At 70.7% G+C, this 55,953-nt stretch carries 52 protein-coding genes (2 of these 52 only partly in view); 17 read left to right on the top strand and 35 right to left on the bottom strand.

What is annotated here, in order from left to right; genetic code table 11:
* Window positions 1-145 carry the beginning of a hypothetical protein gene (locus ACTWP9_RS14135; RefSeq protein WP_443246442.1) on the bottom strand. Its footprint begins 710 nt before the window's first position, so the window shows 145 of its 855 coding nt (coding positions 1-145); the start codon lies at window positions 143-145; its stop codon lies beyond the left edge, outside the window.
* A gap of 301 nt (window positions 146-446) precedes the next feature.
* Between ACTWP9_RS14135 and ACTWP9_RS14130 the strand changes: the two genes are divergently transcribed.
* Window positions 447-1,418, top strand: a complete 972-nt coding sequence (locus ACTWP9_RS14130) for an A/G-specific adenine glycosylase (protein WP_443246441.1) — start codon at window positions 447-449, stop codon at window positions 1,416-1,418.
* A gap of 283 nt (window positions 1,419-1,701) precedes the next feature.
* Here ACTWP9_RS14130 and ACTWP9_RS14125 read toward each other — a convergent pair whose 3' ends face one another.
* Entirely contained in the window at window positions 1,702-3,486 is a 1,785-nt protein-coding gene (locus tag ACTWP9_RS14125; RefSeq protein ID WP_443246440.1) for an MDR family MFS transporter, read from the bottom strand.
* Between the two features lie 111 nt (window positions 3,487-3,597).
* Here ACTWP9_RS14125 and ACTWP9_RS14120 point away from each other — a divergent pair, with 111 nt between their 5' ends.
* Window positions 3,598-4,218, top strand: coding sequence for a TetR/AcrR family transcriptional regulator (locus tag ACTWP9_RS14120; protein ID WP_443246439.1), 621 nt, complete (start codon window positions 3,598-3,600; stop codon window positions 4,216-4,218).
* 195 nt (window positions 4,219-4,413) lie between these two features.
* On the opposite strand, the gene ACTWP9_RS14115 is transcribed toward ACTWP9_RS14120, so the two are convergent.
* Window positions 4,414-5,154 (bottom strand): M23 family metallopeptidase, encoded by a 741-nt coding sequence (locus ACTWP9_RS14115; RefSeq protein ID WP_443246438.1) that lies wholly within the window; start codon window positions 5,152-5,154, stop codon window positions 4,414-4,416.
* A gap of 406 nt (window positions 5,155-5,560) precedes the next feature.
* On the opposite strand from ACTWP9_RS14115, the gene ACTWP9_RS14110 reads away from it, so the two are divergent.
* Both ACTWP9_RS14110 and ACTWP9_RS14105 read left to right on the top strand, forming a co-directional pair.
* Window positions 5,561-8,749: an NACHT domain-containing protein gene (locus tag ACTWP9_RS14110; protein WP_443246437.1), complete on the top strand. Its 3,189-nt coding sequence runs from the start codon at window positions 5,561-5,563 to the stop codon at window positions 8,747-8,749.
* 132 nt (window positions 8,750-8,881) lie between these two features.
* Entirely contained in the window at window positions 8,882-11,467 is a 2,586-nt protein-coding gene (locus ACTWP9_RS14105; protein ID WP_443246436.1) for an NACHT domain-containing protein, read from the top strand.
* 98 nt (window positions 11,468-11,565) lie between these two features.
* Here the strand turns inward: ACTWP9_RS14105 and ACTWP9_RS14100 are convergent, their stop codons facing one another.
* The 12 genes from ACTWP9_RS14100 to ACTWP9_RS14045 all read right to left on the bottom strand — a co-directional run bounded on the left by ACTWP9_RS14100 (window position 11,566) and on the right by ACTWP9_RS14045 (window position 23,373).
* Window positions 11,566-14,091 carry an ATP-dependent Clp protease ATP-binding subunit gene (locus ACTWP9_RS14100; RefSeq protein WP_443246435.1) on the bottom strand — a complete coding sequence of 842 codons (2,526 nt, stop codon included), beginning with the start codon at window positions 14,089-14,091 and terminating at the stop codon, window positions 11,566-11,568.
* Window positions 14,092-14,713: 622 nt separating this feature from the next.
* Window positions 14,714-15,052 carry a histone-like nucleoid-structuring protein Lsr2 gene (locus ACTWP9_RS14095; RefSeq protein ID WP_443246434.1) on the bottom strand — a complete coding sequence of 113 codons (339 nt, stop codon included), beginning with the start codon at window positions 15,050-15,052 and terminating at the stop codon, window positions 14,714-14,716.
* Window positions 15,053-15,211: 159 nt separating this feature from the next.
* A complete protein-coding gene (locus ACTWP9_RS14090; protein WP_443246433.1) occupies window positions 15,212-15,736 on the bottom strand; it encodes an amino-acid N-acetyltransferase in 525 nt (174 codons plus the stop codon).
* A gap of 9 nt (window positions 15,737-15,745) precedes the next feature.
* Complete coding sequence (locus tag ACTWP9_RS14085; RefSeq protein WP_443246474.1) at window positions 15,746-16,156, bottom strand: BlaI/MecI/CopY family transcriptional regulator; 411 nt, start codon at window positions 16,154-16,156, stop codon at window positions 15,746-15,748.
* A gap of 188 nt (window positions 16,157-16,344) precedes the next feature.
* The gene (locus ACTWP9_RS14080) at window positions 16,345-16,515 is read right to left on the bottom strand and encodes a hypothetical protein (RefSeq protein ID WP_443246432.1); all 171 of its coding nucleotides are present in this window, start codon (window positions 16,513-16,515) and stop codon (window positions 16,345-16,347) included.
* A 128-nt stretch (window positions 16,516-16,643) separates the two neighbouring features.
* Complete coding sequence (locus ACTWP9_RS14075; protein ID WP_443246431.1) at window positions 16,644-17,450, bottom strand: hypothetical protein; 807 nt, start codon at window positions 17,448-17,450, stop codon at window positions 16,644-16,646.
* A gap of 180 nt (window positions 17,451-17,630) precedes the next feature.
* The gene (locus ACTWP9_RS14070; protein ID WP_443246430.1) at window positions 17,631-18,428 is read right to left on the bottom strand and encodes a type III pantothenate kinase; all 798 of its coding nucleotides are present in this window, start codon (window positions 18,426-18,428) and stop codon (window positions 17,631-17,633) included.
* On the bottom strand, window positions 18,428-19,462 hold the full coding sequence (gene nadC / locus ACTWP9_RS14065; RefSeq protein WP_443246429.1) for a carboxylating nicotinate-nucleotide diphosphorylase: 1,035 nt from the start codon (window positions 19,460-19,462) through the stop codon (window positions 18,428-18,430). Before nadC ends, ACTWP9_RS14070 begins: the two co-directional genes overlap by 1 nt.
* Complete coding sequence (locus tag ACTWP9_RS14060) at window positions 19,459-21,192, bottom strand: L-aspartate oxidase (protein WP_443246428.1); 1,734 nt, start codon at window positions 21,190-21,192, stop codon at window positions 19,459-19,461. Before ACTWP9_RS14060 ends, nadC begins: the two co-directional genes overlap by 4 nt.
* Window positions 21,189-22,052, bottom strand: coding sequence for a pantoate--beta-alanine ligase (gene panC / locus ACTWP9_RS14055; protein WP_443246427.1), 864 nt, complete (start codon window positions 22,050-22,052; stop codon window positions 21,189-21,191). The genes ACTWP9_RS14060 and panC overlap by 4 nt, the downstream gene beginning before the upstream one ends.
* The gene (locus tag ACTWP9_RS14050; protein WP_443246473.1) at window positions 22,049-23,020 is read right to left on the bottom strand and encodes a Rossmann-like and DUF2520 domain-containing protein; all 972 of its coding nucleotides are present in this window, start codon (window positions 23,018-23,020) and stop codon (window positions 22,049-22,051) included. Before ACTWP9_RS14050 ends, panC begins: the two co-directional genes overlap by 4 nt.
* Window positions 23,021-23,172: 152 nt before the next feature.
* Window positions 23,173-23,373 (bottom strand): hypothetical protein, encoded by a 201-nt coding sequence (locus ACTWP9_RS14045; protein WP_443246426.1) that lies wholly within the window; start codon window positions 23,371-23,373, stop codon window positions 23,173-23,175.
* A gap of 227 nt (window positions 23,374-23,600) precedes the next feature.
* On the opposite strand from ACTWP9_RS14045, the gene ACTWP9_RS14040 reads away from it, so the two are divergent.
* Window positions 23,601-24,725, top strand: a complete 1,125-nt coding sequence (locus tag ACTWP9_RS14040) for a DUF5937 family protein (RefSeq protein ID WP_443246425.1) — start codon at window positions 23,601-23,603, stop codon at window positions 24,723-24,725.
* Window positions 24,726-24,916: 191 nt separating this feature from the next.
* Here the strand turns inward: ACTWP9_RS14040 and ACTWP9_RS14035 are convergent, their stop codons facing one another.
* Window positions 24,917-25,597 carry a response regulator gene (locus ACTWP9_RS14035; protein ID WP_443246424.1) on the bottom strand — a complete coding sequence of 227 codons (681 nt, stop codon included), beginning with the start codon at window positions 25,595-25,597 and terminating at the stop codon, window positions 24,917-24,919.
* Between the two features lie 124 nt (window positions 25,598-25,721).
* Window positions 25,722-26,966, bottom strand: coding sequence for a sensor histidine kinase (locus ACTWP9_RS14030; RefSeq protein ID WP_443246423.1), 1,245 nt, complete (start codon window positions 26,964-26,966; stop codon window positions 25,722-25,724).
* 132 nt (window positions 26,967-27,098) lie between these two features.
* On the opposite strand from ACTWP9_RS14030, the gene ACTWP9_RS14025 reads away from it, so the two are divergent.
* A complete protein-coding gene (locus ACTWP9_RS14025) occupies window positions 27,099-28,115 on the top strand; it encodes an SAM-dependent methyltransferase (RefSeq protein ID WP_443246422.1) in 1,017 nt (338 codons plus the stop codon).
* A gap of 145 nt (window positions 28,116-28,260) precedes the next feature.
* Window positions 28,261-29,652 carry a dihydrolipoyl dehydrogenase family protein gene (locus ACTWP9_RS14020; RefSeq protein WP_443246421.1) on the top strand — a complete coding sequence of 464 codons (1,392 nt, stop codon included), beginning with the start codon at window positions 28,261-28,263 and terminating at the stop codon, window positions 29,650-29,652.
* A gap of 80 nt (window positions 29,653-29,732) precedes the next feature.
* Here the strand turns inward: ACTWP9_RS14020 and ACTWP9_RS14015 are convergent, their stop codons facing one another.
* The 4 genes from ACTWP9_RS14015 to ACTWP9_RS14000 all read right to left on the bottom strand — a co-directional run bounded on the left by ACTWP9_RS14015 (window position 29,733) and on the right by ACTWP9_RS14000 (window position 32,115).
* Window positions 29,733-30,140, bottom strand: coding sequence for a rhodanese-like domain-containing protein (locus ACTWP9_RS14015; RefSeq protein WP_443246420.1), 408 nt, complete (start codon window positions 30,138-30,140; stop codon window positions 29,733-29,735).
* Window positions 30,137-30,679 (bottom strand): cysteine dioxygenase, encoded by a 543-nt coding sequence (locus ACTWP9_RS14010; protein WP_443246419.1) that lies wholly within the window; start codon window positions 30,677-30,679, stop codon window positions 30,137-30,139. The genes ACTWP9_RS14015 and ACTWP9_RS14010 overlap by 4 nt, the downstream gene beginning before the upstream one ends.
* A 76-nt stretch (window positions 30,680-30,755) precedes the next feature.
* Window positions 30,756-30,842, bottom strand: a complete 87-nt coding sequence (locus ACTWP9_RS14005; RefSeq protein ID WP_428815161.1) for a putative leader peptide — start codon at window positions 30,840-30,842, stop codon at window positions 30,756-30,758.
* Between the two features lie 91 nt (window positions 30,843-30,933).
* Window positions 30,934-32,115, bottom strand: a complete 1,182-nt coding sequence (locus ACTWP9_RS14000; protein ID WP_443246418.1) for an ABC transporter ATP-binding protein — start codon at window positions 32,113-32,115, stop codon at window positions 30,934-30,936.
* Between the two features lie 278 nt (window positions 32,116-32,393).
* Between ACTWP9_RS14000 and ACTWP9_RS13995 the strand changes: the two genes are divergently transcribed.
* The 4 genes from ACTWP9_RS13995 to ACTWP9_RS13980 are packed head-to-tail and all read left to right on the top strand — an operon-like array spanning window position 32,394 to window position 35,851.
* The gene (locus ACTWP9_RS13995) at window positions 32,394-33,155 is read left to right on the top strand and encodes an ABC transporter permease (RefSeq protein ID WP_443246417.1); all 762 of its coding nucleotides are present in this window, start codon (window positions 32,394-32,396) and stop codon (window positions 33,153-33,155) included.
* Window positions 33,156-33,160: 5 nt separating this feature from the next.
* On the top strand, window positions 33,161-33,850 hold the full coding sequence (locus ACTWP9_RS13990; RefSeq protein ID WP_443246416.1) for an ABC transporter permease: 690 nt from the start codon (window positions 33,161-33,163) through the stop codon (window positions 33,848-33,850).
* Between the two features lie 37 nt (window positions 33,851-33,887).
* Window positions 33,888-34,910 (top strand): ABC transporter substrate-binding protein, encoded by a 1,023-nt coding sequence (locus ACTWP9_RS13985; RefSeq protein WP_443246415.1) that lies wholly within the window; start codon window positions 33,888-33,890, stop codon window positions 34,908-34,910.
* A 50-nt stretch (window positions 34,911-34,960) separates the two neighbouring features.
* Entirely contained in the window at window positions 34,961-35,851 is an 891-nt protein-coding gene (locus tag ACTWP9_RS13980) for a hypothetical protein (protein ID WP_443246414.1), read from the top strand.
* A 65-nt stretch (window positions 35,852-35,916) separates the two neighbouring features.
* Here ACTWP9_RS13980 and ACTWP9_RS13975 read toward each other — a convergent pair whose 3' ends face one another.
* Complete coding sequence (locus ACTWP9_RS13975; protein WP_443246413.1) at window positions 35,917-37,065, bottom strand: NADH-quinone oxidoreductase subunit D; 1,149 nt, start codon at window positions 37,063-37,065, stop codon at window positions 35,917-35,919.
* Window positions 37,066-37,184: 119 nt separating this feature from the next.
* Between ACTWP9_RS13975 and folP the strand changes: the two genes are divergently transcribed.
* The 5 genes from folP (at window position 37,185) to ACTWP9_RS13950 (ending at window position 40,495) form a co-directional block, all read left to right on the top strand.
* Complete coding sequence (folP, locus tag ACTWP9_RS13970; RefSeq protein WP_443246412.1) at window positions 37,185-38,171, top strand: dihydropteroate synthase; 987 nt, start codon at window positions 37,185-37,187, stop codon at window positions 38,169-38,171.
* A complete protein-coding gene (locus ACTWP9_RS13965; RefSeq protein ID WP_443246411.1) occupies window positions 38,168-38,704 on the top strand; it encodes a nuclear transport factor 2 family protein in 537 nt (178 codons plus the stop codon). The genes folP and ACTWP9_RS13965 overlap by 4 nt, the downstream gene beginning before the upstream one ends.
* Before the next feature lie 223 nt (window positions 38,705-38,927).
* Entirely contained in the window at window positions 38,928-39,287 is a 360-nt protein-coding gene (gene folB, locus ACTWP9_RS13960; protein WP_443246410.1) for a dihydroneopterin aldolase, read from the top strand.
* The gene (folK, locus tag ACTWP9_RS13955) at window positions 39,284-39,880 is read left to right on the top strand and encodes a 2-amino-4-hydroxy-6-hydroxymethyldihydropteridine diphosphokinase (RefSeq protein ID WP_443246409.1); all 597 of its coding nucleotides are present in this window, start codon (window positions 39,284-39,286) and stop codon (window positions 39,878-39,880) included. The genes folB and folK overlap by 4 nt, the downstream gene beginning before the upstream one ends.
* Before the next feature lie 126 nt (window positions 39,881-40,006).
* On the top strand, window positions 40,007-40,495 hold the full coding sequence (locus ACTWP9_RS13950; RefSeq protein WP_443246408.1) for a DUF3180 domain-containing protein: 489 nt from the start codon (window positions 40,007-40,009) through the stop codon (window positions 40,493-40,495).
* A 13-nt stretch (window positions 40,496-40,508) separates the two neighbouring features.
* Here the strand turns inward: ACTWP9_RS13950 and folE are convergent, their stop codons facing one another.
* The 6 genes from folE to dacB all read right to left on the bottom strand — a co-directional run bounded on the left by folE (window position 40,509) and on the right by dacB (window position 48,563).
* A complete protein-coding gene (gene folE / locus ACTWP9_RS13945; RefSeq protein WP_443246407.1) occupies window positions 40,509-41,111 on the bottom strand; it encodes a GTP cyclohydrolase I FolE in 603 nt (200 codons plus the stop codon).
* A gap of 159 nt (window positions 41,112-41,270) precedes the next feature.
* Window positions 41,271-43,292, bottom strand: a complete 2,022-nt coding sequence (ftsH, locus tag ACTWP9_RS13940; RefSeq protein WP_443246406.1) for an ATP-dependent zinc metalloprotease FtsH — start codon at window positions 43,290-43,292, stop codon at window positions 41,271-41,273.
* Between the two features lie 198 nt (window positions 43,293-43,490).
* A complete protein-coding gene (gene hpt, locus ACTWP9_RS13935) occupies window positions 43,491-44,030 on the bottom strand; it encodes a hypoxanthine phosphoribosyltransferase (protein ID WP_443246472.1) in 540 nt (179 codons plus the stop codon).
* 111 nt (window positions 44,031-44,141) lie between these two features.
* Window positions 44,142-45,383 (bottom strand): tRNA lysidine(34) synthetase TilS, encoded by a 1,242-nt coding sequence (tilS, locus tag ACTWP9_RS13930; RefSeq protein ID WP_443246405.1) that lies wholly within the window; start codon window positions 45,381-45,383, stop codon window positions 44,142-44,144.
* A gap of 198 nt (window positions 45,384-45,581) precedes the next feature.
* Window positions 45,582-46,736 (bottom strand): zinc-dependent metalloprotease, encoded by a 1,155-nt coding sequence (locus ACTWP9_RS13925; RefSeq protein ID WP_443246404.1) that lies wholly within the window; start codon window positions 46,734-46,736, stop codon window positions 45,582-45,584.
* A gap of 66 nt (window positions 46,737-46,802) precedes the next feature.
* The gene (dacB, locus tag ACTWP9_RS13920; RefSeq protein ID WP_443246403.1) at window positions 46,803-48,563 is read right to left on the bottom strand and encodes a D-alanyl-D-alanine carboxypeptidase/D-alanyl-D-alanine endopeptidase; all 1,761 of its coding nucleotides are present in this window, start codon (window positions 48,561-48,563) and stop codon (window positions 46,803-46,805) included.
* A gap of 144 nt (window positions 48,564-48,707) precedes the next feature.
* Between dacB and ACTWP9_RS13915 the strand changes: the two genes are divergently transcribed.
* Entirely contained in the window at window positions 48,708-49,199 is a 492-nt protein-coding gene (locus tag ACTWP9_RS13915) for an inorganic diphosphatase (protein WP_443246471.1), read from the top strand.
* Window positions 49,200-49,246: 47 nt separating this feature from the next.
* Here ACTWP9_RS13915 and ACTWP9_RS13910 read toward each other — a convergent pair whose 3' ends face one another.
* The 7 genes from ACTWP9_RS13910 to ACTWP9_RS13880 form a co-directional block, all read right to left on the bottom strand.
* The gene (locus ACTWP9_RS13910; RefSeq protein ID WP_443246470.1) at window positions 49,247-50,899 is read right to left on the bottom strand and encodes a threonine/serine ThrE exporter family protein; all 1,653 of its coding nucleotides are present in this window, start codon (window positions 50,897-50,899) and stop codon (window positions 49,247-49,249) included.
* Between the two features lie 189 nt (window positions 50,900-51,088).
* Window positions 51,089-51,865 (bottom strand): MerR family transcriptional regulator, encoded by a 777-nt coding sequence (locus tag ACTWP9_RS13905; RefSeq protein WP_443246469.1) that lies wholly within the window; start codon window positions 51,863-51,865, stop codon window positions 51,089-51,091.
* A 101-nt stretch (window positions 51,866-51,966) separates the two neighbouring features.
* Window positions 51,967-52,803 (bottom strand): ABC transporter permease, encoded by an 837-nt coding sequence (locus ACTWP9_RS13900; protein ID WP_443246402.1) that lies wholly within the window; start codon window positions 52,801-52,803, stop codon window positions 51,967-51,969.
* Window positions 52,800-53,780 carry an ATP-binding cassette domain-containing protein gene (locus ACTWP9_RS13895; protein ID WP_443246401.1) on the bottom strand — a complete coding sequence of 327 codons (981 nt, stop codon included), beginning with the start codon at window positions 53,778-53,780 and terminating at the stop codon, window positions 52,800-52,802. The genes ACTWP9_RS13900 and ACTWP9_RS13895 overlap by 4 nt, the downstream gene beginning before the upstream one ends.
* Before the next feature lie 144 nt (window positions 53,781-53,924).
* On the bottom strand, window positions 53,925-54,530 hold the full coding sequence (locus ACTWP9_RS13890; protein WP_443246400.1) for a PadR family transcriptional regulator: 606 nt from the start codon (window positions 54,528-54,530) through the stop codon (window positions 53,925-53,927).
* Window positions 54,531-54,626: 96 nt separating this feature from the next.
* Entirely contained in the window at window positions 54,627-55,196 is a 570-nt protein-coding gene (locus tag ACTWP9_RS13885; RefSeq protein WP_443246399.1) for a DinB family protein, read from the bottom strand.
* A 135-nt stretch (window positions 55,197-55,331) separates the two neighbouring features.
* On the bottom strand, window positions 55,332-55,953 hold the 3' portion of the coding sequence (locus tag ACTWP9_RS13880; protein ID WP_443246398.1) for an aldehyde dehydrogenase family protein. 836 nt of this gene lie beyond the right edge of the window; only the last 622 of its 1,458 coding nucleotides appear in the window; its start codon lies off the right edge, out of view — the gene reads right to left on this strand; the stop codon is at window positions 55,332-55,334.

The following is a 55,953-nucleotide window of genomic DNA, read 5'->3' as shown; positions in this document are numbered from 1 at the left end:
TCCGGGCGCCGTCGTCACCGCCGAACGAGGTCACTGCCCAGACGGCGATCAGGACCAGCAGCGCAAGGACAGCAAGGGCAACTGCCCTCCGGCGCCAGTAGATGGAGGAGGGAAGCGGCCCGATCGGATTGCGCAGAGATCCCACGCGGAAACCTTACGAGACATCAGCCACACCACAGGACCGTACCCACCGCTCAGAGCACCAATTGTTGTGATGAGCGGCAAAGCATGAGCGGTGCGGGAGTGATTCACGGTGATCCATGCCGCTTTGCTGGTGACTTCGGCAATTCTTGGGATTAACCGCTGTAAGCGCCTTATGTACTGTCCGATCCCTGTGCGGCATAGCGCGGGATACGCCACGGATGCGTGACGGAAGTGGCGGACAGGCTTTCGTACCGCGTGTGCGTTTTTCGGATGAGGAGCGCCGTGCCAGGATCGGTCGTGCCATGACTGCGACCACCGAGACTCCCCAAGCCGCTTCGGCCGGCGCCCCCCATGCGCGCGCCGCGGAAACCGAAGCCGTCGACCCCGCTCTGCGCGAGACGGCGCGCGCCCTCCATGCTCCCGTCGTCGACTGGTTCGCCACACACGCCCGCGACCTCCCCTGGCGCCGCCCGGAGGCGGGCGCGTGGGGCGTCATGGTCAGCGAGTTCATGCTCCAGCAGACCCCCGTCAACCGCGTTCTGCCGGTCTACGAGGAGTGGATGAAGCGCTGGCCGCGCCCCGCCGACCTGGCCGCCGAAGCGCCCGGCGAAGCCGTCCGCGCCTGGGGCCGGCTCGGCTATCCCCGTCGCGCGCTGCGGCTGCACGGAGCCGCCAAGGCCATAGCGGAACGGCACGGCGGCGAGGTGCCCATCGAGCATGCCCAGTTGCTGGCGCTGCCGGGCGTCGGCGAATACACGGCCGCCGCGGTGGTGTCGTTCGCGTACGGCAAGCGGCACGCGGTGCTCGACACCAACGTGCGGCGGGTCTTCGCACGTGCCGTCAGCGGACAGCAGTACCCGCCCAACGCCACCACCGCAGCCGAACGGAAGCTCGCCCGCGCGCTGTTGCCGGAGGACGACCGAACAGCCTCGCGCTGGGCGGCGGCGACGATGGAGCTGGGCGCGCTGGTGTGCACCGCCCGCAGTCCGCAGTGCGGACGGTGCCCGATCGCCGCGCAGTGCGCCTGGCAGCTCGCGGGCGCGCCCGAACACCAGGGGCCCGCGCGGCGCACCCAGGCGTACGCGGGCACCGATCGGCAGGTACGCGGGCGGCTGCTGGCGGTACTGCGCGCCGCCAAGGAGCCGGTCCCCCAGTCCGATCTCGACCGCGTCTGGCACGAGCCCGTCCAGCGCGCGAGGGCGCTGGACGGGCTGGTGGCCGACGGCCTGGTCGAGCCCCTTGACGGCAAGCGGTATCGCTTGCCGCTGAGCTGAGTCGCGCGTTCTCGGAGACGGTGCCACGAGGGTGCCGTATCGGCACCGGCTACCGGCACCGGCACGGACCCGGGCACCGCTGATGGTGCTGGTGACGTTGCCGGTGACGGCGTCGGTGTCGGTGTGTTGATGCCAGCACCGTGGCCGGGGAGACCTGCTTTCCGTATGAGCCCGGCGGTTGCTGTTTTCCGGCACCGCCGGGCTCCACTGCTGTGGTTGCTCGTCCCGGCGGCGGGAAAGGGGCGCACCCACGGTGGCTGGCCGGAGGGAGCCGGCTCGCCCCTCAGGCTCCGACGCCGGCCCGTCCTTCGACTCCGGTCGGCTTGTCCGCCGTGGTGTCGGGGCCGGGGGCTTCAGCGGTCCGCGGGTCGGCAGTGCCGGGTTCGACGGCTTGCCCCGAAGGGGCCTCGTCCTGCGGCTCCTGCGGCTTCTGGGCGGCTGCGTCCTTGAGCGGGACCTCCTTGATGAACCACGCGGCGACGAAGGCCAGCACGGTGACCGCGGCGGCGAGCAGGAAGACGGCGTGGGTGCCGTTGACCACCGCGTGCTCGTACGCCGCCCGCACCTGCTCCGGCAGCTTCTCCAGGGAGGCGGCGTCGAGCTGGGCGCTGCCGTCGGCGAACTTGGAGGCGGCTCCGCCGCCCGACTGCCCGCCCGCTGCGGCGCTCTCCCGCATGGAGTCCTCCACTTGGCGCGCGAAGATGGTGCCCATCAGGGCGACGCCGAAGGAGCCGCCGATGGTGCGGAAGAGCGTGGTCGTCGACGAGGCGACACCCATGTCCTTGAGCTCCACGCTGTTCTGCGCGATGAGCATGGTCAGCTGCATCAGGAAGCCCATACCGGCGCCCAGCACCGCCATGTAGAGGCCGGAGGTCAGCCTGCTGGTGCCGACGTCCATCTGCGCCAGCAGGAAGAGGCCGACGGGTATGAGCGCGCCGCCCACGATGGGGTATATGCGGTACTTCCCCGTCTTGGTGGTGGCGCGGCCCGTGACCACGGAGACGGCCATCATCGGCAGCAGGACGGGCAGCAGGAGCAGCCCGGAGTTGGTGGCCGAGGCGCCCTGGACGCTCTGCTGGTAGAGCGGCAAGAAGGTCATCGAGCCGAACATCACGAAACCGAGCAGGAAGCCGATGAAGGCCACCAGCGAGAAGTTGCTGCTCCGGAAGACCCGCAGCGGCAGGATCGGCTCGGTGACCCGGCGCTCGACGAAGGGGAAGGCGATCAGCGCCACCACGGCCAGCGCCGCGAGGCCGATGATGGTGCCCGAGCCCCAGTCGTACTCGGTGCCGCCCCAGCTGGTGACGAGCACGGCCGCGGTGATGCCCGCGGTCAGCAGCACGGCGCCGATGTAGTCGATACGGCCCTGGGTGCGCTTCTTCGGCAGGTGCAGGACGGTGCCGACCATCGCGAGCGCGACGGCGCCCAGCGGCAGGTTGATGTAGAAGGCCCAGCGCCAGCCCAGGTGGTCGGTGAGCGTGCCGCCGACGAGCGGGCCGCCGATCATGGCCAGCGACATCACTCCGGCCATCATGCCCATGTACTTGCCGCGCTCACGGGGCGGAATCAGGTCACCCATGATCGCCATGGCGCCGACCATGAGCCCGCCCGCGCCGAGCCCCTGAAGGGCGCGGAAGCCGATGAGCTGGCCCATCGTCTGGGCCGCACCGGAAGTCATCGAGCCGGCGAGGAAGATGACGATCGAGGTGAGGAAGGCGCCCTTCCGCCCGAACATGTCGCCGAGCTTGCCCCAGATGGGCGTCGAGGCGGCCGTGGTGAGGGTGTAGGCGGTGACGACCCAGGAGAGGTGTTCGAGGCCGCCGAGCTCACCGACGATGGTGGGCATGGCGGTGCCCACGATCATGTTGTCCAGCATCGCGAGCAGGACCGCGATCATCAGGGAGGACAGGACCATGCGGACACTGCGCGGCTTGCGTCCCCCGGCTTCCGCCGCGGGTCCGGCGTCGGCCTCCCCCTTGGCCGCTCCTTGACCTGGACTCAACTCTTCCTTGCCTTTGCCGCCGTCCTTGTCCTGCTCAGCCCCGTTTGTCGCGCCACTCGCACCCATGCGCGGCCACTCCCCTTTGCTTGCCACTTACTTGCCGCACGGCTAGTTCAGTACGATGGATAAAGTAGGGCGCTGCTAGCCGGGCGTCAAGTAAGTTCTGAAGGGGTAGGCATGAGCAGGGGAAACACCCGTCAGCGCATCCAGGACGTCGCCTTGGAGCTGTTCGCTGAGCGCGGTTACGAGAAGACCTCGCTCAGGGAGATCGCCGAGCAGCTCGGCGTCACCAAAGCCGCGCTGTACTACCACTTCAAGACGAAGGAAGACCTGGTCACCAGCCTCTTCGAGGACCTGGTGCTGGGCCCGGCGGACGAGGTGATCGCCTGGGCGGAGGCGCACCGGCCGACCACGCTGGAGACGAAGCTGGAGATCCTCAGCCGCTACAGCACGTGCATCGGCAACGCCACGCCACTCGTACGGTTCATGCACGAGAACCAGGCCGCACTCCGCGAGCTGTCCATCGGCGAGCAGATGAAGGCGCGCATCCTCACGCTCCTCCAGCTGGTCAAGGACGAGGACGCCGCCCTCACCGACCAGGTGCGCTGCGCCTCCGCCCTGTTCACGATGCACTCCGCGCTCTTCACGCTGGAGGCCACCAACGCCGACCCCGAGGAGAAGCGCAAGGCGGCCCTGGAGGTGGCCCAGGAGCTGGTCACCGCCGCCCACCACGGCTCCGCGCCGCACGCCCACGGCTCCGCGCAGCCGGGCCCGGAAACGGGCAACGCCCGCCACTGAGTGACGGGCGTTGCTGCCGACCTCCGGCACGTCCCCTGGCCGGAGGTTCCGCCGATACCGGGGCTCAGGCGGTATCAGCGGTGTCTTCGCGGCGCGCGGTGCGGCATCTCGGCATGAGCTGCCGCACTACTGCGCCAGGCTGAGGCGCTCCCGCACAGGGCGAGGCGCTTCGGCACGCGGTGAGGCGCCTGGGGGTCAGAAGGTGACGCCCACCGCACGCATCGCGCTCACCGGGTCGACGGCCGTGCCGTAGTCCGGACCCTTACGGATCTCGAAGTGCAGGTGCGGGCCGGAGGAGTTACCGCTGTTGCCGGACTTGGCTATGGCCTGGCCGGTCTTGACCTGCTGACCGGGGCTGACGTTCACCTGCGACAGGTGCGCGTACTGCGAGTACGCACCGTTGTCGTGCCGGATCACAATGGCGTTGCCGTACGCCGGACCGTCGCCCGCGCCGTTCGGACCCGCCTTGACGACGGTGCCCTTGTGCACGGCCTTGACCGGGGTGCCGACGTTCACGGCGAAGTCCTGGCCGGAGTGGTTGTGCGCCCAGCGTCCACCCGCCGTGCCGTAGGAGGCGCTCAGCCCGTACTTGTCCGTGATCGGCTTGATCCACGAGACCTCGAGGCGCTTGGCGTCCCGGGCGGCCTTCTGGGCCGCGCGCTGCTTGGCCTCGGCGGCGCGCTTCTTGGCCTCGGCAGCGCGCTGCTGGGCCTTCTCGGCAGCCTCGACCGCCTTACGGTGTGCGTCGGCCTGGGCCTGTGTGGACTTTGCGAGGCTGTTCGCCGTGCTGGTCGCGAAGATGTCGTGCTGGGCCGCGCCCGCCTCGGCCTTCGCGGCCGCTATCGCCGTGCCGGCCCCCAGGGCCATCGTCGCGCCGAGACCGGCGGCCAGCGCCGTGTAGGTCTTGGCGCGGTTGGTGGTCCTAGACATCGCCATAGGGGTGCTACCTCCGGGAGGAAGTTCTGGAGTGCGCCTCGAAGCGGACGCAGCCCCCTTGGTAACCCGCCAGAAAACGGACATCAAGGACCGTTATTACTAAAGAACCCCGTAGTAACACGAGAGACCCAGGTCACTCGGCGCTCCCTGCTGGTTCCCCGCCCCACCCCCCGGCGCCGTTCGGGTCCCCGCACCTCCTATCGCGCTTCGTACGTCCTCGAAAGCCTGTGCCACACCTCACGGCGGGCGCCCGCCGGAAGTGACCCCGCTCATATGGCCCCGCTCACCCGGGCCCGGGGCGGAACAGCGAGGGGCCCTCATCGACGCGGCGCGCAGGCACCTCTACGCTTGCTCGCCGTACGCGGCCCCGTACTGCGGGGAGTTGAGGCCGAACGGGGGGTTACGGATGGACGCGGGGGTCGTCGGGCTGCGCATCGCCTCCAGCGTGCTGGCGCCGCTGGTCAAACGCCTGTTCGTGGCGGAGGGCGCGGGCGCGGGGCTGGTGGACCGGCCGGTACGCGTCTCCGGGCTCGTCTCCTTCACGGGCGAGAAGCGTGAGCTGGGCCGGCGGGAGCTGGAAAAGCTCGCCGGGGAACTGGTCAGGCGCGCCGTACGGGAGGTCGGGCCGCGCGAGGCGCCCTCGCCCGAGGAGGCGCAGCGCGTGGCCACCCGGCTGGCCGACACCCTGCACGCACTCGGGGACATCGGCCTCAGCGATGTGGAGGCGGTCAGCCTCGGCCACACCGACTTCGCCCGTGCCCTGCACGCACAGGCGACCATGCACAGTCCGCAGCCGGACGGCGACCCCGCCGAGGACGCGCTCTACCAGCGCGTTCTGGAGACCGCCTGTCTGCACGTCCTGCACTTCCTCACCCAGCGCTCCACCTTTGTCGCCCGCACCCTGGTCGAGCAGAGCCGCAAGCTGGGGGACCTGGTCACCCTCATCGACGTACTGATCGAGCGCGTGCCCTCCCAGTCCGCGCAGGACGCCGGTTTCGAGCAGCAGTACGCGCGCTACATCGCCAACCGGCACCGCACGCTCACCATCTACGGCATCGACATCCAGCAGGCGAGCGAGTGGCCGCTGGACACGGCGTATCTGAGCCTGGAGGCGACGTCGAACGAGCACCCCGGCCCGTTCGACGACCTGGGCGGCATGTCGACCGACTCCTCCGCCGGCGATCCGCAACCCGCCGACCAGGCACTCTCCGGGCACAAGCGGGTACTGCTGCGCGGTATCGCGGGCTCCGGCAAGACCACACTCGTCCAGTGGCTCGCCGTCACGACAGCGCGCCAGTCCGAGCTGACCGGACGGCTCGCCCATCTGATCGGCCGGGTGCCCTTCGTGCTGCCGCTGCGCACGCTCACGCGCGGAGGTGCCGCACTGCCGACGCCGGCCGACTTCCTGTCCGCCGTCGGCTGCCCGCTGTCCGGAGCACAGCCGAACGGCTGGGCCGACCGCGTGCTGGCGGCCGGGCGCGGAGTACTGCTGATCGACGGTATCGACGAGGTGCCGGAAGAGGAGCGCACCCGCACCCGCACCTGGCTGCGCGACCTGACGGTGGCCTACCCCGACAACCTTGTCCTGGTGACCTCCCGGCCCTCCGCCGCACGGCAGGACTGGCTGGGCCGCGAGGACTTCAGCGAGCTGTCCCTCTCCCCCATGCGCCCCGCCGACATCGACCTCTTCATCGACCGCTGGCACACGGCGGCCGAGGCCGAGCAAGGGCTCGCCGAGTCCCTCCGTACCGCCGTACGCACCAGATCCGACCTCTCCCTGCTGGCCACCAACCCGCTGATGTGCGGCCTGATCTGCGCCCTGCACCGGGAGCGGCACGGCTTTCTGCCACGCGGCCGTAAGCCCCTCTACGACGCGGCCCTGTCCATGCTGCTGGAGCGGCGCGACCGGGAGCGCGCCGTGTACACAGCGCATCCGGCGAGCGTCGAACTGGACGAGGAGTCCCAGGTCGAGCTGTTGCAGAAGCTCGCCTACTGGCTGATCCGGAACGGCCGCTCCGAAATGGCGCAGACGGACGCGGTGGAACTGGTGGAACGGATGCTGCCGGCCATGCCGTACGTGGCGGAGCAGGGCTCCGCGGCGCAGATCTTCGGCTTTCTGCTGGTGCGCTCCGGCCTGCTGCGCGAACCGGCCCACGGGGCAGTCGATTTCGTCCACCGCACCTTCCAGGACTACCTGGGCGCCAAGGCGGCCGTCGAGGAGCGCGACTTCGGCGTACTGGTGCAGAACGCCCATCTGGACCAGTGGGAGGACGTCGTCCGCATGGCCGTCGCCCACGCCCGGCCCGATGAGCGGGCGCGACTGCTGCGCGGGCTGGTGGAGCGCGGGGACGCCGAGCCGGAGTGCCGGACCCGGCTGCATCTGCTGGCGATGGCCTGCCTGGAGCACGCCACCAAGCTGGACCCCGCGGTGCGGGCGGACGTGGAGGAGCGGGCCCGGGAGCTGATTCCCCCGCGGAGTATCGGTGAGGCGAAGGAATTGGTGCCGCTGGGCGGGGTGGTGCTGGATCTGCTGTCGGGGCTGGAGGAGCTGGACGACGACGAGGCGGTGGCCGTCGCCCATACGGCGGCGCAGATGGGCACGGATGCGGCGCTCGTACTGCTGAAGCGGTTCGTGGACCATCCTTCGCAAGGCGTACTTCAGCAACTGTCCGGCCACTGGGACCGGTTCGACACGGACACATATGCGGAGGAGATCCTCGCCAACCTCCCGGACCGGCGCTCTGTGCGCGTCACCGCGAGCACGCATGAGCATCTCGTGTGGCTGCGCAGGCTCGGTCAACGGTCGGCGTCGCGCATCAGGGGCGCGTTTTCCGAGAGCGACATCCTCAGCGCTCATCCTTCACCCACCGCACTGGTCGAGCTGGCCCTCGCACGTAACCCCATGCTCGACCGGCTGGACTTCGTCCGGTCGTTCCCGAACCTGGACGAGCTGGATCTCCGCGAGTGCCCGGTGACGGACCTCTCGCCTTTGGCCGGCCTGCCCATCACCGCTCTGCATTTGTGGGAGATGACGACGCTTCCGGGCTTGGAGGGAATCGAGGCCCTGCCGCTCCTTCGCCTGCTGGGACTGCACGAAGGAACGCCCTGGCCCGGGATGACGCGAATCGCTCACCTCACCGAACTCGAGTCGCTTCTCCTCCCCAAGGAGACGAGGAGCGTCAGGGGCATCTCAGGCCTCCGGCAACTGGAGACACTGGTTCTCGGCGATGTGCTGCACCGGCTCCCGGAGGAAGACTGGACGGAGTTGGCCGAACTTCCCTGCCTTAGGCGGCTCTCCTGCGAGCAGCACCATCTTCTGGCCCTGCGTTCGTCCGGGGCGCAGCTGTCGGGACTGGACGATCTGACCTTGACCCTGAGTGAGAGCGCGTTCAGCCTGCGCCTGGCTCCAGCGACATTCCCCGCCCTGAAGCGCCTATCGATCCCAAAAGCCCCAACCTCCCTCGACCTGACACCCCTGGCCGAACTCCCCACCCTCCAGCACCTCACCCTCTTCCGCCCCCAAGGCCCCATCGACCTCTCCCCCCTCCCCCCTCACATCGAGGTGACCATCACGCCCCCTCCCCGCCGGACCTGAGCCAAACGCAGGGTGACCGGAGCCACACGTACGGCCTACGCTGGTTATCAACCAGTCAACGTCCGTCCAGTGAAGGCCGATCGAAGGCCAACCCAGTCCACCGCCCTCGCCCCCGCCAGGGAGTCCCCACGCATGGACCCCGCCGTCCGGCTCGCCTCGACCGTCGCCGATCCGCTCGTCTGCCAGCTCCTGCTGCCCGTGGAGGCCACGCCCGACAGGGCGCGGGCCGACGAGGAGGAGCTGCTGGCGCGGCTCGTCTCGTTCCGGGGGGAGAACCCGCCGCTGTCGTACGAGACGCTGCTGTCGCTCGCCCAGGAGCTGGTGGGGCTCACGGCGCCCGCCTACCGGCTGCCGCCCGAGGACGAGGAACCCGTCGCCGCTGTGCTCTCCCGCACGCTGTGGATCATCGGTGAGCTCGATACGACCGACGTCCAGGCCGTGCGGCTGGGGCCGCAGGACTTCGCGCGCAAGCTGCGCTCCGCGGTGCCCGGTGCGGACCGGGAGCTGAGCCCGGACGCGGCGTGGTTCCACGACCGGTTGCTGGTCACCGTCTGTCTGCACCTGCTGCACCAGCTGATCCGCCGCTCGCCGGTCCTCGCCGACCGCATGCCGGAACGCGCCCACCGGATACGACAGTTGATCGACCTGAACGATGTGGAGGCCGTACGCGGCCGTCCGGAGCCGTCCGCCGTGGACGCTGAGTTCGAGGCCCGCTACGCCCGTTCCATTGCCGAGCAGTACAACCGCGTGACCATCTACGGCATCGATCTGCCGAACCCCAACACGCCGGACAACTGGTCGCTGGACGCCACCTACCTCAGCCTCAGTGCCGAGTTCTCCAGCCCGGAGCAGCAGGACGAGAACCACGACGGGGACAGCGGAGAGCCTGTGCTGCCCGCCGACCGGGCCCTGGGGGGACACGAACGGGTGCTGCTGCGCGGTGTCGCCGGCTCCGGGAAGACGACGCTGGTGCAGTGGCTCGCCGTCTCCGCGGCCCGCGATGTGCTGCCGCCCGAACTGGCGTCGCTGCGCGGCCGGATCCCGCTCGTACTGCCGGTACGCCGCTTCGCACGCGAGGGCTTCCCCTCCCCGGACAACTTCCTGCGTGCCGTACGCCACCCGCTCGCCGAGCAGGCGCCCGACGGCTGGGTGGCGCGGGTCCTGACCGAGGAGCGCGGGCTGCTGCTGGTCGACGGCATCGACGAGGTGCCGGAGACGGAACGGGCCGCGCTGCGGGACCAGTTGCGTCGGCTGATGCGGATCTACTCCGGCAACTTCTGCCTGGTGACCGCACGCCCCTCCGCCGTCGAACCGAACTGGCTGGCGGACGAGGGCTTCGACGAGCTGGCGCTGGCGCCCATGAGCCGCGACCAGGTCGCCGCCTTCATCACCGCCTGGCATACGGCCGCCGCCGACGACGAGGGCAAGGACCATCAGCAGCTGGCCGAGTACCGCGACCAGCTGCTGTCCTCCATCCCCCTCTACCGCGAACTGCGCGGGCTGGCCACCAACCCACTGATGTGCGGGCTGATCTGCGCGCTGAACCGCGACCGGTCGGGCTCACTGCCGCAGGGCCGCAAGGAGCTGTACGAGGCCGCGATGGAGATGCTCCTCCAGCGCCGCGACCCGGAGCGCCGGGTGCTGTACGCGGACGCGGTCAAGCTGCGCCGGGGCGCCCGCGAGCGGCTGCTGCGCAAGCTGGCCTACCGGATGCTGGTCGACCGGCGGGCCGAGCTGACCATGGAGGAGGCGCTGGAGGAGATATCCCGGCACCTGCCTGCCATCCCCTCCACCACCGGCCAGGGACAGCCGGAGGACATCTTCAACCATCTGCTGTTGCGCACCGGGCTGCTACGCGAACAGTCCGACCGCTCCATCGAGTTCGTCCACCGCACGGTGCAGGACTATCTCGCCGCAAAAGAAGCCGTCGAACAGGGCGCCTTCGACATGCTGCTCGCCCATGCGCACGAGGCGGAGTGGGAGGAAGTCATCCGCATGGCCGTCGCCCACGCCCGCCCCGCGGAGTGCGCACGGCTGCTGGGCGGGCTGCTGGCACCCGGCCGCAAGGGCATGCAGCGCAATCGGCGGCGGCTGCTGGCTGCCGCCTGTCTGGAGCATGTGACGGAGCTCGACCCGGCCACCCATGCCCGTATCCGGCGCGAGACCCGCAACATGGTGCGGCCCACCACCCTCGAAGGCGCCCGCAGCCTGGGCTGGGTGGGGCCCATAGTGCTGGAAATGCTGCCCGACCCCTCCAGCGTCTCGGACAAGGAGGCCCACCGCCTCGCGGTGACCGTCACCCGCATCAACGACGACGCGGCGATCCACTATCTCGCCCAGTTGCGGAACCGGGCCTCACTGGAGCTGCGCGCCGAGCTTGCGCGGGGGTGGCGGAACTTCGATACCGATCGGTACACCGACGAGATCATCGCCCACCTCGATCCCGAGGGGCTGTTCTTCCCTGTCTCCGACCGGTTCGAGCTGGCCGCGCTGCGGAAGCTGGGCGGGCGGGCACGGGTGCAGATCGTCGGGCCCTTCACACCGGACGAATTGCTGGAGGGGCTGGTCCATGAGCAGCTCACCCATCTGTGGCTCGCCTACGATCTCGGCGTACCGATGGACTGGCTCGCCGTCTTTCCCCAGTTGACGACCCTGCGGGTGAATCCGCGGCTACCGCGGGTGAGCGGGGTGCCGGATGGCATCCGCATCCTGGCGTAGGGCGCCCCGCCGGAAAGCAGGACACCGGAACGCAAGTGGGACCGACCCGTTCCGGGTCGGTCCCACTCGGTGCTCGGGCGCTCAGGCCGCCAGGCCGGTCACGCCTCCTTGCTCAGGTTGGGGCCGCCGCCTGCGGCGGACTCCACCGGAGGGGCGTCCGGAAGGGCGGACTTCTCCTCGCCGCGGAAGGTGAAGGTCTTGCCTTCGCCCTCGCCCTCGGTGTCCACGACCACGATGTGACCGGGGCGCAGATCGCCGAAGAGGATCTTCTCCGACAGCACGTCCTCGATCTCGCGCTGGATGGTCCGGCGCAGCGGCCGGGCACCCATCACGGGGTCGTAGCCCTTCTTGGCGAGCAGCTCCTTGGCCTCGGTGCTGAGCTCGATGCCCATGTCGCGGTCCTTCAGCCGCTCGTCCACCTGCGTGATCATCAGGTCGACGATGCGGATGATGTCGTCCTGCGTCAGCTGGTGGAAGACGACGGTGTCGTCGACACGGTTGAGGAACTCGGGCCGGAAGTGCTGCTTGAGCTCGTCGTTGACCTTCGCCTTCATCCGCTCGTACCCGGCCTTGACGTCGCCCTGGCCGGCGAAGCCGAGGTTGAAGCCCTTGGAGATGTCCCGGGTGCCGAGGTTGGTCGTCATGATGATGACCGTGTTCTTGAAGTCCACGACCCGGCCCTGGGAGTCGGTCAGCCGACCGTCCTCCAGGATCTGCAGCAGCGAGTTGAAGATGTCCGGGTGTGCCTTCTCGACCTCGTCGAAGAGGACCACGGAGAACGGCTTGCGGCGCACCTTCTCGGTGAGCTGGCCGCCCTCCTCGTAGCCGACGTAGCCGGGCGGGGAGCCGAAGAGCCGCGAGACGGTGTGCTTCTCGCCGAACTCCGACATGTCGAGGGAGATCAGTGCTTCCTCGTCCCCGAAGAGGAACTCGGCCAGCGTCTTGGACAGCTCGGTCTTACCCACGCCGGAGGGGCCGGCGAAGATGAACGAGCCACCGGGGCGCTTGGGGTCCTTGAGGCCCGCACGGGTGCGCCGGATCGCCTGGGAGAGCGCCTTGATGGCGTCCTCCTGGCCGATGACGCGCTTGTGCAGCTCGTCCTCCATGCGCAGGAGCCTGCTGGACTCCTCCTCGGTGAGCTTGAAGACCGGGATACCGGTGGCGGTGGCCAGGACCTCGGCGATGAGCTCCTCGTCCACCTCGGCGACGACGTCCATGTCGCCGGCCTTCCACTCCTTCTCCCGCTTGGCCTTCTCGGCCAGCAGCTGCTTCTCCGTGTCACGGAGGGAGGCGGCCTTCTCGAAGTCCTGCGAGTCGATCGCGGACTCCTTGTCCCGGCGCACGTTCGCGATCTTCTCGTCGAACTCGCGCAGGTCCGGCGGCGCGGTCATCCGGCGGATACGCATCCGCGAGCCCGCCTCGTCGATCAGGTCGATGGCCTTGTCGGGCAGGTAGCGGTCCGAGATGTAGCGGTCGGCAAGCGTGGCCGCGCCGACCAGGGCCGCGTCGGTGATGGAGACGCGGTGGTGCGCCTCGTACCGGTCGCGCAGACCCTTGAGGATCTCGATGGTGTGTGGCAGCGACGGCTCCGCGACCTGGATGGGCTGGAAGCGGCGCTCAAGGGCCGCGTCCTTCTCCAGGTACTTGCGGTACTCGTCCAGCGTCGTGGCACCGATGGTCTGCAGCTCGCCGCGGGCCAGCATCGGCTTGAGGATGCTCGCCGCGTCGATGGCGCCCTCGGCGGCGCCCGCGCCGACCAGGGTGTGCAGCTCGTCGATGAACAGGATGATGTCGCCGCGCGTACGGATCTCCTTGAGCACCTTCTTCAGGCGCTCCTCGAAGTCACCGCGGTAACGGGAGCCGGCGACCAGCGCGCCCAGGTCGAGGGTGTAGAGGTGCTTGTCCTTGAGGGTCTCGGGCACCTCACCCTTGACGATGGCCTGCGCCAGCCCCTCGACGACGGCGGTCTTGCCGACGCCGGGCTCACCGATGAGCACGGGGTTGTTCTTCGTACGACGGGACAGGACCTGCATGACCCGCTCGATTTCCTTCTCGCGCCCGATGACCGGGTCGAGCTTGGACTCGCGGGCGGCCTGCGTGAGGTTGCGGCCGAACTGGTCCAGCACGAGCGAGGTGGACGGCGTGCCCTCGGCGGGTCCGCCGGCCGTGGCGGCTTCCTTGCCACCGGAGTAACCGGACAGGAGCTGGATGACCTGCTGGCGGACCCGGTTCAGGTCAGCGCCCAGCTTGACGAGGACCTGGGCGGCGACGCCCTCGCCCTCGCGGATCAGACCCAGCAGGATGTGCTCGGTACCGATGTAGTTGTGGCCGAGCTGAAGGGCCTCGCGGAGCGAAAGCTCCAGCACCTTCTTGGCACGAGGAGTGAAGGGGATGTGGCCGGACGGCGCCTGCTGGCCCTGTCCGATGATCTCCTCCACCTGCTGGCGGACAGCCTCAAGCGAGATCCCGAGGCTCTCCAGTGCCTTAGCGGCGACACCCTCACCCTCGTGGATCAGGCCCAGAAGGATGTGCTCGGTGCCGATGTAGTTGTGGTTGAGCATCCGGGCTTCTTCCTGAGCCAGGACGACAACCCGCCGCGCGCGGTCGGTGAACCTCTCGAACATCGTTAATCGCTCCTCAGAGCGGTCAGGCAGTGAGGGGACGCTCCCCTCGCTGTCCTTCCGCAGCTTAGTCCCGCAACGGGGGACCGCTCATTCCAACTGCCGACGCCAGCCCAGTCGATCATGCGCCTCCTGCCCCGGACAGCCGACAACAGTTCCAACCCGATGGTGCGAGACGATGTTCCCGCAGGCCAGGCGTATTCACCTGGATCCACTACGCCGAAGGCGAACACCCCCGCACCGATGGATTCGCCTTGCGGTAGCACCCGTCACTCAGCACCCCCGCTCCGCCCCTGCCACCTGGGGCTTCCTGGCTGTCAGAGCCTTCTTACCCGCTCGGTGTGACAATCCATGCGGCATCGGCCGGATACGGAGCCCCACATCCGCTGAGGGCGAACAGGCGGGCATCTTCCCGGGAAGCACCGTAGAGCGAGCACGTTACGTGGCAAATATCAACAGAGCGTGACAAAAGTGGGTTGATCCACCTTGCGGTGTTCAGCCCCGGCGATACCCGGGTCCCGGTCCCGCGGTGACCGGGCCGGGATCCCTGGGGAGGCCGCCGCGCGGGGGCCTCCCGAACCGGGACGGCCATCGGGGTCAGGGTCGACCGGTGAGCCGGAATGCGTCAGCCGTTGGCCTTCTCGTACGCCTCGCGAATGCTGGCCGGAACGCGACCGCGGTCATTGACCTCGTAACCCTGCTCCTTGGCCCACGCGCGGATCTTCGCGGTGTCCTGGCTGCTGCCGGAAGCGGAACCGGAGCGGCTGCCCTTTCCGCGCGCGGAACGGCCACCGGTACGTCGGCCGTTCTTCAGATAGGGCTCCAGAGCGGAACGGAGCTTGTCCGCATTAGCGGTCGTGAGGTCGATCTCGTAGGACTTACCGTCCAGCGCGAACGTCACCGTCTCGTCCGCCTCGCCGCCGTCGAGGTCGTCGACAAGAAGAACCTGAACCTTCTGTGCCACCTGCTACTCCCATTCGTCTTGGATAACGGATTACAGATACCGACGTGGAAAGCAAACCGCTTTTTCGGGAGAAACACAAACCCTGTGCTGAGTTTGACTGGCGACTCCGCTGTGATTGGCGGGATCTTTCGGACAAAGTGGCGGCGGCCCGTCCCCGGTTCACAGATGCAGCAGCATGCGACTGTTACCCAAGGTGTTGGGCTTCACCCGTTCGAGACCGAGGAACTCGGCCACGCCCTCGTCTGGGGAACGCAGCAGCTCGCTGTAGACATCCCCGTCCACCGGAGTCTCGCCGATCTCGGTGAAGCCGTGCTTGGCGAAGAAGTCCACTTCGAAGGTGAGGCAGAAAATGCGCCGTACCCCGATCCACCGGGCAGTACGCAGCAGCTTCTCCAGCAGCAGATGACCCACACCCGTTCCGCGCTGGGAAGGGTCCACAGCCAGGGTCCGAACCTCCGCGAGATCTTCCCACATGACGTGCAGCGCCCCGCAGCCGACGACTTCCGCGTCCGCATCCCGTTCCGCGACCCAGAACTCCTGGATGTCCTCGTAAAGGGTCACGGTCGCTTTGTCGAGCAGGATGCGGTCGCGTGAGTAGGCGTCGATGAGCCGGCGCACCGCCGGGACATCGGCCGTACGTGCCCTGCGGATGGTGATCTGTGATAGCGGTGCGCGTTCTGCCATGAACGGACGCTATCGAGCCCCGCCCTCGCCGCCCGCAGCGGGGGGATCGAGATGGACACCGTTCAGATGTACGACGCGCAACGCAGTACGCAGGACATCGGTCTGTTCCGGAGACATCATCCCGAAGAAGTCGACAAGAGCCGCGGCGGGGTTGTCACTGGCCGACCATGCCTCATGCATGAGAGCAGCGGAGTATGCAGCCCGAGTGGAGACGGCCGCATATCGATAGGCGCGGCCTTCTTGATCCCGCCGCAGCCAGCCCTTCTGACGCAGGTTGTCCATTACGGTCATCACCGTCGTGTAGGCGACGGTGCGTTCCTTCTGGAGATCTTCGAGGACTTCCCGCACAGTGACCGGGCGGTTCCAGCGCCATACCCGGGTCATCACGGCGTCTTCCAGCTCTCCCAATGGCCTCGGCACAGAAGAATAATAGTGGAAAATGTCCGAATCGAGGGAATTACCCGGAAGGCGGGCGGGGTCGGCAGGGATCAGCTCCCGCACTCCGCCTGTTCAGCCCGGCTGGTTAGCCGGAGCGATTCTGGACTTGTTCAGCTCGGTCCGGTTCGGCTCGGACCTCGTTCAGCTCGGTCCGGTTCAGCTCGGTCCGGTCAGTTCCGGCGCTTCTGCCGGGTCGCCTCGGCGCGAGAGATGGCGGCGTCCACGATGCCGTCCTCCTTGGCCTTGTTCGCGCCGCCCTGTGTCTTGACGATCGTCACGATGAGCGCCGTGAATGCCACCGCCATCACGAGCGGTGGGGTGAGTGCGGCGACGTAGTCCATGACTGGGCCTCCTCGGTGAACAGGCCCCCCACCCTAACGCCGGGCCTTCGGGCCGGGCAGGCGCCCCCGGACGAGCAGGTGAGGGCCGTCTGCGCCGAATCGACCGCCCTTGGGCCGGGAGGGGCGGATTACGCAGGGACGGCGAGGCGCTGCGGGACGGTGGCGCATTGCTCGGTGTCCGGCTCTTCGGTCGGCTCGGACGGCGGCGGAGGCGGAGGCGTGGACGGAGCCGAGGGCTGGCGGCGGCGGGGCGGAAAGACCTCGGCAGGTGTGGGTACGGGCCGCGAGGGCGTGGGCTCCGGGGAGCCGGGTCGCTCGGCCGGCCCGGGCTTCGCGGGACCGGGCGAGGGCTTGGCCTTCCGCTTCGGTGTCGGCTCGGGGCCGTCGCCCCCTTGCTCACCCTCCTCGGCCGCCCGTACGGCCGGGATCGGAACGGCACTGGTCCGGACGGCGCTGGTCCGGACAGCGGGGGCCCGGACGGCACTGGTCCGGAGCGCCGGGACGCGGCCGGCGGGCCGGTCGTCCTGGGGGTGGCGGACCTGGGGGATGCGGGCCGCCTGGGCGCGGCGGAGCAGCGCCTTACGGCGGGCCATCTCGGGCGGGCTCGCCGGACGGGTGGACAGGATGCGGAGCGCGGACAGGTCGGCGGGGACGGGGAGGTACCCGGTGGCGAGGGCCGCCTCCAGCTGGTCCAGGTAGCCCGCTGCGGCGCCCGGCAACGCCGCACGGTAGCGGGCGAGGTCCGCCCGTACGAAGGAGCGCAGCCGGGCGCCCTCACGGATCGTCTCGTCCACGGCCTGGGCGAGCCGCAGGTACTCCCGGGCCTGCTCGGGCGCGGGGTCGGACTGGAGGGCGATGGCGAGAGCACCGCTGAGCACACGCAGCTCGTGCGGGCCGAACGCCACGCCGCCTCGGGAACCGTATGGCGTGGGCATGAGGCGACGATAGAGGGTGTAAGAGCTAAATGTGCTTATCGCCCGATTCACGGCGTGGCGGCGGCAGCACGGTTCCGGCCCGGCCCTCGTACGCGCGCGAGCGCCTGACGGCGCAGCCGCACGGCCGAGTGACGAGGCCCTCCGACAGCGCGGGGCCTCGTCGGGTGCGGTCGGCGGGTGTCAGCTGCGGTCGACGTTGCGTTCGTACACCATGCGCAGGCCGATCAGCGTCAGCCAGGGCTCGTGCTCGTCGATGACCGACGACTCGCCCAGGACCATGGGGGCGAGCCCTCCGGTCGCGATGACGGTGACGTCCTCCGGATCGCCCGCCAGCTCGGCGGCCATCCGCTGGACGACGCCGTCCACCTGGCCCGCGAAGCCGTAGACGATGCCCGCCTGCATCGCCTCGACGGTGTTCTTGCCGATGACGCTCCGCGGCCGGGCGATCTCGATCTTGCGCAGCTGCGCACCCCGCACGCCCAGCGCGTCCACGGAGATCTCGATACCGGGGGCGATGACGCCGCCGACGTACTCGCCGCGCGCCGAGACCGCGTCGAACGTGGTGGCCGTACCGAAGTCGACGACCACGCACGGGCCGCCGTACAGCTCGACCGCGGCCAGCGCGTTGATGATCCGGTCGGCGCCGACCTCCTTCGGGTTGTCCATCAGGATCGGTACGCCCGTCTTGACGCCGGGCTCGACCAGTACTGCCGGAATGTCGCCGTAGTAGCGCCGGGTCACCTCGCGCAGCTCGTGCAGCACGGAGGGGACGGTCGAACAGATGGCGATGCCTTCGATGTTGTCGCCCAGCTCCTCGCCGAGCAGCGGGTGCATGCCCATCAAACCGTGCAACAACACGGCCAGTTCGTCCGCCGTACGGCGTGCCTCTGTTGCGATGCGCCAGTGCTCGACGATCTCCTCGCCGTCGAACAGTCCCAGCACCGTGTGGGTGTTGCCCACGTCGATGGTGAGCAGCATCAGGGCTGCTCCTCTCGCAGGTCCGTGTCTTCTCGCAGGTCCAGGCCGATGTCCAGGGTCGGCGCCGAGTGGGTGAGCGAGCCGACGGCGAGGAAGTCGACGCCGGTGGCCGCGTACTCGGCGGCGTTGGCCAGAGTGAGGCGCCCGGAGGACTCCAGTCGTGCCCTGCCCGCGACCAGGGTGACCGCCTCTGCGGTCATACCCGGTGTGAAGTTGTCCAACAGCAGCAGATCGGCGCCCTGGTCGAGCACGGGCGGGATCTGGTCGAGGCTGTCGACCTCCACCTCGATCGGGATGTCCGGGAACTCGGCGCGGACCCGCGCGAACGCCTCGGCGACCCCGCCCGCCGCGATGACGTGGTTGTCCTTGATGAGGGCCGCGTCCGAAAGCGACATCCGGTGGTTGACGCCGCCGCCGCAGCGCACCGCGAACTTCTCCAGGGCACGCAGCCCCGGCGTCGTCTTACGGGTGTCGCGCACCCGCGCTTTCGTACCCTCCAGCACGTCCGTCCAGGCGCGGGTCGCGGTCGCGATGCCGGACAGGTGGCACAGCAGGTTCAGCGCGCTGCGTTCGGCGGTGAGCAGGTCGCGGGTGCGGGTGCGGACGGTCAGCAGCCGCTGGCCCGCCGCCACCCGGTCTCCGTCCAACGCGTGCCGCTCCACCTCGAACTCGTCCGTACAGACGACGGAGAGCACGGCCTCGGCGACGCGGAGGCCCGCGACGGTACCGGCCTCCCGGGCCGTGAAGTCGCCCGTGGCGACGGCGTCCTCCGGGATGGTGGCGACGCTGGTGACGTCCACGCCGCGGTCGAGGTCCTCCTCGACCGCCAGGTGGGCGATGTCCTCGACCTGCACCGGGTCGAGCCCCGCGTCGCTCAGCAGCTGGGCCAGGTCCGGGTCCAGACCGCACTCCAGCGGATCGAGTTCGTCAGGCCCGGGCCCGGACGAGCAGCCGCAGCCGTCGCCGCAGCCGCCTCCCTCAGGCGGTGCCGAGGGGCCCCTGCCGATCTGGACGAGGGGGAGGTCGTCGGTCACTGTTGCTCCTTGGGCGGGGCGACGATCGCGGGGAAGGCGGTCGTCTGGGTCGTACGGAGGGTGAACTGGGCGCTGGGCTGCGCCGCGCTGTCGACGGTGACGATGATGTGGCGGCGCCACTTCTCTTCGTCGCGGTCCGGGAAATCCTCGCGCCAGTGGCAGCCTCGCGTCTCCTCGCGGCGCAGAGCCGCTGCCACCAGGACTTGCGCGACCAGGTGGAGATTGGTCGTCTCCCAGGTGTCCACGCCCGGCTCGGGGTGCTTCTCGGCTGCCGTGGTGGTGAGGGCCGTCAGTCGGTCGGCCGCCGAGGAGAGGGAGCGGGCGCTGCGGAGGACTCCGGCACCCGCCGTCATGATGTGCTGGATCCGGGTGCGGGCGGTGGCGGGGAGAAGCGTCGCCCCTGCGCCGCCGCTGTCGACCGCGGGGCCGGGGAGCGCCCGCCCGGAATCGAGGACCGACTCGGCGATCCGCTCCGCGAAGACCAGGCCCTCCAGCAGGCTGTTGGAGGCCAGGCGGTTGGCACCGTGGACGCCGGTGCACGCCGCCTCGCCGCAGGCGTAGAGGCCGGGGACCGTGGTGCGGCCGGTCAGGTCGGTACGGATGCCGCCGCTGGCGTAATGGGCGGCGGGGGCGACCGGGACGGGCTGCGTCACCGGGTCGATGCCGTGGGAGCGGCAGGCGGCCAGGATGGTGGGGAAGCGGGTCTCCCACATGGCGGCGCCGAAGTGCCGGGCGTCCAGATACATGTGATCGGTGCCCTGCTCCGCGGCGTGCCGCGTGATGCCCTTGGCGACGATGTCCCGCGGCGCCAGCTCGGCGAGGGGATGGGTGCCCTGCATGAAGCGGACCCCGTCGGCGTCCACCAGGTGGGCGCCCTCGCCGCGTACCGCCTCGGAGATCAGCGGCTGCTGGCCCTCGGCGTCGGGGCCGAGGTAGAGCACCGTCGGATGGAACTGGACGAACTCCAGGTCGGACACCTCGGCACCGGCGCGCAGCGCGAGGGCGACGCCGTCGCCGGTGGAGACGGCCGGGTTGGTCGTCGCGGCGAAGACCTGGCCCATGCCGCCGGTGGCCAGCACGACGGCGGGTGCCCGGACGGCCCCTACGCCGTCGTGCTGGCCCTCGCCCATGACGTGCAGCGTGACGCCTGCCGTGCGGCCCTCGGCGTCCTTGAGCAGGTCCAGGACGAGGGCGTTCTCGATGGTGCGGATGCCCCGTTCGCGTACGGCGTCGACCAGGGCGCGGGAGATTTCGGCGCCTGTTGCGTCGCCGCCCGCGTGGGCGATGCGGTTGCGGTGGTGGCCGCCTTCGCGGGTCAGCGCGATCCGGCCGGTCTCGGAGGAGAGGTCGAAGTTGGCACCCGCCTCGATCAGCCGCCGTACGGCCGCGGGACCCTCGGTGACCAGGGTGCGCACCGCGTTCTCGTCGCACAGTCCGGCGCCTGCCACCAGGGTGTCGTCCAGGTGCTGTTCGGGGCTGTCCCCCTCGCCGAGTGCCGCCGCGATGCCGCCCTGGGCCCAGCGGGTGGATCCCGCGTTCAGCCGGGCCTTGGTGACCACGACGGTACGGGCCCCGCCCGCGGCGCAGCGCAGCGCGACCGTCAGCCCGGCGACACCGGAGCCGACGACGACCACATCGGCGTCCAGATTCCAGCCCGGCGGGGGCGCGGGCAGCGCGCTGCCGGCTATGCCGGTGCCGACGGGTCCTGGTGTCCGGCTCAGGGCGGTCATCGTGCTTCTCCGAAATGCAGGGGGACGTTGTCGATCAGCCGGGTCGTGCCCGCGCGGGCCGCGACGGCGAGCACGGCGGCACCCTGCCACGCCTCGTCGGTGATCTCGGCGAAGCCCTCGGGGTCGACCAGAGCCGCGTAGTCCACGTCCAGACCCTGCCCGGCGGCGGCCTCCAGTACCTGCGAGGCGGCGTGCAGAACTGCCGCGGGGCCCTGCGGGACGGCCTGTTCCCCCGCGCGGAGGGCCTGGGAGAGGGCGAGGCCGAGGGCACGCTCGGCGTCGCTCAGATAGCGGTTACGGCTGGAGAGGGCGAGGCCGTCGTCCTCGCGGACGGTGGTGACGGCGACGATCTCCACGGGGAAGTTCAAGTCCCGCACCATACGGCGGACGAGGGCGAGCTGCTGGGCGTCCTTCTGCCCGAAGAACGCCACGTCCGGTGCCGTGAGGTGGAGCAGCTTGGCGACGACGGTGAGCACCCCGTCGAAGTGCCCGGGGCGGAAAGCACCCTCCAGTACGGCGCCCATCGGGCCCGCGGAGATTCGCACCTGCGGCTCGCCGCCCGGATAGACCTCGGCCACGGACGGCGCGAAGACCACATCCGCGCCCTCCTTGCCGGCGACCTCCAGATCGGCGTCCAGGGTGCGCGGGTAGCGGTCGAGGTCCTCCCCCGCGCCGAACTGCAGCGGGTTGACGAAGACGGTGACCACGACCTGGCCCTCGGGGCCCACCCGCTCGCGCGCGGCACGCACCAGTGCGGCATGGCCCTCGTGCAGGGCGCCCATGGTCATGACGACGGCGCGTTCCGGTCCGCGCGGGAGGGAGCGCAGTTCGGCCGCCGTATCGACGGCTCGAGGCATCATGCGTCCGCCTCCCCGTCGCCGCCGTCGCCGCCGTCGCCGTCGCTGTCGCCGCTGTCGCTGTCACGGTGGCCGTCGGAGGGTTGGTCGTCCGGGCGGGTGCCCCGGGGGGTGTCGGCCGCCGCGAGAACGTCCAGCAGTGCCTCGGCGGGCTCCGGCTTGAGCAGGCCGTGCGCGAGCGCCCGGTCGGCGGTCGCGCGGGCCATCGCCAGGTAGGCGGCCACCGTCTCCGGTGCCCTGCGGCGCAGCTCGTCGACGTGTGCGGCCACGGTGCCGGCGTCACCCCGGGCCACCGGGCCGGTCAGCGCGGCGTCGCCGGAGCGCAGGGCGTTGTCCAGGGCGGCGCCCAGCAGCGGGCCGAGCATCCGGTCGGGGGCCTGCACACCGGTGGCACGCAGCAGATCCATCGACTGATTGACAAGGGTGACCAGGTGGTTGGCGCCGATGGCGAGGGCCGCGTGGTAGAGCGGACGGGCCTCCTCGGTGACCCATTCAGGCTCGCCGCCCATCTCGATGACGAGGGCCTCGGCCGCCAGCCGCAGCTCCTCCGGCGCCGTCACCCCGAACGCGCAACCGGCCAACCGCTGCACATCCACAGGAGTGCCGGTGAACGTCATCACCGGATGCAGCGCCAGCGGCAGCGCCCCGGCACGGAGCGCGGGCTCCAGCACCGAGGTGCCGAACCGGCCGGAGGTGTGCACCACCAGCTGTCCCGGACGTACGGCACCGGTCTGCGCCAGACCGGACACCAGGTCCGGCAGCGCGTCGTCGGGCACGGTCAGCAGGACGAGTTCGGAGCGGGCCAGCACTTCGGCCGGATCCACCAGCGGGACGCCGGGCAGCAGCTCGGCCGCGCGCCGCCGGGAGGCGTCCGAGACGCCGGATGCGGCGACGGGACGGTGCCCGGCCAGCCGCAGCGCCGCCGCCAGCGCCGGGCCGACCCGGCCCGCGCCGACGACACCGACGGACAGCCGCGCCGGGCGGTCCTCTGCCCGGGCCGGGGTCGATGGATCGGGGCCCCCTGTGCCGCCCGGGGGGTGGGCATGGTGTGCGTTCACGAAAGTGGCCTTCCGTATGCGTTCCGGTCCGCTCAGTCGCCGGTACCGGACGAGACCACGCCATGCTAAGCCCTCCGCGCACGGCGCCGGAGAGTCCGGGGTGCGGTCTCCCGCGCGGTCCCGCCGAGCTCCTTCCGTGCCTCCTTACGGGCCACCCACCACGCCCTCAGGAGCTTCGCCTCGTGGGTGCCGGGTGCCGGGGGCGGTGCCTGCTCCTGGGAGCGGAGCCGCCAGGTGTCCAATGCGTACTGCTCACCGATGCTCATGACGACGACACTGCGGCCCGATTCCTGCCGGAGCACGCGAATTGACAGGGGTCGTCAATCCACCCCCCGTCGATTGACCGGCCTCGTCAATCGGGGAAGAACCGGCCTCGTCGACCGGGGAGGAGGGGGCTCGTCGACCGGAGAGGAGAGGGCCTCGTCGACGGGAGACGAAGGGGCGGCGAAACAGGACCGGGAAAGGCGCTTGACCAGGGAGGCAGTATGGGGACATGAGCGTCACCATCGACATAGCGGGACTGCCGCAGGACCGCATCGTCTTCGCCCCCTCGCCGCTGGCGGAGCTGGGCACCGCGCTGCACATCCTGGCCGAGCCCGGGCACCACCCCGGAGCGCACGCCTGGGCGACCGCGACGAACGCCGCCCTCAAGCCGGACCTCGCCGACCGGCTGTGCGAGGCGGACTTCCTGTGGCGTACGACGTTCTCCGACATCCTGATGGGTTTCGCCGGGCTCCGGGATGCCTCCGTACAGCCGGGTGCGACGCTCGCCGAGGAGCTGGATCTGCTCGACAAGCTGGAGGACGAGGAATTCGTCTCCGCAGCGCTGGAGTTCACCTGCAGCGCGCTTTACGGCACCGATTCGCTGCGCTCTCCGCTGTCCGATCCGGCGCTACGGGATCGTGCCATCGAGCTGGCGTCCGCGCGCGGGCCGCAGCAGCGAGAGTTCACCGAGCGGCTGCTGGCGGACCCGCCCGCCGTACGTGGCTGGGTGCGGCGCCTGTTCGAGGACTGTGAGCAGGCGTTCTTCGCCGACACCTGGAACCGGGTACGCCCTCAACTGGTCGCCGACGCCCGGGAGAAGACCGAGCTGCTGCGCCGCAGGGGGCTCGCCGCGACGCTGGAGGCGGTCTCACCGGCGCTCTCGACCGACGGGACGTGCTCGGTCATCGACGCCGACAAGCTCACCAGCGCCCGCACCAGCGCCATGGACCCGACGGTCGGCCCCGGGGTGACGTTCATACCCTCCGTCCACCAGTGGCCACATCTGATGGTGCTGCACCGGTACGGGTGGCGGCCCGTCGTGCACTACCCGGTGACGGGGCGCGAACTGCTGCCGGCGCCGCTCTCCGTCGAGCAGTTCAAGCTGCGTATGGAGGCGCTGGCGCACCCCATGCGGATGCGGCTCTGCCGGAGCCTGGCACGGGCTCCGTACACCACCTCCGAGCTGGCCGAGCTCTGCTCGATCAGCTCTCCCGAGGTGTCCCGGCACCTGGCCGTGCTGAAGAAGGCCGGACTGATCACCGCCCGGCGGCGCGGGCGGTATGTGCAGTACCAGCTGGACTTGAAGGTGGTGGGACGGCTGGGGAGCGACTTCTTGGAGACGGTGCTGAGGTGAGCGCTCGCTGACGGAGGTGCGTGGGTGAATACTCACCTTCCCGCACTGGTGAGTATTCACCCACCGGCGCTAGTGAGCACTCACCCACGACCGCTGGTGAGCACTCACTCACCGCCGCTGGTGAGCACTCACCCACCCCCGCCAGTAAGCGCTCACCCACCACCACCGGTGAGCACTCACCCACCCCCGCGCTACCCCCCAGAAGCCCGCACCAAGCCCGTCTCGTACGCCAGCACCACCGCCTGCACCCGGTCCCGCAGCCCCAGCTTGGCCAGGATGCGGCCCACGTGCGTCTTCACCGTCGCCTCGGACAGCACAAGCTGGGCGGCGATCTCACCGTTGGAGAGGCCCTGGGCGATCAAGGTGAGGACTTCGCGCTCGCGCTCGGTGAGGCGGCGCAGTTCCTTGGCGACCGGTTCCGAGGTGGTGGCGGGCAGTACGGAGGAGAAGCGGTCGATCAGCCGCCGGGTGGTGCTGGGGGCCACAACCGCGTCGCCGCTGTGCACGGCGCGGATGGCGGCCAGCAGATCGCCGGGCGGCACGTCCTTGAGCATGAAGCCGCTGGCCCCGGCCTTGAGCGCGGAGAAGGCGTACTCGTCCAGGTCGAAGGTGGTCAGTATCAGCACCTTCGGATTGCCCGGGCCGCCCTCGCCGCCCTCGCAGATCCGGCGGGTGGCCTCCACCCCGTCGACGTTCGGCATCCGTACGTCCATCAGCACCACGTCGACCGGGGTCTCGCGCAGCACGGCCAGCGCCTCCGCGCCGTCGCTCGCCTCCGCAGCGACCTCCATGTCCTGCTGGGCGGTCAGCACCATGCGGAAACCGGTTCGCAGCAGCGCCTGGTCGTCGACGAGCATCACACGGATGGTCATTTAGGTCCTCGGGTCCTTCTCGTCGGGGCTCGGTCGTGGGCTCGGTCTGCGGGGCGGTCAGTACGGCTCGGTCAGTGCGGCTCGGTGCGGCTCGGGGCGGGAAAACGGGGTGGGCGATCGGGCCTCAGTCTGCGCCCTTGAGCGGGAGGGCCGCACGGATGCGGAAGCCGCCGCCCGAGCGGGGCCCGGCCTCCAGCGCGCCGCCGACCATGCCGACCCGCTCGCGCATCCCGATCAGACCGTGCCCGAGGCCGTCGGCACCGCCTTCCTCGTACAGCTCGCGCTGGGCGCCACGGCCGTCGTCCTCGGCCAGTACGGACAGCTCGTCGTCCCCGTAAGACAGCTGCACCGTGGCGCCGACGTCCGGGCCGCCGTGCTTGCGGGTGTTGGTCAGCGCCTCCTGCACGATGCGGTACGCGGTCAACTCCACGCTGCTGGGCAGCGGAAGCGGGGTGCCCTGCACCTTGAAGTCCACCGTCAGCCCGGCGCCGCGCACCTGCTCGACCAGGTCGGCGATCTCCTCGACACCGGGCTGCGGTACATACTCGTCGCCGTCCCGCGTACCGGGGTCGCCGGTACGCAGCACGCCCAGCAGGCGGCGCATCTCGGCGAGCGCCTGACGGCCGGTGCCGGAGATGGTCTCCAGCGCCATCCGCGTCTGCTCGGGCGAGCTGTCCAGCACATACGCGGCGCCGTCCGCCTGGACGACCATCACGGACACGTTGTGCGCCACCACGTCGTGCAGCTCGCGGGCGATCCGGGCACGTTCTGCCGCGACGGCCACCTTGGCCTGTGCCTCGCGCTCCTTCTCCAGCCGTTTGGCGCGCTCCTCCAGCTGGAGGTAGTAGGCGCGGCGGGTGCGCAGGGAGTCGCCGAGCACCCAGGCCATCACGAACGCGAGCGTCATGAAGAGGGTGCCGAAGATCTCGGCCGACAGGCTTTCGTTCGGGCTGTTGGGCCAGCGCAGGGTGTCGATGGTGGGTGCCAGCAGTGCGCCCGCGAGCGCGAAGCGGGAGGCCCAGCGGGTGTGCCGGGAGGCGACGGTGAAGATGATGACCAGGAAGGCGAAGTTGCCGGGGAACGGGCCCACATCGGCGACCAGCTGGGCGAGCCCCGTACCGGTCGCCAGCAGCAGCATCTTCTCGGGGGCCCGCCGCCGCAGCGCCACCACGAGGCACAAGGCGAGTGCTATCGGAATCAGGGCGACCTGCTGGCCGGTCTCCTGCGGCAGCTGATCGGAACCGTCGGGACTCGGGGGCGACGACATGCTGGCGACGATCCACAGCGACGACAACATGAGCAGGAAGCCGGCCCAGAGGCTGTCCACCCAGGTGGGGTGCCTGCGGATGAAGTCGTAAAGCCGGTTCACGTAACTAAGCGTATGCAGGGCAAGTACGTGCAGGGGTCAACCGGACGGCCGATCCCTGGCCGCCGGACGTACTCCGGAAGGTGGAGGGTGGCGGTCCGCACGAATGGCGATACCCGCCCTACGGTGAGGCCCATGAACTCCGAGCCGCCCGGGTGGCGCACCGCCACCGAAGGCGCGCTGTACGGGCCCCACGGCTTTTACGCACGTCAGGCCCCCGCAGCGCATTTCCGCACCTCGGTGCATGCTTCCACGCTGTTCGCCGAGGCGGTGGCACGCCTCCTGCTGCGGGTGGACGAGGCACTGGGGCACCCCGAACCGCTGGACCTGGTCGACGTCGGGGCTGGCGAGGGCGAGCTGCTGACCGGCGTGCTGGCCGCGCTGTGGGACCGGGAGGCGGCCGGCGCAGATGTGGTGGCCCGGCTGCGTCCCGTGGCCGTCGAGCACCGGGAGCGGCCCGCGCGACTGGACCCGGCGATCGGCTGGCAGCACGAGCTGCCCGGGCCGGGGACGCTGACGGGGTTGCTGTTCGCCAACGAGTGGCTGGACAACGTCCCTGTGGACGTCGCCGAGAACGACGCGTCGGGCACCCCGCGACTGGTGTTGGTGGAGCCGGACGGCACCGAGCGGCCCGGCCCTCCGGTGGCGGGGGACGACGCCGCATGGCTGGCGCGCTGGTGGCCGCTGGCGGGGGCCGAAGAGGGCGCGCGGGCCGAGATCGGGCACCCGCGCGACGCCGCGTGGGCGCGCGCTGCGGGCGCCCTGCGCCGGGGCGTGGCCGTCGCCGTCGACTACGGGCACGAGAGCGCGGCCCGGCCGCCCTTCGGCACCCTCACCGGCTTCCGCGAGGGGCACGAGTGCCGCCCCGTACCGGATGGCTCCTGCGACCTGACCTCGCACGTCGCCCTGGACGCGGTGGCCGCCGCAGCGCCGGGCGCCACCACCCTGCTGACCCAGCGGTCGGCGCTGCGCGCGCTGGGGGTGACAGGACGACGCCCCGCACTCTCGCTGGCCACCAGCGACCCCACGGCGTACGTACGGGAGTTGAGCGCGGCCGGGGAGGCCGCGGAGCTGCTGGACCCGGGCGGTCTGGGCGGCTTCGGCTGGCTGGTGTGCGAGGTGGACTGCGCCTGCGGGCTGGGCGCCGGCTGAGCGGGCACCCGGCGCAGCACACCAGGCGTGCGGGATGCCCATGACGTCCGGGGCTCTTATGCTCGCCGGAGGGGCGTGGCACGGCGTGACGCGGGGCAGTGTCCTCCGGGCCGGGCCGGGCCGACGAGCGGAGGAGGCCGGGCGTATGGCGCGCGAGTGCGATGTCGTCGTGCTGGGGATGGGTCCCGGCGGCGAGGCAGCGGCGGGGCAGTTGGCCCAGGCGGGCCTGGACGTGGTGGGCGTCGAGGCGGAACTGCTGGGCGGCGAGTGCCCGTACTGGGCGTGCGTGCCCAGCAAGATGATGGTCCGGGCCGGCAATCTGCTCGCCGAGGCGCGGCGGGTACCCGGAATGGCAGGCAGCACGCGGGTCGAGCCGGACTTCTCCCCCGTCCACGCGCGGATCCGCGACGAGGCGACAGCGGACTGGGACGACGCGGCGGCCGTCGAGCGGTTCACCGGCCAGGGCGGCCACTTCGTACGCGGCAGGGGCAGCTACACCGGGCATGGCCGGGTCGAGGTGGAGGGCGAGAACGGGCGCGAGGCCTTCACCGCGCGGCGCGGCGTCGTCCTGGCGACCGGCAGCGCCCCTTCGGCACCCCCGGTCTCCGGCCTCGACCAGGTGCCGTACTGGACCAACCGGGAGGCCGTCTCCGCGGCCGAGGCGCCTGCATCCCTGCTGGTACTCGGCGCCGGTGCAGTAGGGGTCGAACTCGCCCAGGCGTACGCCAGGTTCGGCACCCGCGTCACCCTCGTCGAGGCGTCCGAGCGGGTGGTCCCGGCCGAGGAACCGGAAGCCGGCGAGCTGCTGCTGCGGGTCCTGCAGGACGAGGGCCTGACCGTACGGACCAACGCGCGTGTCTCGGCGGCCCGGTACGCGGACGGCTCGTTCACCCTCACCCTGGACGACGCCGAGGAACTGTCCGCCGAGCGGCTGCTGGTGGCCACCGGACGGCGGCCCCGGCTGGACGCGCTCGACCGCGAGGCGCTGGGCCTGGACGCGGAGGCCCGCCGGGTGGAGGTGGACGCGCAGATGCGGGTCGCACCCGGCGTCTGGGCAGTCGGCGACCTGGTGGGCGAGGGCGCGTTCACCCATGTGGCGATGTACCAGGCCGACGTGGCGGTACGCGCCATCCTGGCCGAGGCGGGGCTGGGCGAGCCGGGACCCGGCGCCGACTACCGCGCGGAGCCCCATGTGACCTTCACCGAGCCGGAGATCGGCTCCGTCGGGCTGACCGAGGCGAAGGCGCGCGAGCGTGGGCTGACCGTACGCACCGGGCTGTCCCAGGTGCCCGCCGGGGCGCGCGGCTGGATCCACAAGGCGGGCAACGAGGGCCTGATCAAACTGGTGGTGGACGCGGAACGCGGGGTTCTGGTGGGCGCGACCGCCGCCGGGCCGATGGGCGGCGAGGTGCTTTACGGGCTCGCCGTCGCCGTCCGCGCGGCCGTCCCCACCGCGACGCTGCGCGACATGATGTTCGCCTACCCCACCTTCCACCGCAGCGTCCAGGAAGCGCTGAACGCTCTCACTGCGGACTGATCTGTCTGCTGCGCTCGGGCAGTCTGTGCCCCCAGCCTCGGGCCAGGTCCGCCGCGGAACGATCGCCCACAAGCGGGGAGTCAGTCCGGTGCGGCAACGGGCAGGTCCGCGGCGCGCCATGCCTGGAAGCCGCCGGCCAGATCGGTGGCGTGAGCCAGTCCCAGCGCATGCAGGGAGCGGGCGGCCAGACTGGAGGCGTAGCCCTCGTTGCAGACGACCACCACTCGTACATCCGGACCGGTGGCCTCCGGTGCGCGGTGCGGGCAGGTGGGATCCAGCCGCCACTCCAGCTCGTTGCGCTCGACCACCAGCGCACCGGGAATGGTGCCGTCCCGCTCGCGCAGCGCGGCGTAGCGGATGTCCACCAGCAGTGCTCCTGCCCGCTGGGCCTCGGCCGCCTGCCGGGGTGTCAGCCGGGTCAGCCCGGAGCGCGCTTCGGCCAGCAGAGCGTCGATACGGCTCTCCTCCGGCTCCGGCGCGGCGCTCACTCCCACTCCCCGGGGTGCTCGACCTCTTCGAGACGCAGCACCGCGCCTGTGCGGCTGTAGCGGCGCATCAGCGGCAGCGGCGGGTAGTAGGCGTGCACGGAGACGGCGTGGGCGCTGTCGGAGCCGTTGAGCACCTCGTGCACATGGTGCGGGCCGAACGCCCGGCCGCTGCCCGCCGCCAGTTGCCGCTCGCGGTCCACCCCGTCGGCAAGCTCCAGCGTCTTCCACCCCTCGGTGGGGATGCGCGCTGCCAGTGCGTGCTCGGTGAGGGCGCCGCGTGCGGTGGCGAAGGCGCCGCGTGAGCCGCCGTGGTCGTGCCAGCCGGTGCCGGTGCCCGGCGGCCAGCCGATGAGCCACGCCTCGCTGCCGCCGGGGCCCTCCAGGCGCAGCCAGGTACGTCCTTCGGGGTCGAGCGGGAGGGAGGCGACGAGGGCGTCGTCGGCGGCTATCCGACGTACGAAGGCGAGGAGTTCGGCCTCGTCGGGGCCGGGGGAGTCAGAGGTGGCCGCGGAGGGCGCGGAAACAGGCGCGAGTGACACGGGAACCGTCCTGGAGGAGTGATCGTGGACGCACGCCGGCCGTGTCAGGGCCGACGGCAGGGTCGGAAACGAGCGATCAACAGGACGGCAGACACACGCAGCCCGCGTAGCGGAGCAGGTCCAGATGGACCCTCCGCCAGAAGTGGCCGCGTGTACTGATCATGTGGGGATTATCGCACAGCTTTTCCAGCCTCCGGCCGGGAGGTGCCTCCAAGTGCTGTCAACGGCGCGCGGCCCCACGGCCGTTCGCTGCTTCACGAGCTCTCGATCGTCTCCAACTCGACGTCCTGGCGGGCCACTGCGCGGGCGTCCGCGTCGACGGAGCGGCGTAGCGCCTCGTGCAGCTTGGCCGGGGTGAGGACGCCGACGAACCGGTCCGCCTTGTCCAGCACGGCGATCCATCCGGCGTCGTGCTGGAGCATCGTGCTGAACGCCTGCTTGAGGGAGGAGCCCAGCGGCAGCCACGCCTCCATGCGCCGCGCGTGATCACCGACCGTGCCCGAGCCGTCCGCGTTCCGTACCGCGGCCTCGGCGAGGGTGGCGGCGGAGACCCAGCCGTGCAGTTCGTCCGCGCCGTCCAGGACGACGGCCCAGCGGGCGCCGTCGGTCGCCATCCGGGCGGCTGCCTCGTCCAGCCGGTCGGTCAGATGGAGGGTCGGCGGCTGCTCCAGGTCGCCGGTCTCTATCGGGGTGACGGACAGCCGCTTGAGGCCGCGGTCCGCGCCGACGAAGTCGGCCACGTACCCGGAAGCGGGGGCGCCCAGCACCGTGGCGGGCGAGTCGAACTGCTCGATGCGGCCCTCCCCGTAGACGGCGATACGGTCGCCGAGGCGGACGGCCTCCTCGATGTCGTGTGTGACGAACAGCACCGTCTTGTGCAGCCGGGACTGGAGTCGCAGGAACTCGTTCTGCAAGTGCTCGCGCACCACCGGGTCGACGGCACCGAAGGGTTCGTCCATCAGCAGCACCGGCGGGTCGGCGGCCAGCGCCCGGGCCACGCCGACGCGCTGCCGCTGGCCGCCGCTGAGCTGCTCGGGGTAGCGGTCACCGAAGACGTCCGGGTCCAGGCCCACCAGGTCCAGCAGTTCGCGGGCACGTTCGCGGCTGCGCGCCTTGGACCAGCCCAGCAGGTGCGGGACGGTCGCGGTGTTGTCCAGCACGGTGCGGTGCGGGAAGAGACCGGTCTGCTGGATGACGTAGCCCATCCGGCGGCGCAGCTCGACCGGTTCGACGCCGGTGATGTCCTCGCCGTCGACCAGGATGCGCCCCTCGGTGGGCTCGATGAGCCGGTTGACCATCTTCATGGTGGTGGTCTTTCCGCATCCCGAGGGACCGACGAGGGTGACCAGTTCTCCCTCGGCCACCTCGAAGGAGAGCCCCTCGACCGCGACGGTCCCGTCGGGGTAGCGCTTGGCCACGTTCTCGAAGCGAATCATCTGCCCATCCTCGTCTCCGGCCGTTCGTCGTCCGCCCGGCCGCCCGTCCCGGCTGTCTCCGGCCGTGCCGAAGACCGCCGACCGTACCGAACAGCGAAGCACGAGCCACCGACAATCCTCGACGCAGAGCAATCCTCGGCGCAGAGGATGAACAGTGTGTTTCCGGGGTACGGCACTGCGGACCGATTGTCAGTCCGCCGGGATAGGGTCGGCCGTCATCGTGGCATGAGACTTCGCGACTTCGTCCGAGAACCGCACAGCGCGGGGAGGTGACCGGTTTGAGCAGCGCGGCGGCAGGCGGCCCCCAGAGCTGTCTTGCGCAGAACGAGTGGCTGTGCGGGACGTATCTGCGCACCCGGCAGAGCGAATTGCTCGACGCGACCGTGGAGCACATCTGGATCACCGTGCTCTCCGTCGCCATCGCACTGTTGCTCGCCCTGCCGCTGGCGGTGGCGGCCCGGCGCTGGCGGGCCGCCCGCGCCCCGGCCCTGGGAGTGACGACGGTGCTCTACACGATCCCGTCACTGGCGATGTTCGCGCTGCTGCTGCCGGTCTTCGGGCTGTCGGCCGCCGTCGTGGTGACGGGCCTGGTGCTGTACTCCCTCACGGTGCTGGTGCGCAACATCCTGGCGGGCCTGGACGCGGTGCCGAGCGAGGCCCGGGAGGCCGCGCAGGGCATGGGATACGGGCCGGGCAGACTGCTGTTCGAGGTGGAGCTGCCGCTGGCACTGCCCGCGCTGCTGGCGGGGGTGCGGATCGCGACGGTCACGGCGGTGTCGCTGACCACGGTCGGCGCGATCGTCGGCTACGGCGGGCTGGGCAACCTCATCTACGACGGCATGGAGAGCTTCTTCAAGGCGCAGGTGCTGACCGCCTCGGCGATCTGCGTCCTGCTGGCGATCGTCGCCGACCTGCTGCTGCTGTGGCTCCAGCGGGCGCTGACGCCGTGGACCCGCGTGCGCACCCGTAAGCGCGCCGTACGCGCTCCGTCGGCCCCGTCCGCCGCCTCTGCACAGGACCTCGTGGGGAAGGCGGGCTGAGCGCGATGGGCATCCTCACCGACGTATGGACCTGGCTGACGACGGGCTCCCACTGGACGGGCGACGGCGGCGTGCTCCAGCGGCTCGGGGAGCACATCTATCTGACGGGCATTTGCCTGCTGCTCTCCTGCGCGCTGGCGCTGCCGCTCGCGCTGTGGCTCGGCCACGTGGGGCGGGGCGGCGCGCTGGCGGTGAACCTGTCCAACGCGGGCCGCGCCGTACCCACGTTCGCCGTGCTGGTGCTGCTGTCGATGGGCCCGCTGGGCAAGTACGGCGACTGGGCGACGATCGTGGCGCTGGTGCTGTTCGCACTGCCGCCGCTGCTGACCAACGCATACACCGGAGTACGCGGGGCGGACCGGGAGGTCGTCGAGGCGGCCAGGGGCATGGGGATGACGGGCCTGCAGCTGCTGCGCCAGGTCGAACTGCCGCTCGCCCTCCCGCTGATCATGACCGGCATCCAGACCGCCGCCGTACAGCTGGTCGCCACTGCCACGCTCGCCGCGCTGCCGGGCGGCGGCGGCCTCGGCCGGCTGATCACGGCCGGATTCGGCAACTACGACACGCCTCAGGTGGTCGCGGGCGCCCTGCTCGTGGCCGTCCTGGCGCTGCTGGTCGAGCGTGCCCTGACCCTCGCCGAGCGGCTCCTGGACCCGATGCGGCGCCGGACCGCCCGTCGCCCGGCGTCCGCCTGACGGTCCCACCCTGAACGACACCTGGACGAATGGACGCATGATGGCCCCCTCCCACACCACCCCGCACGCACCCGGCACCGACGTCACCCCCGCCGCCACCCCCGCCCGGCGCAGAACCGCCGGCCTGCGCGCCCTCGCCGCCGGTGGCACCGTCACCGCGCTGGCGCTCTCGCTGGCCGCCTGCGGGGGCAACGACCTGGAGAAGGAGGACGCCGGCGGGGGCGGCGGCAAGGGCAGCCTGGTCGTGGGCTCGGCGGGTTTCACCGAGTCGCAGATCCTCTCCGAGCTCTACTCCGGAGTGCTCTCCAAGGCGGGCTACAACGCCACGGTCAAGAAGGTCAAGAACCGCGAGCTGTACGCGCCCGAGCTGGAGAAGGGCCGCATCGACGTCGTACCGGAGTACGCGGCGACGATGGCCGAGTTCCTCAACGCCAAGAAGAACGGGCCCAAGGCGAAGCCGGTCGCCTCCAATGACGCGGACAAGACCGTCGCGGCACTGCGCAAGCTGGCCACCCCGCGCGGGCTGAAGGTGCTGGAGGCGGGCAAGGCGGTGGACCAGAACGCGTTCGCCGTCTCCAAGGACTACGCCAAGAAGCACCGCCTCAAGACCCTCAGCGACCTGGGCAAATCGAAGCAGCGCGTCACCATCGCGGCGGGCGACGAGTGCGAGACCCGCCCGTTCTGCCGGCCCGGCCTGGAGAAGACCTACGGGATCGACGTCAAGGGCATCGACCCCAAGGGGGTCGGCACCAGCCAGTCCAAGCAGGCCGTCAAGGACGGCAAGGACCAGCTCGTGCTGACGACCACCACGGACGCCACCCTCGGCCAGTTCGGCCTGGTGCTGCTCAAGGACGACAAGAAGCTGCAGAACGCCGACAACATCGTGCCGGTCGTCAACGCCAAGGACGCGGGCGGCAAAAAGGTCGCCGAGGCGCTCGACAAGCTCAACAGCACCCTCACCACGAAGGACCTGACGGAGCTCAACCGCAAGGTGGACCAGGACCGCGAGAAGCCCGCAGATGTGGCCGAGGAGTACCTGAAGAGCAAGGGACTCGCGTGACACGGTTCGTCCGGTGTCGTCCGCACAGCGGCACACGGTAAATTCCCAGCATGCCACGTGGACGTCATCGCCATTCCCCGCCGCTGCACCGACGTCTCCCCCCGGTGTCGGTGGCGGTGGCCGCACTGGCCTGCGCCGGTGGCGCCTGGCTGATCGGCGAGCCGGGCGTCGCCGACTGGGAGACGGTCACGCTGCGCGGGCTCACCGCGGCAGCGGCGGCCGCCGCCGTCACCGGTGCCGTACTGCTGCGCCGCTGGGACCGCGCGGCGGGGAAACACGTCGGCGACCTCAAGGCGCAGCTGGCCAGCGCGGCATGGCGGGCCGAGGAGCAGCAGGCGGAGCTGGAGGGCGAGGCCGAGGAACTGCGCGAGATCCGCGGCAAGCTGGACGGCAAGCTCCGCGAGAAGCGCGCCGAGCTGGCCCGGCTCCGCTCCGAACACGCCGACCTGCTGCGCCGCTACGCCAACGCCGAGACCGAGCGGGCCAGGGTGCTGGAGGGCCGCCGACAGCTGCAGCTGGAGGCGGGAAGCACGGCCTCCGCCAAGGCGCTCACCACGTCGGCCACCGACCACCGGCACAGCTCCGGGGCGCCGACACCGCTGACCTACCGGCAGGCCAACGAGGCCCTCGACGCGCTCGCCCGCAGCGCCGTACGGCAGCGCACGGAGGAACGCCTGCGGGAGAGCCGGGCAGCCGCCGTCGTACCCCCGCAGGCTTCCCCGGACGCCCAGCCGAACGACAAGAACCGGCCGAACGACAAGAAGACGACAACCGGCCCCCACGAGCCGGACGCACCCGAGCTCGACGCCGCCGACAAGCCCGAGTCCGGCAAGCCCGCAACCTCCAAGCCCACCGCTGCCGAGCCGAACGGCAGCAGCGGCGGTGCGGGCGGCTTCGACTTTTTCGGCCGGAACAAGCGCAAGGCACGCTCGTCGTCCTGACGGCGGAGAATCTCGTCGCCCTGTCGCACTGACGGCAGAGAATCCGGCTGCCTGCCCGCGTACGGCTACTTGTCGATGTCGCCGACCACGAAGAAGAACGAGCCCAGGATCGCCACCATGTCGGCGACCAGCGTTCCGGGCAGCAGCTCCGTCAGCGCCTGGATGTTGTTGAACGAGGCCGAGCGCAGCTTGAGCCGGTAGGGCGTCTTCTCGCCCTTGGAGACCAGGTAGTAGCCGTTGAGGCCGAGCGGGTTCTCCGTCCAGGTGTAGCAGGCGCCCTCCGGGGCCTTGAGCACCTTGGGCAGCCGCTGGTTGACCGGGCCGGGCGGCAGCTCGGCGAGCCGGTCGAGGCAGGCGTCGGCGAGGTCGAGGGAGTTGTGCGTCTGGTCGAGCAGCACCTCGAAGCGGGCCAGGCAGTCGCCCTCCTGCCGCGTGACCACCTTCAGCACGTCGGCCAGTTCGTCGTAGGCGAGATACGGCTCGTCACGGCGCAGGTCGAAGTCGACCCCGGAGGCACGGGCGATCGGCCCGCTGACCCCGTAGGCATGCACCAGCTCGGGGCTGAGGACGCCGACGCCCCGGGTGCGGCCGCGGAAGATCTCGTTGCCGAGCACCAGCTTGTCGAAGGTGTCCATCCGGCTGCGGACGGCGGCCACCGCCTGTCGCGCCCGGTCCCGCCAACCCGCCGGGAGGTCGTCCTTGAGACCGCCGACGCGGTTGAACATGTAGTGCATCCGGCCGCCGGAGACCTCTTCCATCACGTTCTGGAGCTCCTCGCGCTCCCGGAAGGAGTGGAAGACCGGCGTGATCCCGCCCAGCTCCAGCGGGTAGGAGCCCAGGAACATCAGATGGTTCAGCATCCGGTTCAGCTCGGCCAGCAGGGTGCGGGTCCACACCGCGCGTTCGGGCACCTCCATGCCGAGCATCCGCTCGACACCGATGACCACACCCAGCTCGTTGGAGAACGCCGACAGCCAGTCGTGGCGGTTGGCGAGCACGATGATCTGCCGGTAGTCGCGCGCCTCGAAGAGCTTCTCGGCGCCCCGGTGCATATAGCCGACCACCGGCTCGGCCCGTTCGATCCGCTCGCCGTCCAGAACCAGCCGCAGCCGCAGCACCCCGTGCGTGGACGGGTGCTGCGGGCCGATGTTGAGCACCATGTCGGTGCTCTCCGCGGCGCCGCCGATACCGACGGTCGTCTCCGTCTGCGTCATGACGCTCATCCTGTCAGCTTCCCCATCCGGACGGACAAGCCGCGGCCCGCAACGGCCGCGGGGCAGCGAGCAAGGTGGCGGTCCCGCCCCGCGAAGGCATGGCGCCTACCCTGGGCGTCATGGGTGCGAGAACGCGTGGCCGCGTGGACGGCCTCCCCGAGTGGGACCGCTGCGCTGTGATGGGTGTGGTCAATGTGACCCCCGACTCGTTCTCGGACGGGGGGCGATGGTTCGACACAGAGGCCGCGATCAAGCACGGACTCGACCTGGTGGCACAGGGCGCGGACCTGGTGGACGTCGGCGGCGAATCCACCCGCCCCGGCGCGGCGCGGGTCAGCGAGGACGAGGAGCTGCGCCGCGTGCTGCCCGTCGTCCGCGGACTGGCCGGCGAGGGCGTCGTCGTCAGCGTCGACACGATGCGCGCCTCCGTCGCGGCGCGGGCCGTGGCAGCGGGCGCCGTCCTGGTCAACGATGTCAGCGGCGGCCAGGCAGACCCGGAGATGGTGGCTGCCGTCGCCGAGGCGGGCGTCCCGTTCGTGGTGATGCACTGGCGCGGCCAGAGCATCGACATGAACAACCGCGCCGTCTACACCGATGTCGTCGGCGAGGTCCTCACCGAGCTGACCGAGTCGGTGCACCGCGCCATCGCGGGCGGCATCGAGCAGGGACGTATCGTCGTCGACCCCGGCCTGGGCTTCGCCAAGCGCGCCGAGCACGATCTCGCTCTGATCGCGGCGCTCGCCCGGCTGCGGGCCGAGCTGGACCACCCGATGCTGGTCGCCGCCTCCCGCAAGCGGTTCCTGGGCCGGGTGCTGGCCGACGACGAGGGCGCGGCCCCGCCGCCCGCCCGCGAGCGCGACGCTGCAACGGCCGCCGTCACCACCCTGGCGGCCCGCGAGGGCGCCTGGGCCGTGCGGGTCCACGAGGTACGGGCCAGCGCGGACGCGGTCCGCGTCGTACGCGCCGTCCAGTCGGCCGCCGAAGCCCTCCCCCGGACCGAGGCACCGGCCGAGACACCGGCCCCCGAGACACAGCCCTCCGAGCCAAAGACCCCCGAGACGAAGACTCCCGAGACGAAGAACACAGAGACCGAGGCAGCGACGTGAGCGGCGCCCGTACGGACATCGAGGCGGTCGAGGCCGCCAACACCGCCCTCTACGACGCGGTGGAGCGGGGCGATATCGAAGCCCTCTCCCGGATGTGGCTGGGAGAGGACGCCGACGATCCGGACGACCCCGAGGGCGGCGAGGGCGAGCAGGGCGTCCGCGTCGTCCACCCCGGCTGGCCGGTGCTCACCGGTCGCGGTGAGGTGCTCCGCTCGTACGCGCTGATCATGGCCAACACCGAGTACGTCCAGTTCTTCCTGACCGACGTCGAGATCTCCGTACTGGGCAACACCGCGCTGGTCAGCTGCACCGAGAACATCCTCAGCGGCGGGCCCGCCGAGGCGGACGGCTCCGCGGGTCCGCTGGTCGGCGGGCTGGTGGTGGCCACCAATGTGTTCCGCCGCACCGAGGAGGGCGGATGGAAGCTGTGGTCGCACCACGGCTCCCCGGTCCTGGTCGAGCAGGACGACGAGGACGAGGACGGCCCCGGTGACGGCGAAGGCGAGCTGGGCCAGGGCGACATCGAGCTGTAGCCCCGCCCGAACCTCCGCAATATCCGCCAACTCCGCCAACTCCGCCCAATCTCCTCCAACATCCCTCACCACCCGATCCGGCACAGTGCCGGGAATGCGCGAGTGGCCCCCGGTGCTGTGGGGTAGGCGGCGCCGCGAGCCACTGAGCACGCGGGTAGATTCGATCCGGTTCCGTGATCAGCGGCACCGTGTTCATGTTCGTACGACCGACGGGAGTGATGGCGTGGATCGCGTCACACTGCGCGGCCTTGCAGCGCGGGGGCATCACGGCGTGTTCGCGAGGGAACGCGAAGAGGGGCAGACCTTCGTCGTGGACCTCGACATGGGCCTCGACACGCGCCCGGCCGCCGAAGGCGACGACCTGTCCCGTACGGTCCATTACGGCGTCGTCGCGGAGGAGGTCGTCGCGGTCGTCGAGGGCGAACCGGTCGACCTGGTCGAGACGCTCGCCCAGCGGATCGCCGACACCTGCCTGCGGCACGAGGCCGTACAGGAGGTCGAGGTGGTCGTCCACAAGCCGGAAGCGCCGATCACCGTTCCCTTCGAAGACGTGACCATCACAATCAAGCGGAGCCGCGCATGACGCCGAACAGTGACCCGACCGTACAGCCGGTGCCCGCCTCCGTCGTGCAGCAGGTGGACGCCGCGGACACGACCCTGCACAACCCGAAGACCGCCGTCCTGTCGCTCGGCAGCAACCTCGGCAACCGGCTGGAGTCGCTGCAGACCGCCGTCGACGCCCTCGCGGAGACCCCCGGGCTGAAGGTCACCGCCGTCTCGCCGGTCTACGAGACCGAGCCGTGGGGCGTCGATCCGGGCAGCCAGCCCTCGTACTTCAACGCGGTCGTCGTCGTACGGACCACCCTGCCGCCCAGCTCCCTCCTCGAACGCGGCCACGCCATCGAGGAGGCGCTGGAGCGGGTGCGCGAGGAGCGCTGGGGGCCGCGCCCCATCGACGTGGACATCGTCGCCTACCAGGGCGTCGTCTCCGACGACCCGCAGCTCACCCTCCCCCACCCCCGGGCGCACGAGCGGGCCTTCGTCCTGGTCCCGTGGCACGACGTGGACCCCGGCGCCGAGGTCCCGGGCCACGGCCGGGTGGCGGAACTGCTGGATGCGCTGGGCACCGAGGGCATCACCGCCCGCCCCGACCTGGAACTCAGCCTGCACGCCTGAGCGTTGGCAGCCTGTACCCCTTTCCCCACCACCTCGTTCTCCCCCACCGACTCCCCCTTTCCCCTTTTTCCCCTTTCCCTGCCGACGCCCGCACCGCCCGGACCGCACCCGCGAGGTGGAAGCTCGATGAACCAACTCCGTATCCGCACCCTGGCGGCGCTCTTCGTCCTCGCCGGGGTGCTCTCGTGGGGCGGAGCACGGCTGTGGGACACGCTGGGCACGCTGCCGGGGGTCCCCTTCGCCGCGCCCGTCGTGCTCGGCGCCATCGCCGCCATCCTGCTGGCCACCGCGCTCTCGCTGCGCGCCCGGCTGAAGGCCCAGCGGGAGCGCGAGCCGGGCGCCAAGGGCGTGGACCCGATGATGGCGGCCCGCGCCGTCCTCTTCGGCCAGGCCAGCGCCCTGGTCGCGGCGCTGGTCTCGGGAATGTACGGCGGTACGGGGCTCTTTCTCATCACCGAACGCGCCGATGTCCCGGCCCGCGCCGCCCAGGCCCTCTACGCGGGCCTCTCCGTGGTGGCAGGCATCGGCGTGATAGCAGCCGCCGTCCTCCTGGAACGCATCTGCCGCCTCCCCGAGGACGACGACGAGAACAACCCTCCGACCGCCGCGGCCTAGCTCAGAAGGCGGCTCAGCGCAGGATCAGGCTCATCGCCTCGGAGCGGGTGGCCGCGTCCCGCAACTGGCCCCGCACCGCCGAGGTGACGGTCTTCGCGCCAGGCTTGCGGATGCCGCGCATCGACATGCACATGTGCTCGCACTCGACGACGACGATGACGCCGCGCGGCTCCAGTATCCGCATCAGCGAGTCGGCGACCTGGGTCGTCAGCCGCTCCTGCACCTGCGGGCGGCGGGCGTAGACGTCCACCAGCCGGGCCAGCTTCGACAGCCCGGTGATCTTGCCGGAGGCGGCGGGGATGTAGCCGACGTGCGCCACCCCGTGGAACGGGACCAGGTGGTGCTCACAGGTGCTGTAGACCTCGATGTCCTTGACCAGCACCATCTCGTCGTGACCGAGATCGAAGGTGGTGGTCAGCACGTCCTCGGGCTCCTGCCGCAGCCCGGCGAAGATCTCCTTGTAGGCACGTGCGACCCGGGCCGGGGTCTCCAGGAGACCCTCGCGGTCCGGGTCCTCGCCCACGGCGATCAGCAGCTCGCGCACCGCGTTCTCGGCGCGCTTCTCGTCGAACGTGCCTATCGAGCTCTCCCCGTCCAGGGTCACCGGGTCGGTCATCTGGTTCCTCGTTCCTTGACTTGCACAGCCCCGCGGGCCGACACAGTGCGTGACCGGCTCGGCGCTGTCGTATACCAGCGGAAAGCCGCGCCCCTCGAAGGTAACCCGAGGGGCGCGGCTGACATTCCGTGGCGCGGTTCCTACCTCGCCGACCTGCGGCTATCCATTGTCGGGATCCGCCGGCTCGACAATCGCGTCCGACTCGCGCGGACCGATCTCCTTCCCCAGGCTGGGGTTGGAATTGCCGTTGGTCAGCGCCGCGGGCGGGGCCGAGACCGGAGGCCGGGTGGACGGGGTGCGCCGCGAGGAGCCGGTCCAGGCCGGACGGGCCGGACGCTTGACGACGGAGGCGAAGATCTCGGCGATCTCCTCCTTGTTCAGCGTCTCCCTCTCCAGCAGTGCCAGGACGAGGTTGTCGAGGACGTCGCGGTTCTCCACCAGGATTTCCCAGGCTTCGTTGTGCGCCGTCTCGATCAGCTTCTTGACCTCCTCGTCCACCAGCCCGGCGACCTCCTCGGAGTAGTCCCGCTGGTGGGCCATCTCCTTGCCCAGGAAGGGCTCGGACTGGTCGGAGCCGAACTTGATGGCGCCCAGCCGCTCGGTCATGCCGTACTGGGTGACCATCGCGCGGGCTGTGGCCGTCGCCTTCTCGATGTCGTTGGCTGCGCCCGTGGTCGGGTCGTGGAAGACCAGTTCCTCGGCCGCCCGGCCGCCCATCATGTAGGCGAGCTGGTCGAGCATCTCGTTCCGCGTCGTGGAGTACTTGTCCTCGTCGGGCAGCACCATGGTGTACCCGAGCGCCCGGCCTCTGGAGAGGATGGTGATCTTGTGAACCGGGTCGGAGTTGGGTGAGGCCGCCGCGACCAGGGCGTGTCCGCCCTCGTGGTACGCGGTGATCTTCTTCTCCTTGTCGCTCATGATCCGGGTCCGCTTCTGCGGTCCGGCCACGACGCGGTCGATCGCCTCGTCCAGGGACTTGTTGTCGATCAGCTTCTGGTCGCTGCGCGCGGAGAGCAGTGCCGCCTCGTTGAGCACGTTGCTCAGGTCGGCGCCGGTGAAGCCCGGAGTACGGCGGGCGACCGCGCTCAGGTCCACGTCCTGGGCCATCGGCTTGCCCTTCTGGTGAACCTGAAGGATCTCCAGCCTGCCCTGCATATCGGGACGGTCGACCGCGATCTGCCGGTCGAAGCGGCCCGGACGCAGCAGCGCCGGGTCCAGGATGTCCGGCCGGTTGGTGGCGGCGATCAGGATGACGCCGCCCTTGACGTCGAAGCCGTCCATCTCGACCAGCAGCTGGTTGAGCGTCTGCTCGCGCTCGTCGTGCCCGCCACCCATACCGGCACCGCGGTGCCGGCCGACGGCGTCGATCTCGTCGACGAAGACGATGGCCGGAGCGTTCGCCTTGGCCTGCTCGAACAGGTCGCGCACCCGGGATGCGCCGACGCCGACGAACATCTCCACGAAGTCGGAGCCGGAGATCGAGTAGAAGGGCACCCCGGCCTCGCCCGCGACGGCGCGGGCCAGCAGGGTCTTACCCGTACCGGGCGGGCCGTAGAGCAGCACGCCCTTGGGGATCTTGGCGCCGACGGCCTGGAACTTCGCAGGTTCCTGAAGGAACTCCTTGATCTCCTGAAGCTCCTCGACGGCCTCGTCGGAACCGGCCACGTCGGAGAAGGTCGTCTTCGGGGTGTCCTTGGTGATCAGCTTGGCCTTGGACTTCCCGAAGTTCATGACCCGGGAGCCGCCGCCCTGCATCTGGTTCATCAGGAACAGGAAGATGACGATGATCAGCACGAACGGCAGCAGCGAGATCAGCATCCCGACGAACGGGTTCTGCTTCTGCGGCGCGACCGTGTACCCCTTGGGGATCTCCTTCTGGTCGTACTTGCTCTGGAGCTCCTTGGCGATATCGACACCCTGGTTGTCGATGTAGCTCGCCTTGATCTTGTCGCTGTCCTCGACCTTGGCGCCGTCCTTGAGCTCGAGCTTGACGATCTGCTCGTCGCCCGTGGTGAGCTCTGCGGACTTCACCTTGTCCTGTCGGATCGCCTGTACGACCTGGCCTGTGTCCACCGTCTTGAAGCCGCCGGACGAGCCGACGACCTGCATCAACACGACCACGGCAAGGACGGCCAGCACGATCCACATGACCGGCCCGCGGAAGTATCGCTTCACGTCCATCCATACGGAGCGCCTGGGCCCCGTCCCTCCTGCCACAGTGAGTTGAAAAGCCTGACCTTCGGACGGTACCCCAGCATTGTCACCCGGCGCCGCCGAGGACGGTCAACTACAACCGCCCTTCAAAGCTGCAACGAGGGGCACCGACCCTGTGTTCCCGGCCCGCACGCCCGTCCGCCCGGGGATTCGGCCGCCCGGGCTTCAGCCGCCGTACACGTGCGGGGCCAGTGTGCCTACGAACGGCAGGTTCCGGTAGCGCTCGGCGTAGTCGAGCCCGTAACCGACGACGAACTCGTTGGGGATGTCGAACCCGACCCACTTCACGTCGATCGCCACCTTGGCGGCGTCCGGCTTGCGCAGCAGTGTGCACACGTTGAGCGAGGAGGGCTCGCGGGAGCCCAGGTTGGACAGCAGCCAGGACAGCGTCAGGCCCGAGTCGATGATGTCCTCGACGATCAGGACGTGCTTGCCCTTGATGTCGGTGTCCAGGTCCTTGAGGATGCGCACCACGCCGGAGGACTGGGTTCCGGCGCCGTAGGACGACACCGCCATCCAGTCCATGGTCGCCGGAGTGGACAGGGCCCGCGCCAGATCCGCCATGACCATGACGGCTCCCTTGAGCACCCCGACCAGCAGCAGGTCCTTGCCCGCGTACTCCGCGTCGATCCCCGCAGCCAGCTCGGCCAGCTTCGCGTCGATCTCTTCCTTGCTGACCAGCACCGACTGGAGGTCGGTGCCCATGTCTTTCTCGTCCACCCGTGCTGCTCTCGCTCGTCGCGGTCCGGTCGCCCGGCCCGCCGTATGGCCGCTCCGGGCCGTTCCGGTCGGCCCCGGGCGGTGCCGGGGCGCCGGTCAGTTCGGTGCGTTCGGTGAGCCGTGCCGGATGACCAGTCTGCCACCCTGCCGGGCGACCTCCACACGCCCGGGCAGGTTGAGGGCCCGCTGGCCCCGCCAGGCGGTGATGAGGCGGTCCATCTCCTCGATGTGCCGGGCGAACAGCGACCCGGCCGGGGAGCCGGCCTCGATCGCGGCCCTGCGCAGCACCCGGCGCCGCACCGCGGGCGGCAGCGCGTACAGCCGGACGACGTCCAGCTCCACGGTCCCGTCGGTAGCGCTCGCACCGTCCGGACGAATGCCGGACCGGCCGGGCTGTCCGCTCCCGTCCGCCTGGTCCGGCACTCCGGCCTCGTCCGGCGCCGCGCTGCCGGGGGTGCGCACCACGGCGCGTTCGGCGTCGTCGGTCCAGGCGTCGAGCGCGTCCGCGTCGTCCCGGGACAGCTGTGCCGTACGGGCCAGCGCCTCGATGACGCCCTTTCCGAGCGCCTTCTCCAGCGCGGGCAGCGCCTCGTGGCGGACCCGGGAGCGGGTGTAGGCGGGGTCGGCGTTGTGCGGGTCGTCCCAGACCGGGAGCGACTGGACCATGCACGCCTTGCGGGTGGTCTGCCGGTCGACGGCCAGGAACGGGCGGCGGTAGCGGCCGCCGGGCCCGGAGACGGCCGCCATGCCGGAGAGCGAGCGGGTGCCGGAGCCGCGGGCGAGGCCGAGCAGCACCGTCTCCGCCTGGTCGTCGCGGGTGTGGCCGAGCAGCACGGCCGCGGCGCCGTGCCGCTCGGCGATCACGTCCAGCGCGGCGTAGCGGGCCTCGCGTGCTGCTGCTTCGGGTCCGGTGTTGGTCCGTCCCACCTGGATGGCGACGGATTCGACAGGGGTCAGGCCGAGGGCTGTGAGGCGGTCGGTGACGTCCTGGGCGCGCTCGGCGGAGCCGGGCTGGAGGCCGTGGTCGACCGTGACGCCGCCGGCGCGCAGGCCGAGGCGGGGCGCTTCGAAGGCGAGCGCGGAAGCGAGCGCCATGGAGTCGGCGCCGCCGGAGCAGGCCACCAGGACGAGCGGTGGCGCCGGCTCGGCGGGGAGGGGGGCGGCGGGTTGGGGGGCTGCCGTCAGCTGTGCGCTGCGCACGCCGTGCGTGCTGACGCCTTGGGCGCCGACGCCGTGTGTGCTGACGTCCGGTGCGCTGATGTCGTGCGCGCTGAGCACGTCGTGGAGTGTGCGGCGGACCGCCAGGCGTATTGCGGCGACCGCGGGGTGGGGACCCATGTCCGATTCACTTCCTCGTCAGGGATCTGCGCCGATCGCGGGCGGGGAGCTCCGCGGATCCGGGGGTGTGTCGAAGCCGATTACTGTCACGCTGCGTATGTAGATGGTGACAGAGACGGACGGTGTTCCCCGAGCATCGCACGCGGGCCAGCCCCGCACGGTCCCTCGGAAGGGTGATTGGGAAGGCTTCCGCTCGCCTCAATCGGCCTTCCGGTGCACCCTCGCGATCCACTCCGCGGGCTTGGCGATCTCCGCCTTCGTCGGAAGGGTGTTCGGGGATGTCCACACACGGTTGAAGCCCTCCATGCCCACCTCGTCCACCACGGTGCGCACAAACCGTTCCCCGTCCCGGTACTGGCGCAGCTTCGCATCCAGGCCCAGCAGCTTGCGCAGCGCCATGTCGAGCCGCCCCGCGCCGGTGGCGCGGCGCTTCTGGAACTTCTCGCGGATCTCCGTGACCGTCGGGACGACCTGCGGGCCCACCCCGTCCATCACATAGTCGGCGTGCCCCTCCAGCAGCGACATGACGGCCGTCAGCCGGCCCAGCACCTCGCGCTGGGCCGGGGTCTGCACCAGCTCGACCAGGCTGGGCCGCTCCTCCTCGGCCTCCGGTACCTCGCCGCCCTCCCCCTCGCCCTCGCCGGGCTTGTTGCCGGACAGCGACTGGACGGCCTCGCGCAGCCGCTCCAGCAGCGTGGAGGGGTCGATGTCGGTCTGCTCCAGGAAGGACTGGATCTCCATCCGCAGGTGGTCGCGGAGCCAGGGCACGGCCGTGAACTGGGTACGGTGCGTCTCCTCGTGCAGGCACACCCACAGCCGGAAGTCGTGCGGGTCCACCTCCAGCTCGCGCTCCACGTGCACGATGTTCGGCGCCACCAGCAGCAGCCGCCCGCCCCCGTCGGCGCCGCCCGGCAGGTCGCGGCTGACGGGCGCGAACGTCTCGTACTGGCCCAGCACCCGCGAGGAGAGGAACGAGAGCAGCATGCCGACCTCGACGCCGGTGACCTTGCCGCCGACCGCGCCGAGCACGGCCCCGCCGGGGATGCCGGCCCGGCGCTCCTCCACCTTGGTGAGCAGCGGCGAGAGCAGTTCGCGGAAACCGGCGACATTGGCCCGTACCCAGCCGGGCCGGTCCACCACCAGTACGGGTGTGTCCGCCACCTCGGGGTTGGCGGGGGTCAGCCGGGTGAAGCCACGTACATGCTCCTCGGACGCCTTGGCGTACCGCCGCAGCTCCGCGACGATGTCGCGGGCTTCCTCCCTGCTGACTTCCGGCCCCGGCCGCCCGAGCCGGGTCGCGGTCGCGACCGCGAGATTCCAGTCGACCATCTGTACACCACCGAGGCTCGTCATTCTTTCACCGTACGTGCAGCACGCGCGCCGTGGGAGGAGACCGCGGGACCACTCGGCCCCTAGGGGTCAGCCTGCGGAGGGCGAATCGCGGCAGCCGCAGTTGGCCAGTGCCGAGGCGAGGCGGTCCAGGGATTTCTGCGCCGCGTCGCGGCCGGGAGCGCCCGTCGTCATGAACGCGAAGGCCAGCATCCGACCGTCCGCGTCCACCACCGTGCCGGCCAGTGTGTTCACCCCGGTGAGGGTGCCCGTCTTGGCCCGTACGAGGCCCGCGCCAGGCTCGCCGCGCTCGCCGCCGTAGCGGGTGTCGAGGGTGCCGGTGAATCCGGCGACGGGCAGCCCGGTGAGGACCGGACGCAGACCGGGCCGGTCCGGATCGGCCGCAAGGGTGAGCAGCCGGGTGAGCAGCGCGGGTGAGACCCGGTCCGCGCGGTCGAGGCCGCTGCCGTCCGCGAAGCGGGCGCCCTTGAGGGGCAGGCCGAGCTTTTCGAGGGTGTGGCGGACGGCGCGGTCCGCGCCCTTGAAACCGGCGGGCTCGCCCTCGGCGATGGCGGTCTGCCGGGCGAGGGCCTCGGCGATGTCGTTGTCGCTGTTGGTGAGCATCCGCTCGACCAGTGCGCCGAGCGTGGCCGAGTGGTGCACGGCGAGCTTCGCCGCGCCCTTGGCCGCCTTGCGCTCCTTGGGGGCGCCCTCGACGGTGACGCCCTTCTCGCCGAGTTCGTCGGCGAATGCCTGGGCCGCCGCGAGTGCGGGGTCGGCAACGCGCGGCGCGGGCCCGTGGTCGCTGTTTCCTCCAGAGCCTCCGGCCCCGGGGGGACCCCCAGTCCGGCCCTCGTCGACCATCAGCGGGGTGACCCGGGCCAGGTTCTCGTTGGGGCCGATGACGTGCTGGTCGGTGCCGGTGTAGCGGGAAGTGTCGTACCCGAGGCGGACCTTGTGGACGCCGCGCTTGTCGAGGGCACGGGCCGTGCGGGCTGCCATGGCGGCCAGTTGGCGCTCGGTGAGCGTGGGGTCGCCGCCGCCGACGAGCGTGACGCGGTCGCCCTTGCCGACGGCGCGGGTGGCGATCCGGTAGCTCTCGCCGCGTGCGGTCAGTGCGGCGACAGCGGTGGCCAGCTTGACCGTGGAGGCGGGCGCCGAAACGGTCTTCGCGTCCCTCGCGAAGAGCTGCCGCCCGGTGACGGCGTCCACCACGGAGGCATGCCGCACGGCGCCGAGCGAGCCGTCCTCGATCAGCGGTTCCAGGGTGTCGGCGAGGGCTGAGGCGGTGGGCGGCGGCACCTGGTCCGGGCGGGTACCCCCATGGCTGCCGGAGCCGCTCTGCGGACCGCCCTCCCCCTTCCCCCGCTTCGGGACGGGCCCGGCCGCGGCCAGCACCTGGGGGGCCATGGGGTATCCGTCCGGGCGGCCCGGGGTGTGGTCCCCGCCACTTCCGTGCTCCTGGCGGGCTGCCCGGACACGCTCGGCCGTACGCTGACCCGAGTCCCACGGCCCCGCCGAGGCCACCGTCACAAGCGCGACCACGAGTCCCAGTGCGGAGGAGGCGGCGGTGAGCCGGACCGTCTGCCGCTGCTGCGGCGAGGCCGCCCGCCAACGACGCCGGGCCCCACGTGCCGCGCCGCGGGCACGGGCGGTCGCGCGCAGGGCTGCCGTACGGGCGCGTGCCGCTGCGGTACGGGTGCGGGCTGCCACGGTGCGGGGGTGTGCCACTGCCGTACGGGTGCGTGCCGCCACTGTGCGGGTGTGGGCTGCCGCGGTGCGGGCCACCCGGACTGCGAAGCGGTATGCCCGGTTCGCGGTGTCACGCACCTTCGTTCCGGTGTCCCGCACCTCGACCAGCCCCTTTCGCGAGCACACATGTGCGTGGGGGACACTTAATCACCAGACTGGAGTTCTTCTGGGGGACGGCCCCCAGGGCACACACGAGTGCTGATGAGTGCTGATCTCATCATGATCTATACGGAGGAGCCTCCCTTGGAGTTCGACGTCACCATCGAGATCCCGAAGGGCTCGCGGAACAAGTACGAGGTGGACCACGAGACGGGCCGCATCCGGCTCGACCGGCACCTGTTCACCTCGACCGTGTACCCGGCGGACTACGGCTTCGTCGACGGCACCCTGGGCGAGGACGGCGACCCGCTCGACGCGCTCGTGCTGCTGGAGGAGCCCACCTTCCCCGGGTGCATCATCAAGTGCCGTGCCATCGGGATGTTCCGTATGACGGACGAGGCCGGCGGCGACGACAAGCTGCTGTGCGTGCCGGCCTCCGACCCGCGGATGGAGCACCTGCGCGACATCCACCACGTGAGCGAGTTCGACCGGCTGGAGATCCAGCACTTCTTCGAGGTCTACAAGGACCTGGAGCCCGGCAAGTCGGTCGAGGGCGCCAACTGGGTGGGGCGGTCCGAGGCCGAGGCCGAGGTCGAGGCGTCCATCAAGCGGCTGGCCGCAGAGGGCGGTCACTGAGACCGACACCACGCCGGAGGGGCTGAGAATCTCAGCCCCTCCGTCCGTCAGAACCCGCGGGTGCGCTTGGCGGCGCGGCGGCCCGGGAGCGGGGTCTCCTGGCCGGGGGTCTTGATGAAGAGCCGGGCCAGTTCACCGCCGAGGTTGACGCCGATCGCGATGGCCAGCGCGAGCGCTCCGGCCGTGGCGAGGTGTTCGAACCCCTTGTTCACGTCGCCCTGGGCGACGTTCAGCAGCCCGAAGTAGGTGCTGCTGCCCGGCAGCAGCGGCCCGATCGCCGCCGTGATGTACGGCAGCGACGAGGCGAACTGGTACCGGGACAGCAGCTGGCCGAAGAGACCGACGAGGCCGGCGGCCACCACGGTGGCGGGCACCGGCGTGAGCTTCGCCTGGGTCAGCACGCCGAAGATCAGCCAGGCCACACCGCCGTTGAGAGTGGCCAGCAGCACGGTGTGACGTTCCTGCTGGAGCAGTACGCAGAAGGCGAGCGCCAGCAGCATGGCGGCCATCAGCTGGGTGACCGGCCGGTCGGCGTGGCCCATGATGTCGGGCGTCAGCTGGGCGTTCAGCCTGTCGCCCACGTACAGCACCATCAGTACGCCGCAGACGATGCCGACGATGAGGTAGATGACCTCCAGCAGTCGCGCAGCGGCGGTGATGTAGAACCCGGTGAGTCCGTCGTGAACGGCGGCGACCAGTGCGCGTCCGGGGATCAGCGCGAAGAGGCCACCGGTGATGACGGCGGACGCCTGGATGCTGGTGTCGGTGTGCTGGGACACCAGCGCGACGCCGACCCCTATCGCTGCGGGCGGCATGGCGGCGGCGGCGAACTGGTAGAACTCCGGCAGCCCGCGTCCGGCACACAGCCAGGCGAGCCGGTCACCGAGCATCGCGCCCAGCGCGGCGAGGACGAACACCAGCGCGTTGCCGCCCACCAGCAGCGAGGCGGCGCCGGAGAGCGCGCCGCTGGCCACGGTGAGGGCCCACTTGGAGTAGGGGTGCCGGTTACGGCGCATCTCCGCGAGCCGCCGGTACGCCTCCTCCAGCGACACCTCGCCCTGGGTGATGTCGGCGACGAGCGCGAAGACGGCTGAGAGCCGGGTGTAGTCGGTGCCGCGCCGGCGGACGGTCCTGCTGAGCGTCACCGGATCGTCGACCAGCGAGGGCTGGTGGGTGATGGCCAGCAGGGTGAAGGTGACCTCCGGCTCGGTGCGGTCGAGTCCGTAGGCGTGGGCGACGCCGAACATGGCGGCTTCCACGTCCTCGGCACCCTCCCCGCCGGCCAGCAGCAGCTCGCCGATACGGAGCGTCAGGTCGAGGACGCGGGGAACGGGCGGCCCGCTCTCCGCACCCTCGTCGCCCCGTGCGGGCCGCTCGGGTACCGGGCGCTCGGCGAGCGGCATCCGGACCAGGGAGCGCATCCGGTCCTGCCAGGGCGAGCCCGGCCTGGCCAGCGGGCCGACGACGGGGATGCCCTCGGGCGGGGTGAAGGCGCTGCCCGGTTCGGACGGCGGCGGTGTGACGAGCCCTTCGGGGATGGTGAACTCGGAGGTCGGGTGCTCCTCCTCCGGAACGGGGGGAAGCGGCACGCCCAGGGGCGCCGTGAAGGCGCTGTGCGACTCGTCGGACACCGGCTTGGCGTCCTCAGGCTCACCACCCTGCTCCGCGGCGTCGCCGTTTCCCTTGGACTGCCCCACCACTCTCTGTCCGCTCCCTTCGTCGCTCTCCAGCAGTGTCACACGAGCAACGCTGTGTCCATCGGGGACGATTCCACGGAACGGAAGCGTGCTACCTCACAGTGGAGCATGCGCCGAGAACGTCCTACCGAAGGCCCCCTGTACCGGAGCTGTACAGGGGGCCTTCGGGAGGAGTCGGGAGGGGTGGGAGCGTCAGTCGGCGCTCGCCGACCGGGCTGCGTTCTGTGCGTTCGCCGCGATCGCATCCCGCATGTACTGCGCCAGGCCCGGCCTGATCGCCTCGTAGGTGGCGGTGAAGCGCTCGTCCTGGACGTACATCTCGCCGAGCCGGGTGTGCATCTCGTGGTCGCACCCGTAGCTGGTGCGGGAGATGAACAGCCGGTGCTGCTCGGCAAGGTCCGTCACCGCCGGCGCCTCGGGCGCGTCGCCCGCCGCCATGCGGTCGGCGATGGCGCGGTGGATCTCGTCCATCTCCCGCCGCAGTGCTTTCCAGTCCGCCTTGGTGTACGTGGCCGCGCGGCGCCGGGCTTCACGGTATTCCTCGGTGTTGCCCCAGCGGCGTCCGGCCTCCTCGGCGTACACGTCCGGGTCGAAGTCCCCGAACACCTCGAATTTCTCCTCAGGTGTGAGATTGATGCCCATTTTCCGTGCCTCCATGGCGCGTTCCACGGCGGCGGCCATCTCCTTCAGCCGGTCGATCCGCGTCGTCAGCAACTGGTGCTGCTGGCGCAGATGGCTGACCGGGTCCGCTGCCGGGTCGTCCAGCAGGACAGCGATTTCCTCCAACGGGAAGCCGAGCTCCCGGTAGAAGAGAATCTGCTGCAGCCGGTCCAGGTCGACATCGGTGTAGCGCCGGTGTCCTACTGCTGTGCGTTCCGAGGGAACCAGCAGCCCGATCTCGTCGTAGTGGTGCAGCGTGCGCACCGTGACACCGGCGAAACCGGCGACCTGCCCGACGGAGTAGCCCATTTCCGCCTCCTTCTCGCTTACAGGCATCACGGTGCTCCCTCACGTCACGTGAGGTGCAAGCCGCATTTTCCGGGAGAGCTCCCGGGGCGGGCCGGAAACTGTCACCGTCCCATGCTCGCGTAGCGGCGTACCGCCAGCGGGAAGAAGACCGCGAGCAGCACCAGCGGCCAGCCGAGCGCCAGCAGCCAGGCGTGCTCGGCGGCCCAGGAGCCGCCGCCCCACACCGGATTGCCGAACAGCTCCCGTACGGCACGCGCGGTTGCCGACATGGGGTTCCAGTCGGCGACGGCGCCCATCCAGCCGGGCATCTCCTCCGGCGAGTTGAAGACGTTGGAGAAGAAGGCGACGGGCCACACCAGGATCTGCACCGCCTGCACCATCTCCGGCTTCCCGGCCACCAGGCCCAGATAGACGCCTGCCCACAGCATCGCGAAGCGCAGCCACAGCAGCAGTCCGAGCGCCGCCAGCACCTCGGCGAAGCTGCCGTGCCAGCGCCAGCCGACCAGCAGCCCTGCCAGGACGAGAAAGACGAGCCCGACGGCCGACTCCAGCATGTCGTGCGCGCTGCGGCCCACGAGCACGGCGGAGCGCGCCATCGGGATGGAGCGGAAGCGGTCCACGACGCCGGCGGTCAGATCCCGGGTGAGCGCCACCATCGTGGACTCCAGGCCGAACGCCATGGTCAGAGCGAACATGCCGGGCACCAGATAGGCGCGGTAGTCGGCGATCCGCATCCCGCCGCCGAGGAAGTAGACGAACATCACCAGCATCATCAGCGGGAAGACCACGGTCATCACCGCCTTGACCGGCCGGCGCCGCCAGCGGACCAGCTCCCGCCAGGTCATCGTCCAGCAGTCGGCCAGTACGTGGCCGATGTCCGGCCGGCGGCGGGTTCCGGCAGCCGGCCGGGGGTCGGTCGTGGTGGTCGCGGTACTCATGCGGCGTCCTCCTCGGTGGCGGTGGTGTGCAGGAAGACCTCGTCGAGGGTGGGGCGGCGCACGGCGATGTCCTCGGCCTCGATCCCGGCCGCCTCCAGGGCCCGTACGGTCTCGGAGAGAGCCGCCATCCGGTCGCCGACGGGGGCGCTGAGCAGCCGCCGGTCCGGGTCGCGGGTCACCTCGGCGCCACCCGCGGCCCGCTCCACCAGCGCTGCGGCCGCCCCCAGCCGCGCGTGATCCCGGACGACCACGTCGATACGGTCGCCGCCGAGCTCGGCCTTGAGCTCGTCGGCGGTGCCCTCGGCGACGAGGCGGCCCTGGTCGATGACGGCTATCGCATCGGCCAGCTGGTCGGCCTCCTCCAGATACTGGGTGGTCAGCAGCACGGTGGTGCCGCCGCCGACCAGGGAGCGCACCGCGTTCCACACCTCGCCCCTGGCACGCGGGTCGAGCCCGGTGGTGGGCTCGTCGAGGAAGAGCACCCGGGGCCCGCCCTCATGCCGGCTGCCGATCAGACAGACCGCCAGATCGAGGCGGCGCCGCATTCCGCCGCTGTAGGCGCTGACGGGCTTGCGCCCCGTACCGGCCAGCTCGAAGCGCTCCAGCAGCTCGTCGGCGCGAGCCCGGGCCCGCCGGGTGCCGAGATGGTGGAGGCGGCCGAACAGCTCCAGGTTCTCCCGGCCGCTCAGCTCCTCGTCCACGGCCGCGTGCTGGCCCAGCAGTCCGATCCGGCGGCGCACCTGGTCGGGTTCGGCCGCCACGTCGTACCCGGCCACCCGGGCGCGGCCCCCGCTCGGCCGCAGCAGGGTCGCCAGGATGCGCACCGCGGTGGTCTTGCCCGCGCCGTTGGGCCCGAGCACCGCCTGTACGGTGCCGCTCGGCACCGCCAGATCCAGTCCGGCCAGCGCCTGTTTCTCGCCTTCTTTCCCGTACCTCTTCCGCAGCCCTTCGACGAGGACGGCGTCGTCGTGCGTCATACGTCTCCCTCCCGGCCCGCATTAGTCAAAGTTGACTAGCGGCGGTCGAAGGTAGCGCAGATCGACAAGGTAGTCAAACTTGATTAGCTGGGAGACTTGATTAGCGGGGAGAGCTGTCGGGTTCCAGTGCGGCTCTGTCGGGTTTCAGTGCGGCTGCCGGTCCGTCAGGACGCTCAGATCTCGCTCGCCCTCACCCGCCATGACGAACGCGCCGTCCTCCAGCCGGGAGATCAGTTCGCGGGCCCAGGCCGCGTCGCTGTCGCAGGTGTGCACCCACAGCTTCATGATCTCGCCGATGTGGCCCCACTCCTGGGGCGTGCCGCCCTCCGGAGACCAGTTGTCGGTGACCTCGTTGCGCCAGCCCTCCAGCGCGGCCACCCGCTCCTTGAGCAGATCGATGGCCTCCCCGCGCGGAAGGTCGACCAGGAACCCCACGGCGGAGGTCAGCAGCTCCTGCTTCTCCTGCGTTGCGGTCAGCGCGTGCCGTAGCAGCCGGAAGAACTCCGCCTCGCCCGCTTCGGTGATCTCGTACTCGGTCCGGGGCGGACCGCCGGCCGTGCTGGGCGCGATGTCGTGGGCCAGCAGCAGTCCCTGCTTGGCCAGTTGCTTGAGCGCGTGGTAGATCGACCCCGGCTTCGCCGTGGACCACTCGTGCGCACCCCAGAACTCCAGGTCGTTGCGGACCTGGTAGCCGTGCGCCCGCCCGCGCAGGCGCACGTCTCCCAGCACCAGCAACCGGATCGCCGACATCGCTACCCCTGCTCCGTTGATCGTTCGTCTTCCGCCCAGTCTATTCAAGTTTGACCAGCGGGCGGAAACCCCGACCGGCGACCAACAGCCGGAAGCTCACTCCTGCGCGAAGGCGGACCAGTCGGGCTCGGGCATCGCGCCGGTCTCGAAGACCAGGTCGAAGGCGCCCTTCCCGTCGATCGTCTCGCGGACGATGTCGGCGTGCCCGGCGTGCCGCGCGTACTCCTCGATCAGGTGCAGCAGGCCCCAACGCCAGGAGAACTCGCCGCCCTTGTCCCACGGAGCGGGCGGCACGACGAAGGTCTCGTCGAGCGAGGAGAGCTCGCCCACCGCCTTCTCGGTCTCGGCGCCGACCCGCTCGCTGTAGGCGAGCAGCTCCTCGACAGTCTGCTCGGCGGCCGGGCTGAAGCTGTTCTCCCACGCCTCTTTCTCCTCCGCCTCGCTGGTCTCGATCCCCCGGAAGGTGTGCAGCCAGCCCTCCTCGACCACGGTGACGTGCTTGAGCAGGCCGGCCAGCGAGAGCTCGCTGGCGGAGGGGGTGCTGCGGGCCTGCTCCTCGGTGAGGCCGTGCAGGGCGCGACGGATGCCGCCGCGCTGGGCCTCCAGGTAGGCCAGGAGGGCTCCGCGCTCGTCACCGTGCTGCTCCGCCTTGACGACTACCGGCATGTTGCTCGCCACCTTCCGGATCGGCCCGGGTTCTCTTCTCCCCGGCTGGTGACTACAAGCTATGAGGGCTTGCGGTCAGATTCTGTCCTCGATAGCCGCCGGGGCGCGCCCTTGAAAAAGACGCGCCCCGCGGGCTCAGAACGGGAATTCGCTGCGGTCCCGTTGGATGGAGACCCAGCGGGTGGTGGTGAAGGCTTCGACGACCTGTGGGCCGTTGAGGCGGCCCAGGCCCGAGTGTTTTTCGCCGCCATAGGGGACGATCGGTTCGTCCGCCACGGTCGAGTCGTTCACATGCACCATGCCCGCCTCGATCCGGCGGGCGACCGAGATGCCGCGCTCGATGTCGCCACTGTGGACCGCGCCGGCGAGCCCGTAGGGGGTGTCGTTGGCGACCTGGACGGCTTCTTCCTCGCCGTCCACCGGGATGATCAGCGCGACGGGCCCGAAGATCTCCTCGTGCAGCAGGGGGGAGTCCTTGGGCAGGTCCGTGAGCACGCTGGGCGAGACGAGGTTGCCGTCGACCGCGCCGTGCAGCAGTGCCGTGGCGCCCTCGGCGAGGGCCTGCTCGACGATGGCTGTGACGCGCTCCGCCTGGCGGGAGTTGATGAGCGGGCCGATATGGGTTTCGGGATGCTCCGGGTCGCCCACCACCAGCCTGCTGACGCGCTCCACGAACTTCGCGGTGAACTCCGGCTCCAGGCGGCGGTCGACGATGATCCGGTTGGCCGCCATGCACAGCTGGCCCTGGTTGACGAAG

This window comes from Streptomyces sp. 3N207 (assembly GCF_052246355.1).
Classification (GTDB): Bacteria; Actinomycetota; Actinomycetes; order Streptomycetales; family Streptomycetaceae; genus Streptomyces.
The sequence above is the reverse complement of the archived record's forward strand: the minus strand, read 5'-3'. Positions and strand labels throughout refer to the sequence as shown.

What these genes read in the sequence shown, in the direction of transcription:
- ACTWP9_RS14005 (WP_428815161.1), bottom strand. Translation starts at nt 30,842, where the DNA reads ATGATCAGTACACGCGGCCACTTCTGGCGGAGGGTCCATCTGGACCTG.
- ACTWP9_RS13905 (WP_443246469.1), bottom strand. Translation starts at nt 51,865, where the DNA reads ATGGGCTACTCCGTCGGGCAGGTCGCCGGTTTCGCCGGTGTCACGGTG.
- folE (WP_443246407.1), bottom strand. Translation starts at nt 41,111, where the DNA reads ATGACCGACCCGGTGACCCTGGACGGGGAGAGCTCGATAGGCACGTTC.
- ACTWP9_RS14105 (WP_443246436.1), top strand. Translation starts at nt 8,882, where the DNA reads ATGGACCCCGCCGTCCGGCTCGCCTCGACCGTCGCCGATCCGCTCGTC.
- ACTWP9_RS14070 (WP_443246430.1), bottom strand. Translation starts at nt 18,428, where the DNA reads ATGCTGCTCACCATCGACGTGGGCAACACCCACACGGTGCTGGGACTG.
- ACTWP9_RS14000 (WP_443246418.1), bottom strand. Translation starts at nt 32,115, where the DNA reads ATGATTCGCTTCGAGAACGTGGCCAAGCGCTACCCCGACGGGACCGTC.
- ACTWP9_RS14045 (WP_443246426.1), bottom strand. Translation starts at nt 23,373, where the DNA reads ATGAGCATCGGTGAGCAGTACGCATTGGACACCTGGCGGCTCCGCTCC.
- ACTWP9_RS13990 (WP_443246416.1), top strand. Translation starts at nt 33,161, where the DNA reads ATGGGCATCCTCACCGACGTATGGACCTGGCTGACGACGGGCTCCCAC.
- ACTWP9_RS13980 (WP_443246414.1), top strand. Translation starts at nt 34,961, where the DNA reads ATGCCACGTGGACGTCATCGCCATTCCCCGCCGCTGCACCGACGTCTC.
- ACTWP9_RS13950 (WP_443246408.1), top strand. Translation starts at nt 40,007, where the DNA reads ATGAACCAACTCCGTATCCGCACCCTGGCGGCGCTCTTCGTCCTCGCC.
- ACTWP9_RS14110 (WP_443246437.1), top strand. Translation starts at nt 5,561, where the DNA reads ATGGACGCGGGGGTCGTCGGGCTGCGCATCGCCTCCAGCGTGCTGGCG.
- ACTWP9_RS14125 (WP_443246440.1), bottom strand. Translation starts at nt 3,486, where the DNA reads ATGGGTGCGAGTGGCGCGACAAACGGGGCTGAGCAGGACAAGGACGGC.
- folP (WP_443246412.1), top strand. Translation starts at nt 37,185, where the DNA reads ATGGGTGCGAGAACGCGTGGCCGCGTGGACGGCCTCCCCGAGTGGGAC.
- ACTWP9_RS13890 (WP_443246400.1), bottom strand. Translation starts at nt 54,530, where the DNA reads ATGTCGGCGATCCGGTTGCTGGTGCTGGGAGACGTGCGCCTGCGCGGG.
- ACTWP9_RS13975 (WP_443246413.1), bottom strand. Translation starts at nt 37,065, where the DNA reads ATGACGCAGACGGAGACGACCGTCGGTATCGGCGGCGCCGCGGAGAGC.
- ACTWP9_RS14025 (WP_443246422.1), top strand. Translation starts at nt 27,099, where the DNA reads ATGAACTCCGAGCCGCCCGGGTGGCGCACCGCCACCGAAGGCGCGCTG.
- panC (WP_443246427.1), bottom strand. Translation starts at nt 22,052, where the DNA reads ATGATGCCTCGAGCCGTCGATACGGCGGCCGAACTGCGCTCCCTCCCG.
- ACTWP9_RS14115 (WP_443246438.1), bottom strand. Translation starts at nt 5,154, where the DNA reads ATGGCGATGTCTAGGACCACCAACCGCGCCAAGACCTACACGGCGCTG.
- ACTWP9_RS14060 (WP_443246428.1), bottom strand. Translation starts at nt 21,192, where the DNA reads ATGACCGCCCTGAGCCGGACACCAGGACCCGTCGGCACCGGCATAGCC.
- ACTWP9_RS13900 (WP_443246402.1), bottom strand. Translation starts at nt 52,803, where the DNA reads ATGAGTACCGCGACCACCACGACCGACCCCCGGCCGGCTGCCGGAACC.
- ftsH (WP_443246406.1), bottom strand. Translation starts at nt 43,292, where the DNA reads ATGGACGTGAAGCGATACTTCCGCGGGCCGGTCATGTGGATCGTGCTG.
- ACTWP9_RS14090 (WP_443246433.1), bottom strand. Translation starts at nt 15,736, where the DNA reads ATGGCAGAACGCGCACCGCTATCACAGATCACCATCCGCAGGGCACGT.
- folK (WP_443246409.1), top strand. Translation starts at nt 39,284, where the DNA reads ATGACGCCGAACAGTGACCCGACCGTACAGCCGGTGCCCGCCTCCGTC.
- ACTWP9_RS13885 (WP_443246399.1), bottom strand. Translation starts at nt 55,196, where the DNA reads ATGCCGGTAGTCGTCAAGGCGGAGCAGCACGGTGACGAGCGCGGAGCC.
- ACTWP9_RS14040 (WP_443246425.1), top strand. Translation starts at nt 23,601, where the DNA reads ATGAGCGTCACCATCGACATAGCGGGACTGCCGCAGGACCGCATCGTC.
- ACTWP9_RS14120 (WP_443246439.1), top strand. Translation starts at nt 3,598, where the DNA reads ATGAGCAGGGGAAACACCCGTCAGCGCATCCAGGACGTCGCCTTGGAG.
- tilS (WP_443246405.1), bottom strand. Translation starts at nt 45,383, where the DNA reads ATGGGTCCCCACCCCGCGGTCGCCGCAATACGCCTGGCGGTCCGCCGC.
- ACTWP9_RS14035 (WP_443246424.1), bottom strand. Translation starts at nt 25,597, where the DNA reads ATGACCATCCGTGTGATGCTCGTCGACGACCAGGCGCTGCTGCGAACC.
- ACTWP9_RS13895 (WP_443246401.1), bottom strand. Translation starts at nt 53,780, where the DNA reads ATGACGCACGACGACGCCGTCCTCGTCGAAGGGCTGCGGAAGAGGTAC.
- ACTWP9_RS13985 (WP_443246415.1), top strand. Translation starts at nt 33,888, where the DNA reads ATGATGGCCCCCTCCCACACCACCCCGCACGCACCCGGCACCGACGTC.
- ACTWP9_RS14130 (WP_443246441.1), top strand. Translation starts at nt 447, where the DNA reads ATGACTGCGACCACCGAGACTCCCCAAGCCGCTTCGGCCGGCGCCCCC.
- ACTWP9_RS14020 (WP_443246421.1), top strand. Translation starts at nt 28,261, where the DNA reads ATGGCGCGCGAGTGCGATGTCGTCGTGCTGGGGATGGGTCCCGGCGGC.
- ACTWP9_RS14080 (WP_443246432.1), bottom strand. Translation starts at nt 16,515, where the DNA reads ATGGACTACGTCGCCGCACTCACCCCACCGCTCGTGATGGCGGTGGCA.
- ACTWP9_RS14100 (WP_443246435.1), bottom strand. Translation starts at nt 14,091, where the DNA reads ATGTTCGAGAGGTTCACCGACCGCGCGCGGCGGGTTGTCGTCCTGGCT.
- ACTWP9_RS13925 (WP_443246404.1), bottom strand. Translation starts at nt 46,736, where the DNA reads ATGACGAGCCTCGGTGGTGTACAGATGGTCGACTGGAATCTCGCGGTC.
- hpt (WP_443246472.1), bottom strand. Translation starts at nt 44,030, where the DNA reads ATGGGCACCGACCTCCAGTCGGTGCTGGTCAGCAAGGAAGAGATCGAC.
- ACTWP9_RS14075 (WP_443246431.1), bottom strand. Translation starts at nt 17,450, where the DNA reads ATGCCCACGCCATACGGTTCCCGAGGCGGCGTGGCGTTCGGCCCGCAC.